The 56,920-nt window shown below is 59.2% G+C and carries 53 protein-coding genes and 5 pseudogenes (2 of these 58 only partly in view); 21 read left to right on the top strand and 37 right to left on the bottom strand.

The window, feature by feature from the left end; translation table 11 throughout:
• The 7 genes and pseudogenes from ACYZTU_RS08095 to ACYZTU_RS08065 form a co-directional block, all read right to left on the bottom strand.
• On the bottom strand, positions 1-1,384 hold the 5' portion of the coding sequence (locus tag ACYZTU_RS08095; RefSeq protein ID WP_461969280.1) for a DUF4118 domain-containing protein. It extends 1,310 nt beyond the left edge of the window; the window shows 1,384 of its 2,694 coding nt (coding positions 1-1,384); the start codon lies at positions 1,382-1,384; its stop codon lies beyond the left edge, outside the window.
• 54 nt (positions 1,385-1,438) lie between these two features.
• The gene (gene kdpB / locus ACYZTU_RS08090) at positions 1,439-3,508 is read right to left on the bottom strand and encodes a potassium-transporting ATPase subunit KdpB (protein WP_461969278.1); all 2,070 of its coding nucleotides are present in this window, start codon (positions 3,506-3,508) and stop codon (positions 1,439-1,441) included.
• Between the two features lie 11 nt (positions 3,509-3,519).
• On the bottom strand, positions 3,520-4,200 hold the full coding sequence (kdpC, locus tag ACYZTU_RS08085) for a K(+)-transporting ATPase subunit C (protein WP_461969276.1): 681 nt from the start codon (positions 4,198-4,200) through the stop codon (positions 3,520-3,522).
• A gap of 10 nt (positions 4,201-4,210) precedes the next feature.
• Positions 4,211-5,917 (bottom strand): potassium-transporting ATPase subunit KdpA, encoded by a 1,707-nt coding sequence (kdpA, locus tag ACYZTU_RS08080; protein ID WP_282377246.1) that lies wholly within the window; start codon positions 5,915-5,917, stop codon positions 4,211-4,213.
• A gap of 167 nt (positions 5,918-6,084) precedes the next feature.
• Positions 6,085-6,183, bottom strand: coding sequence for a K(+)-transporting ATPase subunit F (kdpF, locus tag ACYZTU_RS08075; RefSeq protein ID WP_282377247.1), 99 nt, complete (start codon positions 6,181-6,183; stop codon positions 6,085-6,087).
• 260 nt (positions 6,184-6,443) lie between these two features.
• Positions 6,444-6,932 (bottom strand): GyrI-like domain-containing protein, encoded by a 489-nt coding sequence (locus ACYZTU_RS08070; RefSeq protein ID WP_449643453.1) that lies wholly within the window; start codon positions 6,930-6,932, stop codon positions 6,444-6,446.
• Positions 6,933-6,999: 67 nt separating this feature from the next.
• Positions 7,000-7,131, bottom strand: a pseudogene (locus ACYZTU_RS08065) (LysE family translocator); the annotation flags it as partial.
• A 127-nt stretch (positions 7,132-7,258) separates the two neighbouring features.
• Between ACYZTU_RS08065 and alaC the strand changes: the two are divergent.
• Positions 7,259-8,476: an alanine transaminase gene (alaC, locus tag ACYZTU_RS08060; RefSeq protein WP_461969274.1), complete on the top strand. Its 1,218-nt coding sequence runs from the start codon at positions 7,259-7,261 to the stop codon at positions 8,474-8,476.
• Between the two features lie 54 nt (positions 8,477-8,530).
• On the opposite strand, the gene ACYZTU_RS08055 is transcribed toward alaC, so the two are convergent.
• Both ACYZTU_RS08055 and ACYZTU_RS08050 read right to left on the bottom strand, forming a co-directional pair.
• Complete coding sequence (locus ACYZTU_RS08055; RefSeq protein ID WP_282377250.1) at positions 8,531-9,883, bottom strand: GntP family permease; 1,353 nt, start codon at positions 9,881-9,883, stop codon at positions 8,531-8,533.
• An 82-nt stretch (positions 9,884-9,965) separates the two neighbouring features.
• Positions 9,966-10,499 carry a gluconokinase gene (locus ACYZTU_RS08050; RefSeq protein ID WP_461969272.1) on the bottom strand — a complete coding sequence of 178 codons (534 nt, stop codon included), beginning with the start codon at positions 10,497-10,499 and terminating at the stop codon, positions 9,966-9,968.
• 214 nt (positions 10,500-10,713) lie between these two features.
• Here ACYZTU_RS08050 and gntR point away from each other — a divergent pair, with 214 nt between their 5' ends.
• Positions 10,714-11,745 carry an HTH-type transcriptional regulator GntR gene (gene gntR / locus ACYZTU_RS08045; protein ID WP_449643457.1) on the top strand — a complete coding sequence of 344 codons (1,032 nt, stop codon included), beginning with the start codon at positions 10,714-10,716 and terminating at the stop codon, positions 11,743-11,745.
• A 51-nt stretch (positions 11,746-11,796) separates the two neighbouring features.
• Here the strand turns inward: gntR and ACYZTU_RS08040 are convergent, their stop codons facing one another.
• Positions 11,797-12,669, bottom strand: a complete 873-nt coding sequence (locus ACYZTU_RS08040) for a LysR family transcriptional regulator (RefSeq protein ID WP_461969270.1) — start codon at positions 12,667-12,669, stop codon at positions 11,797-11,799.
• Between the two features lie 120 nt (positions 12,670-12,789).
• Here ACYZTU_RS08040 and ACYZTU_RS08035 point away from each other — a divergent pair, with 120 nt between their 5' ends.
• Both ACYZTU_RS08035 and ACYZTU_RS08030 read left to right on the top strand, forming a co-directional pair.
• On the top strand, positions 12,790-13,221 hold the full coding sequence (locus ACYZTU_RS08035; RefSeq protein ID WP_461969268.1) for a PACE efflux transporter: 432 nt from the start codon (positions 12,790-12,792) through the stop codon (positions 13,219-13,221).
• Positions 13,222-13,277: 56 nt separating this feature from the next.
• Entirely contained in the window at positions 13,278-13,910 is a 633-nt protein-coding gene (locus ACYZTU_RS08030) for a glutathione S-transferase family protein (protein WP_461969266.1), read from the top strand.
• A gap of 125 nt (positions 13,911-14,035) precedes the next feature.
• Here ACYZTU_RS08030 and ACYZTU_RS08025 read toward each other — a convergent pair.
• The 3 genes and pseudogenes from ACYZTU_RS08025 to ACYZTU_RS08015 all read right to left on the bottom strand — a co-directional run.
• A pseudogene (locus ACYZTU_RS08025) lies at positions 14,036-14,467 on the bottom strand (methyl-accepting chemotaxis protein); the annotation flags it as partial.
• A gap of 111 nt (positions 14,468-14,578) precedes the next feature.
• Positions 14,579-15,250 (bottom strand): annotated as a pseudogene (locus tag ACYZTU_RS08020) (PAS domain-containing protein); the annotation flags it as partial.
• Positions 15,251-15,772: 522 nt separating this feature from the next.
• On the bottom strand, positions 15,773-16,645 hold the full coding sequence (locus tag ACYZTU_RS08015; protein WP_461969264.1) for a LysR family transcriptional regulator: 873 nt from the start codon (positions 16,643-16,645) through the stop codon (positions 15,773-15,775).
• 99 nt (positions 16,646-16,744) lie between these two features.
• On the opposite strand from ACYZTU_RS08015, the gene gstA reads away from it, so the two are divergent.
• Entirely contained in the window at positions 16,745-17,347 is a 603-nt protein-coding gene (gene gstA / locus ACYZTU_RS08010; RefSeq protein WP_461969262.1) for a glutathione transferase GstA, read from the top strand.
• Between the two features lie 345 nt (positions 17,348-17,692).
• Positions 17,693-18,109, top strand: a complete 417-nt coding sequence (locus ACYZTU_RS08005) for a GNAT family N-acetyltransferase (protein ID WP_461969261.1) — start codon at positions 17,693-17,695, stop codon at positions 18,107-18,109.
• 13 nt (positions 18,110-18,122) lie between these two features.
• Here ACYZTU_RS08005 and def read toward each other — a convergent pair whose 3' ends face one another.
• From def to ACYZTU_RS07990, 3 genes are all read right to left on the bottom strand, one after another.
• A complete protein-coding gene (def, locus tag ACYZTU_RS08000; RefSeq protein WP_449643463.1) occupies positions 18,123-18,662 on the bottom strand; it encodes a peptide deformylase in 540 nt (179 codons plus the stop codon).
• A complete protein-coding gene (locus tag ACYZTU_RS07995; protein ID WP_461969259.1) occupies positions 18,659-19,615 on the bottom strand; it encodes a YihY/virulence factor BrkB family protein in 957 nt (318 codons plus the stop codon). Before ACYZTU_RS07995 ends, def begins: the two co-directional genes overlap by 4 nt.
• A gap of 164 nt (positions 19,616-19,779) precedes the next feature.
• Positions 19,780-19,971 carry a CsbD family protein gene (locus ACYZTU_RS07990; RefSeq protein WP_449643465.1) on the bottom strand — a complete coding sequence of 64 codons (192 nt, stop codon included), beginning with the start codon at positions 19,969-19,971 and terminating at the stop codon, positions 19,780-19,782.
• 200 nt (positions 19,972-20,171) lie between these two features.
• On the opposite strand from ACYZTU_RS07990, the gene ACYZTU_RS07985 reads away from it, so the two are divergent.
• Positions 20,172-20,549: a hypothetical protein gene (locus ACYZTU_RS07985; protein WP_282377262.1), complete on the top strand. Its 378-nt coding sequence runs from the start codon at positions 20,172-20,174 to the stop codon at positions 20,547-20,549.
• 78 nt (positions 20,550-20,627) lie between these two features.
• Here ACYZTU_RS07985 and fadD1 read toward each other — a convergent pair whose 3' ends face one another.
• Positions 20,628-22,328, bottom strand: a complete 1,701-nt coding sequence (fadD1, locus tag ACYZTU_RS07980; protein ID WP_461969257.1) for a long-chain-fatty-acid--CoA ligase FadD1 — start codon at positions 22,326-22,328, stop codon at positions 20,628-20,630.
• A 357-nt stretch (positions 22,329-22,685) separates the two neighbouring features.
• Positions 22,686-24,374, bottom strand: a complete 1,689-nt coding sequence (gene fadD2, locus ACYZTU_RS07975) for a long-chain-fatty-acid--CoA ligase FadD2 (protein ID WP_461969255.1) — start codon at positions 24,372-24,374, stop codon at positions 22,686-22,688.
• Positions 24,375-24,632: 258 nt separating this feature from the next.
• Here fadD2 and ACYZTU_RS07970 point away from each other — a divergent pair, with 258 nt between their 5' ends.
• Positions 24,633-25,577: a lysophospholipase gene (locus ACYZTU_RS07970; protein WP_461969253.1), complete on the top strand. Its 945-nt coding sequence runs from the start codon at positions 24,633-24,635 to the stop codon at positions 25,575-25,577.
• Positions 25,578-25,618: 41 nt separating this feature from the next.
• Positions 25,619-26,089, top strand: a complete 471-nt coding sequence (locus tag ACYZTU_RS07965) for a MaoC family dehydratase (protein WP_282377266.1) — start codon at positions 25,619-25,621, stop codon at positions 26,087-26,089.
• A gap of 103 nt (positions 26,090-26,192) precedes the next feature.
• Here ACYZTU_RS07965 and ACYZTU_RS07960 read toward each other — a convergent pair whose 3' ends face one another.
• The 4 genes from ACYZTU_RS07960 to ACYZTU_RS07945 all read right to left on the bottom strand — a co-directional run bounded on the left by ACYZTU_RS07960 (position 26,193) and on the right by ACYZTU_RS07945 (position 29,868).
• Positions 26,193-27,053 (bottom strand): efflux RND transporter periplasmic adaptor subunit, encoded by an 861-nt coding sequence (locus ACYZTU_RS07960; RefSeq protein ID WP_461969251.1) that lies wholly within the window; start codon positions 27,051-27,053, stop codon positions 26,193-26,195.
• A 10-nt stretch (positions 27,054-27,063) separates the two neighbouring features.
• Positions 27,064-27,270, bottom strand: coding sequence for a DUF1656 domain-containing protein (locus ACYZTU_RS07955; RefSeq protein ID WP_094471041.1), 207 nt, complete (start codon positions 27,268-27,270; stop codon positions 27,064-27,066).
• A complete protein-coding gene (locus tag ACYZTU_RS07950; protein ID WP_461969249.1) occupies positions 27,257-29,242 on the bottom strand; it encodes an FUSC family protein in 1,986 nt (661 codons plus the stop codon). The genes ACYZTU_RS07955 and ACYZTU_RS07950 overlap by 14 nt, the downstream gene beginning before the upstream one ends.
• 158 nt (positions 29,243-29,400) lie before the next feature.
• Positions 29,401-29,868, bottom strand: a complete 468-nt coding sequence (locus tag ACYZTU_RS07945) for a ferritin-like domain-containing protein (protein WP_461969247.1) — start codon at positions 29,866-29,868, stop codon at positions 29,401-29,403.
• A gap of 202 nt (positions 29,869-30,070) precedes the next feature.
• On the opposite strand from ACYZTU_RS07945, the gene ACYZTU_RS07940 reads away from it, so the two are divergent.
• The 3 genes and pseudogenes from ACYZTU_RS07940 (at position 30,071) to ACYZTU_RS07930 (ending at position 30,752) form a co-directional block, all read left to right on the top strand.
• Positions 30,071-30,307, top strand: coding sequence for a DUF3820 family protein (locus tag ACYZTU_RS07940; RefSeq protein ID WP_128870220.1), 237 nt, complete (start codon positions 30,071-30,073; stop codon positions 30,305-30,307).
• A pseudogene (locus ACYZTU_RS07935) lies at positions 30,304-30,504 on the top strand (aminotransferase class V-fold PLP-dependent enzyme); the annotation flags it as partial. The gene ACYZTU_RS07940 and the pseudogene ACYZTU_RS07935, both read left to right, overlap by 4 nt.
• Positions 30,505-30,539: 35 nt before the next feature.
• Positions 30,540-30,752, top strand: a complete 213-nt coding sequence (locus ACYZTU_RS07930; RefSeq protein WP_461969245.1) for a hypothetical protein — start codon at positions 30,540-30,542, stop codon at positions 30,750-30,752.
• A 2-nt stretch (positions 30,753-30,754) separates the two neighbouring features.
• Here ACYZTU_RS07930 and ACYZTU_RS07925 read toward each other — a convergent pair whose 3' ends face one another.
• The 4 genes from ACYZTU_RS07925 to zwf all read right to left on the bottom strand — a co-directional run bounded on the left by ACYZTU_RS07925 (position 30,755) and on the right by zwf (position 34,514).
• The gene (locus tag ACYZTU_RS07925) at positions 30,755-31,480 is read right to left on the bottom strand and encodes an intradiol ring-cleavage dioxygenase (protein ID WP_461969243.1); all 726 of its coding nucleotides are present in this window, start codon (positions 31,478-31,480) and stop codon (positions 30,755-30,757) included.
• Positions 31,481-31,661: 181 nt separating this feature from the next.
• Positions 31,662-32,327, bottom strand: a complete 666-nt coding sequence (locus ACYZTU_RS07920) for a bifunctional 4-hydroxy-2-oxoglutarate aldolase/2-dehydro-3-deoxy-phosphogluconate aldolase (RefSeq protein ID WP_461969242.1) — start codon at positions 32,325-32,327, stop codon at positions 31,662-31,664.
• A 17-nt stretch (positions 32,328-32,344) separates the two neighbouring features.
• Positions 32,345-33,058, bottom strand: a complete 714-nt coding sequence (gene pgl / locus ACYZTU_RS07915) for a 6-phosphogluconolactonase (RefSeq protein ID WP_461969240.1) — start codon at positions 33,056-33,058, stop codon at positions 32,345-32,347.
• Complete coding sequence (zwf, locus tag ACYZTU_RS07910; protein ID WP_461969238.1) at positions 33,045-34,514, bottom strand: glucose-6-phosphate dehydrogenase; 1,470 nt, start codon at positions 34,512-34,514, stop codon at positions 33,045-33,047. The genes pgl and zwf overlap by 14 nt, the downstream gene beginning before the upstream one ends.
• 245 nt (positions 34,515-34,759) lie before the next feature.
• Between zwf and ACYZTU_RS07905 the strand changes: the two genes are divergently transcribed.
• Positions 34,760-35,620, top strand: a complete 861-nt coding sequence (locus ACYZTU_RS07905; RefSeq protein ID WP_177318169.1) for a MurR/RpiR family transcriptional regulator — start codon at positions 34,760-34,762, stop codon at positions 35,618-35,620.
• 94 nt (positions 35,621-35,714) lie between these two features.
• Here ACYZTU_RS07905 and ACYZTU_RS07900 read toward each other — a convergent pair whose 3' ends face one another.
• The 11 genes from ACYZTU_RS07900 to edd all read right to left on the bottom strand — a co-directional run bounded on the left by ACYZTU_RS07900 (position 35,715) and on the right by edd (position 49,114).
• Positions 35,715-36,569 carry a D-hexose-6-phosphate mutarotase gene (locus ACYZTU_RS07900; RefSeq protein ID WP_461969236.1) on the bottom strand — a complete coding sequence of 285 codons (855 nt, stop codon included), beginning with the start codon at positions 36,567-36,569 and terminating at the stop codon, positions 35,715-35,717.
• 107 nt (positions 36,570-36,676) lie between these two features.
• Positions 36,677-38,023 (bottom strand): carbohydrate porin, encoded by a 1,347-nt coding sequence (locus ACYZTU_RS07895; protein ID WP_461969234.1) that lies wholly within the window; start codon positions 38,021-38,023, stop codon positions 36,677-36,679.
• 94 nt (positions 38,024-38,117) lie between these two features.
• A complete protein-coding gene (locus ACYZTU_RS07890) occupies positions 38,118-39,278 on the bottom strand; it encodes an ABC transporter ATP-binding protein (protein ID WP_461969232.1) in 1,161 nt (386 codons plus the stop codon).
• 3 nt (positions 39,279-39,281) lie between these two features.
• Entirely contained in the window at positions 39,282-40,127 is an 846-nt protein-coding gene (locus ACYZTU_RS07885) for a carbohydrate ABC transporter permease (protein WP_282377279.1), read from the bottom strand.
• Positions 40,120-41,028, bottom strand: a complete 909-nt coding sequence (locus ACYZTU_RS07880; protein ID WP_282377280.1) for a carbohydrate ABC transporter permease — start codon at positions 41,026-41,028, stop codon at positions 40,120-40,122. Before ACYZTU_RS07880 ends, ACYZTU_RS07885 begins: the two co-directional genes overlap by 8 nt.
• A gap of 123 nt (positions 41,029-41,151) precedes the next feature.
• Complete coding sequence (locus ACYZTU_RS07875) at positions 41,152-42,459, bottom strand: ABC transporter substrate-binding protein (protein ID WP_461969230.1); 1,308 nt, start codon at positions 42,457-42,459, stop codon at positions 41,152-41,154.
• 117 nt (positions 42,460-42,576) lie between these two features.
• A complete protein-coding gene (locus ACYZTU_RS07870) occupies positions 42,577-43,836 on the bottom strand; it encodes a D-mannose isomerase (RefSeq protein ID WP_461969228.1) in 1,260 nt (419 codons plus the stop codon).
• A 155-nt stretch (positions 43,837-43,991) separates the two neighbouring features.
• Positions 43,992-45,461 carry an ATP-binding protein gene (locus ACYZTU_RS07865; protein WP_461969226.1) on the bottom strand — a complete coding sequence of 490 codons (1,470 nt, stop codon included), beginning with the start codon at positions 45,459-45,461 and terminating at the stop codon, positions 43,992-43,994.
• Positions 45,451-46,182, bottom strand: a complete 732-nt coding sequence (locus tag ACYZTU_RS07860; RefSeq protein ID WP_010457397.1) for a response regulator — start codon at positions 46,180-46,182, stop codon at positions 45,451-45,453. Before ACYZTU_RS07860 ends, ACYZTU_RS07865 begins: the two co-directional genes overlap by 11 nt.
• A gap of 158 nt (positions 46,183-46,340) precedes the next feature.
• Complete coding sequence (locus tag ACYZTU_RS07855; protein WP_461969224.1) at positions 46,341-47,291, bottom strand: glucokinase; 951 nt, start codon at positions 47,289-47,291, stop codon at positions 46,341-46,343.
• Entirely contained in the window at positions 47,288-49,114 is a 1,827-nt protein-coding gene (gene edd, locus ACYZTU_RS07850) for a phosphogluconate dehydratase (protein ID WP_461969222.1), read from the bottom strand. Before edd ends, ACYZTU_RS07855 begins: the two co-directional genes overlap by 4 nt.
• Positions 49,115-49,334: 220 nt before the next feature.
• Here edd and gap point away from each other — a divergent pair, with 220 nt between their 5' ends.
• The 8 genes and pseudogenes from gap to ACYZTU_RS07810 form a co-directional block, all read left to right on the top strand.
• Positions 49,335-50,336 carry a type I glyceraldehyde-3-phosphate dehydrogenase gene (gene gap / locus ACYZTU_RS07845; RefSeq protein ID WP_461969220.1) on the top strand — a complete coding sequence of 334 codons (1,002 nt, stop codon included), beginning with the start codon at positions 49,335-49,337 and terminating at the stop codon, positions 50,334-50,336.
• A 30-nt stretch (positions 50,337-50,366) separates the two neighbouring features.
• A complete protein-coding gene (locus ACYZTU_RS07840) occupies positions 50,367-50,831 on the top strand; it encodes a methylglyoxal synthase (protein WP_461969218.1) in 465 nt (154 codons plus the stop codon).
• A 77-nt stretch (positions 50,832-50,908) separates the two neighbouring features.
• Complete coding sequence (locus tag ACYZTU_RS07835; RefSeq protein ID WP_461969216.1) at positions 50,909-51,427, top strand: RNA polymerase sigma factor; 519 nt, start codon at positions 50,909-50,911, stop codon at positions 51,425-51,427.
• A 196-nt stretch (positions 51,428-51,623) separates the two neighbouring features.
• Positions 51,624-52,535: a FecR family protein gene (locus tag ACYZTU_RS07830; protein WP_461969214.1), complete on the top strand. Its 912-nt coding sequence runs from the start codon at positions 51,624-51,626 to the stop codon at positions 52,533-52,535.
• 122 nt (positions 52,536-52,657) lie between these two features.
• Complete coding sequence (locus tag ACYZTU_RS07825) at positions 52,658-55,222, top strand: TonB-dependent receptor (protein WP_461969212.1); 2,565 nt, start codon at positions 52,658-52,660, stop codon at positions 55,220-55,222.
• Positions 55,223-55,336: 114 nt separating this feature from the next.
• Complete coding sequence (locus tag ACYZTU_RS07820) at positions 55,337-55,945, top strand: biliverdin-producing heme oxygenase (RefSeq protein ID WP_461969210.1); 609 nt, start codon at positions 55,337-55,339, stop codon at positions 55,943-55,945.
• 118 nt (positions 55,946-56,063) lie between these two features.
• A complete protein-coding gene (locus ACYZTU_RS07815) occupies positions 56,064-56,453 on the top strand; it encodes a YbaN family protein (RefSeq protein ID WP_461969209.1) in 390 nt (129 codons plus the stop codon).
• A gap of 111 nt (positions 56,454-56,564) precedes the next feature.
• Positions 56,565-56,920 (top strand): annotated as a pseudogene (locus ACYZTU_RS07810) (methyl-accepting chemotaxis protein) (its annotated part continues 991 nt past the right edge of the window); the annotation flags it as partial.

The raw sequence follows: 56,920 nt of genomic DNA, 5'->3' as shown, positions 1-56,920 counted from the left end.
TCGCTGCCCAGACACCTGGCCCTCTCCCGTAACGCAGGGCGACCAGCACCACCGTGAGCAAAAACAGCATGACCACGTTGGCCAGATCAAACACCTGCAACAGCAAGGCAGCCACCGCCGTGGCGGCAAAACAGGCCAGGCTGGCCCACAGATACGCCGGTGCCCTGCTGGGTGGCAGTGCTGCATCAGTATTCACCGCAACCGCAACCACCATGGGCAACGGGCCATGAGCGATGACAATCTGATCGATCTCGGGATGGCGACGGCTGATGCGGTCACTGACCGACTGGTGCCAGAACTGCCAGACCTTGCGCGGGTAATGCCCCAACACCAGGCGGTTGGCGTTGTGCTCACGAGCAAACGCCACCAGCGCCTCGGCCACGTCCATGCCGGACAGCGTGGCGGTGTCGGCACCGAATTCGGCGGCCAGCGCCAAGGCCTTCATGGCGGCGGCATAGCGGCTCGCATCTGCGCCACGGCGCTGCACCGAAGGCACATGGACGACAATCCAGTCCGCCTCAAGCTTTTGTGCCAGACGCGCCGCTTCACGAACCAGACGATCATCCGAAGGGTGCCCTGCCACTCCGACCAGCAAACGCTCGCGCGCGGGCCAAAGGGTGTTGATGGACCGCTCGCGGCGATAGTCGCGCATCTGTGCATCGACGCGATCAGCGGTACGCCGCAGCGCCAGCTCGCGCAAGGCCAGCAAGTTGCCCTTGCGGAAGAAATGCCGGGACGCGCGCTCGGCCTGGGGCAGCAGGTAGACCTTGCCTTCCTTGAGACGGCGCAGCAGGTCATCGGGTGGCAGGTCGATCACCACCACTTCATGAGCATCGTCGAACAGATGATCGGGCACGGTCTCGCGCACTCGGATGCCGATGATCCCGCTGACGATATCGTTGAGACTTTCCAGGTGCTGGACATTGAGGGTGGTCCAGACGTCGATGCCGGCGCGCAGCAGTTCTTCGACATCCTGCCAGCGCTTGGGGTGACGCGAACCGGGAACGTTGCTGTGGGCCAGTTCATCCACCAGCAGCACCGCCGGACGCCGCGCCAACGCAGCATCCAGATCGAACTCGCTGAGGGCACACTCGCGATGCATCACGTTGTAGCGCGGCAGCAGTTCCAGGCCGGCGAGCAGTTCCGCGGTTTCCCGGCGGCCATGGGTTTCTATCACGCCAGCCACCAGGTCACGGCCCTGGTTCACTTCGCGTTGGGCCGCGGTGAGCATGGCGAAGGTTTTCCCCACCCCTGCGTTGGAACCGAAATAGATGCGCAGTTTCCCACGCAGGGCGGCCTGTTCGTCCTGTTGCAGCTTCTCCAACAGCGCGTCGGGATCTGGGCGGCCATCACGTGAAGCGATGAACGTATCAATAACGGGCATGGCAATCCTTTTGAACTGCACGGCGCCACACAGGGCGCCGTGCAGTCAGTCCTTTCAAACCAGGCCGAGCCCGGCCAACAGCATGTCGATCACCTTGATCCCCGCGAACGGCACCAGCACGCCACCCAGTCCATAGATCAGCAGGTTGCGATTGAGCAACGCCGCCGCGCCGATGGCTCGATAGGTCACGCCCTTGAGCGCCAGCGGGATCAGAAACACGATGATCAGGGCATTGAAGATCACCGCGCTGAGAATCGCCGAGTTCGGGCTGCTCAGGTGCATCACATTCAGGGCGCCCAGTTGCGGGTAGGTCGCGACGAATGCGGCCGGTACGATAGCAAAATACTTGGCCACATCGTTGGCCACGCTGAAAGTAGTCAACGCGCCGCGAGTCATGAGCATCTGTTTGCCGACTTCCACCACCTCGATCAGCTTGGTCGGGTTGCTGTCCAGATCGACCATGTTGCCCGCTTCCTTGGCGGCCTGAGTACCACTGTTCATAGCCACCGCCACGTCCGCCTGGGCCAGTGCCGGTGCATCGTTGGTGCCGTCTCCGGTCATCGCCACCAGCTTGCCTTGGGTCTGGTAGTCGCGGATCAGTTGTAGCTTGTCTTCCGGCCGAGCCTCGGCAAGAAAGTCGTCGACCCCGGCTTCCACGGCAATCGCTGCCGCCGTCAGGCGGTTATCGCCGGTGATCATGACTGTCTTGATACCCATGCGCCGCAGTTCGGCAAAGCGCTCCTTGATGCCACCCTTGACCACGTCCTTGAGCTCGACCACGCCCAACGCCTGCTGACCATCGCACACAACCAGCGGTGTACTGCCACGGCGCGAGACTTCATCGACCCTGGCCTGCAACTCGGGCGGGAAGCTGCCGCCCAGCGCCTCGATGTGCAGGCGAATGGCATCTGCCGCCCCTTTGCGGATGCTCCGGCCGCCCGCCAGATCGACGCCGCTCATGCGGGTTTGCGCGGTGAAATGCACGAAGCTGGCGCGCAGCGCATTGAGGTCCCGCGCCCGCAGGTCGAACTTCTGCTTGGCGAGCACCACGATGCTGCGCCCTTCCGGAGTTTCGTCGGCCAGCGAGGCCAGTTGCGCGGCGTCGGCCAGTTCTGATTCCTTGACCCCGGGCGCCGGCAGGAAACTGCTGGCCTGGCGGTTACCCAAGGTGATGGTGCCGGTCTTGTCCAACAGCAGGACGTCAATGTCGCCCGCCGCTTCCACTGCTCTACCGGAGGTGGCAATGACGTTGGCCGCCATCATCCGGCTCATGCCCGCCACCCCAATAGCCGACAACAGACCGCCAATGGTCGTGGGGATCAGACAGACCAGCAGCGCCACCAGTACCGTTGCGCTGACCACGTCGCCTCCGCTCATGGCCACCGCGAACATCGAGTACGGGCCCAGCGTCACGATCACCAGCAGAAACAGAAACGTCAGACCCACCAGCAGAATGGTCAGCGCCACCTCGTTGGGTGTCTTCTGGCGTTTCGCGGACTCGACCATGGAAATCATGCGATCCAGGAACGATTCGCCGGGGTTGACGCTGATGCGCACCACCAGCCAGTCCGACAGCACTTTTGTCCCACCGGTCACCGATGAAAAGTCGCCGCCCGCCTCGCGAATCACCGGTGCCGATTCGCCGGTAATCGCGCTTTCATCCACCGACGCCACGCCTTCAATCACCACGCCATCGAGGGGCACCAAATCGCCGGCTTCGATCAACACCACCGAGTCCTTGAGCAGTTCGCTGGAAGGCAATGGCATCCAGGCGGAGCCATGCCGAGGCTGTTGCAACAGCTTGGCCATGGTCTGGCGCTTCATCCCGCGCAAGCTGGCTGCCTGGGCCCGGCTGCGCCCCTCGGCCAAGGCTTCGGCGAAGTTGGCGAACAGCACGGTGAACCATAGCCACAACGTGATGCTGAGAATGAAGCCACTGGAGGCTTCACCCTTGCCGACCAGTGATTGAAACCACAACAGCGTGGTGAGAATGCTGCCCAGGTACACCACAAACATCACCGGGTTCTTCCACTGCGCCTGGGGCAACAACTTCTTGAAGGCATCCAGGCACGCCGCGAGCAACAACTTACGGTCGAACAAAGGCAAACGAGCTTGCTTACTCATAGTTGTTTCTCTTACTCACTGGCCGCAAGGGGTGGCTGATGCGCGGGCGCCAGAGCATCCAGCGCGAGGTTGAGTTGCAGCACATTGACCCGGGGCTCGCCGAGCAGGCCGAAGGTGCGTTGCTCGGTGTGGGTATTCACCAGCTTCAACAGATCGGCTTCCGGCAGGTGGCGCAGGCGTGCGACGCGCGCCGCCTGAATCTGTGCGTTGGCCACCGAAATGTGCGGGTCCAGGCCGGAAGCCGACGAGGTGACCGCATCCACCGGCACCTGCGCATCTGCCGCCAGGCCGTTCTGTCGGCGGTAGGCTTCGACCCGCATGGCCACCGCGTCGATCAACTTCTGGCTGGTAGGGCCAAGGTTGCTTGCGCCACTGGAACCTGCGTTGTACGGCTGCGCCACGCTCTTGCTCGGGTCCAGTGGATCTGCGCCGAGGGTCATGCTCGCACGGCCCTGAAAATACTCGGGGCGGGTGAAATGCTGGCCGATCACCGCCGAACCGATCACCAGCCCGTCCCGTTCAACCAGGCTGCCCTGGGCCTGATACGGGAACAGCACGTTGGCCACCAGCGTGGTGAACAACGGATACGCCACCCCGGTCAACAGCATGAAGAACGCCGCCGAAATCAGCACCGGGCGCAACAGGCCGGTAAACAGAAATTGCACCTTGGTTTTTGTTTGTACTTGAGTCATCACAGCGCCCTCACTTGTAGGTCTGGCCGGTCAGCAACTGCAGTTGCTCGACCAGTGGTCCGAGCGCGAGCGCCGGCAGGAACGTCAGGCCGCCCACCACCAGCACCACGAACACCACCAGGAACATGAACAGCGGTGTGGCGGTCGGGATGGTGCCGGCACCGGCCGGGATGTTCTTTTTCATCGCCAAGGAACCGGCGACCGCGAGCATCGGCAGCATGGTGAAGAAACGTCCGAGCAACATGGCAAGACCGATTGTGGTGTTGAAGAACGGCGTATTGGCATTCAATCCGGCGAACGCCGAACCGTTGTTGGCAGTGCCCGAGGTGTAGGCATAAAGCACCTCGCTGAAACCATGGGGCCCCTGATTGTTGAGGCTGTTCAGGGTGTCCGGCCAGAGTGCCGCCAGGGCGGTGAAGCCGAGAATGCAGATGGGGTGCGCCAGTACCGAGAGCATGACCAGCTTGATCTCCCGTGCCTCGATCTTCTTGCCGAGGAATTCGGGACTGCGGCCGATCATCATGCCCACCAGAAACACCGTCAGCAGCGCGTACTGGATCAGGTTGATAAAGCCCACGCCGTCACCACCGAACACGCAATTGAGCATCATCTGCGCCAGGGGTACGAAGCCGCCCATGGGCGTCAGCGAGTCATGCATGGCGTTCACCGAGCCGGTGGTGGCGCCGGTGGTGGTGGTCACGAACAGGCTGGTGTCGGCAATCCCGAAGCGCAGCTCCTTGCCTTCCATGTTGCCGCCGCTCTGGGTTGCCGACAGCACCTGGTCCGCGCCCACCCGGGTCAGCAGCGGGTTGCCACTTTGTTCAGCCGTGTAAACGATGCTCAGAAAGCCGACGAACATCACCAGGAACGTGCCAAAGAATACCCAGCCCTGACGCCGACGCATCAGCATGCTGCCAAAGGTGTACGTCAGCGCCGACGGGATCAGCAGCATGCTGAGGATATGCAGCATGTTCGTCAGCGGAGTCGGGTTCTCAAACGGATGTGCGGCGTTCATGCTGAAGAAGCCGCCGCCGTTGGTGCCGATGTGCTTGATTGACTCAAAGCTCGCCACCGCGCCGACGATCAATTGCTGCTGCGCACCTTCCAGTGTGGTGGCCAGGGCCTGGGAATTCAGGGTCTGCGGCATGCCTTGCCAGACATAAACCAGCGCCATGCCAAAACACAGTGGCAACATCACCCGGTACAGCGTGCGAGTGAAGTCCACCCAGTAGTTTCCGATATCAGCGGAATTCGACCGACTGAGGCCGCGAATGAAACCCGCCGCTGCCACAACGCCCGCTGTTGCGCCGACGAACATCAGGAAGGTGATGACAGCCATCTGGCTGAAATTGGACAGGCTGGTTTCACCTGAATAAGCCTGCCAGTTGGTGTTGGTGATAAAGGACGCAGCGGTATTGAACGCCAGATCAGGAGTTTGCGCGTTCAGCCCCAAGGGGTTGAGCGGCATGAAACCTTGCAAGCGCAACACGATGTAACCCAGCAACATCATCGCCGCGTTCGACAGCAGCAGGGCCGAGCCATAACGTGCCCAGCCCATGGTTTCGGCCGTATCGATCCCCAGCAGACGATAAGTAGCGCGCTCCGCCAAGGCATGGTTGCGCCCGGTAAATACCAGGGTCAGCCACTTGCCCATCAACACGGCGAGTCCGGTCATCAACCCGAGAATCACCGCAAATTCCAGCATAGTGCTCAACATGTCGATGCTCCGTTCAAATCTTGCCCATGGCGACGATGACCATGGCTGTCGCAGCAAAAAACACCACGCTAACCCCCATAAAAATCAGGTCGTACATTGCCGATTTCCTTTCTCAAGACCGCCCTGGCGGGCTGATAAAAAAGCCTGTGCCGCAATGACTGCGGCCATCAGAACTTCTCTGCACGGATAAGGGCGTAACCCAGGTAGACAAACAACAGGGCGGCACACAGGCCACTGGCGATGTAAATGAACTCGAGTGTTAACAAGACAGCTCCCCCTGACAAAACGAAAGGACACCCGCAATCGGGTACAGGCAGAGCGCGTCAGTGCAAAAAAACGCACTGAATTCGCGCTCTCATCTGCGCCTTGCAGGTTAAGTGAGGGGGCATCAAGGACGGACACTGATTGGGGGCAACGGTATTAAGACGGCGTATAGATCGAGCGAAACGGACGGTGTGCGGGGGTGATGCGAGGAGTCAAGGACAGTCACGAACGGGCACAGTGAAGTGCCCGTCCGGGGCTTGGGTCAATCCGATTTGAGCGGCAGCCAGATTTCCAGCACACCGGTGTTGAGTTTCGGATTGAAGTCGTCGCTGTAGCGTTCGAATTCCGGGGCGTCCGCCGCTTCTTTACCGGACTGCGGCAACCAGGTTTTCCAGATGTATTGAAAAGTCTGCGGCAAGGTATCCAGCGAGCCCTTGTGCTCGAACACCGCGTAGCGCTGAGGCTGGACCTCGACCCAACGGTACTTCTCCGGCAGGTCGTCGAGTTTGTCGATCTCGACGCCGGCAATGTATTCGAAGCCGCCCTTGCCATCCGGATTGCAGCAGATGCCGTAGGTCACTTCGCTTTTTTGACCGGGAATTTTGCCAATCTCGGGAATGAATTTCTCCCAGAGATCGGGAATGCCTTTAGTGGTGTCTGCGGTAAATCGTCCGCCAAGCCCGGCAATGAGCAGAAAATGCCCGCTCTCGAAGCGTGGCTCTGCCAGTTTGACGTCTGCTTGCTCATCCATGACTCAACTCCTTGAACAAAAAAGTGGGTTCGGCTGGGAGTATAGAAGCCAAACCCGATTCGCCCAATTACAGTGCGTGCAACTGCTCGATGGCACCTGCGCCGACGAACTCGTTATAACCCGATAGGATCACGTAGACCGCGAAATAGCAGAAGATCGCCGCCGATGCCATATAGGAATAACGCAGCAGTTTGTCACCCTTCGGGCAAATTTGTTTACATAGTCGCTGGACAGTTTGCCACATCAGCCCTTACATTCCGCCACAGGTCACCGCAGTGACCAGCGTCGCTCGGACGGTTCCGGGCGCTCACGTTACCGAGGCAACAATGGCCAACCCAGGTTCGCCGCGCCGCTTTGCGCGCATAGATCGACTCCCCCCTTACGTATTCAACATCACTGCCGAGCTGAAGATGGCCGCCCGTCGTCGTGGCGAAGACATCATCGACTTCAGCATGGGCAATCCTGACGGCCCGACACCGCCGCACATTGTCGAAAAACTCGTCACCGTCGCCCAGCGCGAAGACACTCACGGCTACTCGACGTCCAAGGGCATTCCGCGTCTGCGCCGGGCGATTTCCAATTGGTACAAGGATCGCTACGAGGTCGACATCGACCCGGAAAGCGAAGCCATCGTCACCATCGGTTCCAAGGAAGGCCTGGCGCATTTGATGCTGGCCACCCTAGACCAGGGCGACACCGTTCTGGTGCCGAACCCGAGCTACCCGATTCACATCTACGGCGCGGTGATTGCCGGCGCCCAGGTGCGTTCGGTGCCGTTGATTCCGGGCGTGGACTTCTTCGCCGAACTGGAAAGCGCCATTCGCGGCTCGATTCCGAAACCGAAAATGATGATCCTCGGCTTCCCGTCGAATCCCACCGCCCAGTGCGTGGAGCTGGATTTCTTCGAGCGGGTGATCGCCCTCGCCAAACAGTACGACGTGTTGGTGGTGCACGACCTGGCCTACGCCGACATCGTCTACGACGGCTGGAAAGCCCCGTCGATCATGCAAGTGCCGGGCGCCAAGGACATCGCAGTGGAGTTTTTTACCCTGTCCAAGAGCTACAACATGGCGGGCTGGCGCATCGGTTTCATGGTCGGTAATGCCGAACTGGTCAACGCCCTGGCGCGGATCAAGAGCTACCACGACTACGGCACGTTCACCCCGCTGCAAGTCGCGGCCATTGCTGCGCTGGAAGGCGATCAGCAGTGCGTCAAAGACATCGCCGAGCAGTATCGGCAGCGTCGCAACGTGCTGGTCAAAGGCCTGCATGAACTGGGCTGGATGGTCGAGAATCCGAAAGCGTCGATGTATGTCTGGGCGAAGATTCCCGAGGTTTATGCGCACTTGGGCTCCCTGGAGTTCGCCAAGAAGCTGCTGGCCGAGGCCAAGGTTTGTGTCTCGCCGGGCGTAGGGTTTGGGGAGTATGGGGATGATCACGTGCGCTTCGCGCTGATCGAAAACCAGGACCGGATTCGTCAGGCAGTACGCGGGATTCGCGGGATGTTTCGGGCGGATGGGTTGGTCGCTAAATCTAACGCCTGACACATAACAATGTGGGAGCGGCGGTGCCGCTCCCACATTTGTATTGCGGTGTGCTTAGACGAACAGCGACAACAGCAGGATAAAGCCCAGCGCGACGATGGACAGGATGGTTTCCATCGCGGTCCAGGTCTTGAAGGTTTCCGCCACGGTCATATTGAAGTACTGCTTCACCAGCCAGAAACCTGCGTCGTTGACGTGAGACAGGATCAACGAACCGGCACCGGTCGCCAACACCAGCAGCTCACGGTTCACACCCGGAATCATCCCCACCACCGGCACCACAATGCCGGCGCCGGTAATGGTCGCCACGGTGGCTGAACCGGTCGCGATACGGATCACCGCCGCCACCAGCCACGCCAGAAGGATTGGCGAGATCTGCGCTTCCACCGCCATGTTGCCGATGACATTACCAACGCCGCTGGTCACCAGCATCTGCTTGAAGCCACCACCGGCACCGATGATCAGGATGATTGCGGCGGTTGGCGCAAGGCTCGCGTCCAGCCATTTGAGAATCTGGCTGGAACCTACGCCCTGCTTGTAGCCGAAGGTGTACAGCGACAACAGCAACGCCAGCAGGAGTGCCGAAATCGGGTGACCGATCAGGTCCATGAAGGTGCGGAAAAAGTTGCCGTCTGGCAGCACCACATCGGCAAAGGTCTTGAGCAACATCAGGAAAACCGGCGACAGCACGGTGATCAAGGTGATGGCGAAGCTCGGGAGATCGGCAGAATCGTTATCACGCGCCAGTTGATCGACCAGTTCCTGGTTAGGATGACCCGGAATGTACTTGGCAATGAAGGTGCCGTAGATCGGGCCGGCGATGATGGCCGTTGGCAGCGCAACGATCAGGCCGTAGAGAATGGTTTTACCGATGTCGGCACCGAACACGCCAATGGCCAGCAACGGACCCGGGTGTGGCGGAACCAGACCGTGCACGGCCGAAAGACCGGCCAGCAACGGGATACCGATCTTGATGATCGACACGCCGGTACGCCGGGCAACGATGAACACCAGCGGGATCAGCAGCACGAAGCCGATTTCGAAGAACAACGGAATGCCGACCAGGAAGGCCGCGAACATCATCGCCCACTGCACCTTGTCCTTGCCGAACGCGCGAATCAGGGTCTGGGCAATCTGATCCGCCCCACCCGACTCGGCCATCATTTTGCCGAGCATGGTGCCCAGCGCCAGGATGATCCCGACGAAACCGAGCACCCCACCGAAGCCGTCCTGGAACGCCTTGATGATGGTGCCGATTGGCATGCCGGAAGTCAGCCCGAGAAAGGCTGCGGCGATGATCAGGGCAATGAACGGGTGAAACTTGAACTTGGTGATCAAGACGATAAGTCCGATCACCGTGACCACTGCGTCTAGCAGCAGGAACGTCTCGTGGGACATGCCAAACATTAGGGGTGTCTCCTGGTTGTTGTTGTTATTAAAGTGAGTAATTCGCAAGCCATCAGGACAGCGCTGTCTCTTCGAGAAAAACTCATACGGCGAGTTTCAGACCGTGTTCAAGCCACCAGCGGTGTGCTTGAGCGGCCAGTTCGTCGACGCTGTGGTTCGACGCGTCGAGGGCCAGGGTCAGCGGTTCGCCAACGGGTGATTCGAGGGTGGCGAACTGGCTGTCGATCAGCGTTGACGGCATGAAGTGGCCGGGCCGATGAGACACACGATCGGCGGCGACTTCAGGGGTCAGCTCAAGAAAAACGAAGCCCAGGCCAGGCAAGGCGCTGCGCAGACGTTCACGGTAAATGTGTTTGAGCGCCGAGCAGGTCAGCACCGGGCGCTGGCCCTTTGCGTCAATGCGGCGCAGTTCATCGCACAGGCTGTCGAGCCAGCCAGCACGGTCTTCGTCGTTCAGGGGGATACCTGCGCTCATCTTTTCGATATTGGCGGCAGGGTGGAAAGTGTCGCCTTCAATGGCGGTCGCGCCGCTGAGTTGGCACAAGGCCTCGCTGACGCAAGTCTTGCCGCAACCGGCAACGCCCATGATGACCAGGGCGGTGATGGGATGATTCATGTAACACCTCAGCGCGCAGACAGCGCTACCTTTGCCAGTTATGCACTAGAGCAAAAGCAGAAGTTGCCGACGCCTTCTTGTCATTTTTGTGGGTTGCAGCATGTTCGTTTCCAACGCCAAAAAACGGGGATCAGGCAAACCCCGCTCACGCATTTGCAGCTGCGTCGAGACAGCGCTACCTTAGTGCCTCGAATTTTGTTTGGCAAGCCGTCCGATGATCTCTCCTAAAAACGATAAAAATACGCGCACCACTGGCCGCCCCACCTTGAACGAAGTCGCGCGCCTGGCCGGTGTCAGCCCGATCACCGCCTCCCGCGCCCTGCGCGGGGTCAGTACCGTGGCCACCGAACTGGTGGAAAAAGTCCAGAAAGCCGCCCTCGACCTCAACTACGTGGTCAACCCTGCCGCCCGCGCGTTAGCCTCGGCCCAGAGCCATTCGGTGGTGGTGTTGGTGCCGTCACTGTCTAATTTATTGTTCATCGACACGCTGGAAGCCATTCATCAGATTTTGCGCCCCAAAGGCTTCGAAGTGCTGATCGGCAACTTCCACTACTCCCGCGACGAAGAAGAAAACCTGCTGCGCAATTACATGGCGTATCAGCCACGCGGTTTGCTGCTGACCGGTTTCGACCGCACCGAAAGTTCGCGCCGGATGATCGAGGCCAGCAACATTCCCTGCGTGTACATGATGGAACTGGACAGCGCAGCCGGTCTCAATTGCGTGGGTTTTTCGCAACTCGCTGCCGGCGAGACAGCGGCCGAGCATTTGCTGTCACGCGGTCGTAAACGCCTGGCCTACATCGGTGCGCAGCTGGATCAACGCACGTTGCTGCGCGGCGAAGGTTTCCGCAAAGCCCTGCAAAAGGCCGGGTTGTATGACCCTGATCTGGAAGTGCTGACACCTCGCGCCTCCTCCGTCGGCCTCGGTGGCGAACTGTTCCTGCAGCTGCTCGCCAGTCATCCCGATGTCGATGCCATCTTCTTCGGCAACGACGACCTGGCCCAGGGAGCACTGCTCGAAGCCATGCGCTGCGGGATCAAAATCCCCGAACAAGTGGCGATCCTCGGTTTCAACGACCTGCCGGCTTCGGCCCACATGGTCCCGCGCCTGAGCAGCATCAGCACACCGCGCGAGGCAATTGGCCGGCGCGCAGCGGAGCAGATGTTGACCCTGATGGCCGGCAACACGGTGGCGAAACCGGTGCAGGACATGGGGTTTGAGTTGAAGGTGCGCGAGAGTACCTGATGCAACACTGATCGTTCCCACGCTCTGCGTGGAAATGATCGGCGTGCAGTGTCAACGCCCCATCAAATCCACAAACGCCAACGCCCCTTTCTGCAACGCCTGGCTCTTGAGCCACACCGCATGCACCGGCAGCACCAACCCGTTCTCGATGTTGCGGAAGCTCAGGCGCTTGAGCCTTCCAGCATCGAGCCACGGCTGGACCACCGACAGCGGAAAATTGCCCCAGCCCAATCCGGCTTCGACCATTTCCAGCGCCATCGTCAACGTGTCGGTGCGCCAGTAAGACTCGGCCACCAGTGGCCGGGTTTCGCTGATCGGCAGGTCGCGGCTGGCGACGATGATTTGCCGTACGCGGACCAAATCTTCGAGATACAAATCCTGGCCTTGAAACAACGGATTGTCCGCCGCCAGCGTGGCGATCATACGTTCGGTGCCGACGAACTGGAACCGCTCCAGCACGTTCATGCTGAGCCCGGCGAACGCCAGGCAAACGCTGACCCGGCCGCTGTGGAGCATCGCCAGCACATCATCCTGCGGCGCGCTGAGCACTTCGATTTCCAGTAGAGGATGACGCTCGGCGATGACCTTGATCGCCGCCATCACGCGGCCCTTGTCGATGTCCGCCACCACCCCGATCGACAACTTGCTTTCCAGCCCCAGCGACAGCTCGACCGCATGCACTTGCAGCTGTTTGAGCTGCTCGGCAATCAGTCGCGCATGCGGCACCAATGCGCAGGCCATCGCCGTCGGCACCGGCTCGCGATGGCTGCGATCAAACAGTGGATAACCGAGTTCGGCTTCCAGGTTGGCGATGCCCATGCTCACCGCCGACGGCACTTTACCTAGCGCCCGGGCGGCAGCGGAAAACGAGCCGCGTTCGATCACCGCGAGGAACAACTCGATGCTGTCGCTGTTGAAATTCATTTGTCGTCCTATCAGCAAAACTGAAAGCTAATGACTTTTTCTGTCAGCCCTATTGAAGCTATCTTTCGTCGCCTTCGCCAGTGCTCCTGGCTTCAAGTTGGAAAGAAAGAGGCAACCCCCATGCAAGGCGTTAAAAGAAAACTGCTCTACGTGTCCCTTTACGAGGTCATCGGCATGACATTCTCGGCCTTGGGGCTGGCATTGTTGTCCGGCACCTCGCCCGGCAGCACTGGCCCGTTGGCAGTGATCATCACCACCATTGCGGTGACCTGGAACTTCATCTACACCACGCTGTTCGAGCGCTGGGAAAGTCGTCAGCCTTCGCGAACCCGCACCGTTAAACGGCGCATCGCCCATGCCGTGGGTTTTCAACTAACCTTGATAGTGTTCCTCATCCCGTTGATCGCCTGGTGGATGAACATCAGCCTGGTGCAAGCCTTCCTGCTGGACGCGGCGCTGATCATTTTCATCCCGTGCTACACCTTCGCCTTCAACTGGTTGTTTGATCGCACGTTTGGTTTGCCAATTTCGGCGCTGCCGGATCCGGTTTGAAAACGCTGAATGTCTGTTAGATTCCTGAGGCGTCGAATCGCTAACGGAGTATCTCAATGGAACATGCACTGAAGATTCTGGGAAAAGCCTCGTCCATCAACGTCAGAAAAGTCCTGTGGACCTGTGAGGAACTGGGTGTTGCCTACGAACGTGAGGACTGGGGCGGCGGTTATGCGTCGACCCACACGCCGGAGTTTCTCAGGCTCAATCCCAATGCTCAGGTGCCGGTGATCATCGACGACGCGGGCGTGCTGTGGGAGTCCAACACCATCTGCCGCTATCTGGCCGGCAAACACCACAACACCGATCTGTTACCGCACGAACCGGCGGCACGCGCTCGGGTGGAGCAGTGGATGGATTGGCAAGCCACCGAACTCAATGCCTCCTGGAGCTACGCATTCACAGCATTGGTGCGCAAAGATCCGGAATTTCAGGACCTGCATCACATTGCCACCGGCGTACGTGGCTGGAACCAGAAAATGAGCATCCTCGAGCATCAGCTCGCGGCGACCAAAGCGTATGTCGCCGGGCCACACTTCACGTTGGCAGATATCGTCATCGGGCTGTCGGTCAACCGCTGGTTGATGACACCGATGGAGCGACCCGACTACCCCGCCATCGACGAGTATTTTCAACGATTGGCACAACGCCCGGGATTTCTCAAACACGGCTGCAATGGCCTGCCTTGAGCGGCTCCCGCGCTACCCGACCAACATCCGTGCGGGTGTGGTCGACAAGTTTCTCGCTTCGCTTTAAAAGTGCGGGAATCAATAAAAAAGGGTCCCTTCGAGGAACCCTTTTCACTTTGCCGCGATCAACTTATCTGCAAGGTCGAGTTGAACTGACCGATCGCATCCACCACATGCCGCGATCCTTGTTGAATTTCCAGAATCACTGCTCCCGCCTCGTTCGCCAGTTCCACCCCAAGACCAGTTCGACTCAAACTCGACTGCATGCTCGACACCGCACTCAATGACAAATCATGGTTCTTGCGCACCACTTCAACGATCTCCAGCGTTGCCTGGCTCGTTCGTGCCGCAAGGCTGCGAACTTCATCGGCGACTACCGCGAACCCGCGCCCGTGCTCCCCGGCGCGGGCTGCTTCAATCGCCGCGTTGAGCGCCAGCAGGTTAGTCTGATCGGCAATTCCGCGGATGGTCTGAACGATGGTGCCGATGATGTCGGACTGTTTGCTGACGGCATCAATGCTCAGCGCCGCTTCATTCAAGTCTTTGGAAATGTCTTGGATGATCTGCACCGTTTGCTGTACCACCTGAGAACCTTTCTGCGCACAGGCGTCGTTTTGAACCGAGGTGCTGTGGGCCGACTCCGCAGCGGTTTGCAGGGTGGTCACCTGATCGGTGATGTCGCTGGCGAACTTGACCACTTTGTACAATCGACCCTTGGTGTCAAACAGCGGGTTGTAGGAGGCTTCCAGAAAAACCGTATGACCCTGTTTATCTTTGCGCTCGAAACGGTGCGAGTGATACTCGCCGCGATTGAGTGAAGCCCAGAACGCTTTGTAGGCCTGCGATTCGGCTTCAGCACGATGGCAAAACAAACTGTGGTGCTGGCCAACCACTTCGTTGAGCGAGTAATGCATCGTCTTCAAGAAGTTTTCGTTGGCCGAGATGACGTTGCCATCCGGGGTGAATTCGATCACGGCCATGGAACGACCGAGCGCCGCGAGCATGCTCTCGCTTTCGTGTTCCTTGTCGGCCCTGGCTGAGATATCAGTGGCGACCTTGATCACACTCCGGACCTGACGATCAGCGCCGAACACTGGCATATAGCTGGCTTCAAGCCACATCTCCTTGCCGCTCTTGTTCAAGCGCAAGAAGGTCCCGCTCACCGGTTCGCCACGGGCAAGGTCACGCCACAACTTGGCATAGGCATCGCTTCGATAAAACGCTTCTTCGCAGAATATCCGGTGATGTTTTCCGCGCACGTCTTCGGCGCTATAACCCATGGCACTGCAAAAGTTGTCGTTGGCATCGAGCACGATGCCTTCGGGGGTGAACTCAATCATCGCCATCGAGCGGCTGACCGCGGCCAACTTCGCGTTAGCCTCGGTCAGCGCGCAACTGAATCGTTCGATTTCCAGCAGGTCAGTCTTGTGACGTCGATTAAACATGGTCGTATCACCTTCAGCGCGGTCTTTTGTTTTATGAAAGTTCTTTGGTCTTTCAACGACTCCACCACTACGTTCCAAGGAACAGGCACACGCATCCCTCCACCGGAAGGACTTGGTCAGGTGATCAATGATGTTTAATTGGAGAGTCCATGCAGCGACGCTCTTATCAAGACATCCTTCTCTTGATAGCCCGGGATCGAGCCAGCCCTAACGTTCTGATAAATCGCTCCATTGACCGGACAGCTCCATGTTGTTCAGTGTCGGCGCCTTGGGTTGCGCACGCTCTTAACGTGTATGACGGCCTTCACATCGTGGTCGACATAGTTAGTCACGAGTCAGCATAGACAGGCGAGGCAGGTAAGCAAGGCCACTAGTCGGCCAGTAATGAGGACAAAATCGGTTCAGCTTCGTTATGAGTCATTTCTCGGCAAGCAGACTCATCAGCGCCTGCACCGCCGCCGAGGGTGGCTTGTTCGCAGCGACCACCAAAGCAAATTCGCGATCGATGCGCGGCATCACGGGCACTATGCGCAGGCCTTGGCGATTGGCCGGCAGGGTCATTTCCGGCACTAGGGTCACGCCGATATTTTCCCGCACGAGGGTGAATGCACTGCTCCATTCACGCACCTCGGCGCGCACATCCAGCAGTTGCAGCCCGGCGTCGGCGGCCAGGCTGCGGGCATTGGTCGAACAACCTCCCGTGGCCAGCACGAAGGGTTGCTTCGCCAGTTCCGCCAATGAGACGCCCTCTTCATTCGAGCGGCGTGCCAAGGGATGGCCACCGGGGAGAACCGCCACCCAGGCATCACGCCCCAAACGACCGGCACTGCGCTCGGGCACCGGGTTCAATATCACACCGAGATCCACCAGCCCGTCACTGAGCAACGTTTCCACTTCATCGTCGCTCACCTCCAGCGCCACCACTTGAATGCCGGGATACAGCCGATTGAATTGACGCAGCAGCGGCGGCAGGAGGGTCGCCAGCACCAAGGGAAAACTCGCCAGACGAATCGTCCCGCGCTGGATATCTTTACCGGCATCGACGGTACTGCGAATGTTTTCAAGGGCACCGAGCATAGTTCGCGCCTGCTCGATCACAGACAGGCCGATTGCCGTCGGCAAGGTCTGGCGGCTCTCCCGACTGAACAATTGAACGCCCAGGGTTTCTTCGATCAATGCCAAGGCCTGGCTCGCACCGGACTGGGTCATGCCAACCCGCTCGGCAGCCCGGGTAATGTTTCCCGTGTCTGCCACTGCCACCACCATTCGCCAGTGCATCAGATTCATCATGGCAGTAGCTTTCCTTATGGCCGCTTTCTGAAAGATTAATTTTACCGAGGGTGCCGCGCACTATGACACTGGCGCAAACCCCCAACCAGAGCCCTGCCGATGAAGTTGTATTACGCCCCGCACGCCTGCTCGCTAGCACCGCATATCGTGCTGCGCGAGTTGGACCTGCCGTTCGAATTGATCCGCGTCGACAACACCACCAAGAGAACCGCAAGTGGTGAGGACTTCCTCGCCATCAACCCAAAGGGTTACGTCGCGGCATTGCAACTGGACAATGGCCAAGTGCTGACCGAAGGCCCGGCGATCCTGCAATACCTGGCAGACCTGCGACCCGAAGCAAACCTGGCGGCAGCGAACGGGATGTTCGAGCGGGTACGGTTGCAGGAGTGGCTGAATTTCGTATCAACCGAGATTCATGGCGGGCTTGGCTGGCTGTTCAATTCGCAGTTCCCGGATGAGGTGAAAGCACTCATCAAAGAGAAACTGTTCAAGCGGTTTGTTGTGGTGAGCCAGACGCTGGAGCGGCAGGAATATTTGATGGCTGACGGGTTCAGCATTGCCGATGCGTATTTGTTTACGGTGTTGCGTTGGGTGCCGTTGTTTTCGATTGAGTTGAATCAGTGGCCGGCGTTGGCGCGGTTTCAGGCGCGGGTTGATCAGCGGCCTGCGGTGAAAGCTGCGTTGGCCGCTGAGTTGGAGTAAGGCCTGCGTGGTTCAGCAGATCGATCGGCAGGTCGACCTTTTCGAAGAACTCCACCAGGAAAGGCGTTGGCGCAGGGTTTATTTCATTAGAAGCAGCGGGAGCCCGAGGGCCGGGCTCCCTTGTCACGGGATCAATGACCGAACACATCCACCTTCTTGGCCTTCTTGTCGGCGCGCTTTTCATCGGCGGTTTTTGCCGGTTTCTTTTTTGCTGCTTTTTTTGAATCCATGCCTTTGGCCATGATACGTACTCCACTCATACGGGATGTGAGATCAGGTATACACCTATCGCTGCGCGCGCGTTCTTTTATAATCGCCCGCTTTGCGCACCGACAGTCGAAGACCATGCCCAACACCCAATACACCTTGCTCGCTGAGCCTTTATGGCCCTTGATGAACAAGTTTTATCGCGCTCACCAATCGTCGATGAAAGCGGTCCGCGACGCTCAACTCTGGGTGGCCAGGCGCAACGAGATCATTGGTGCGCTGTGTTTGCGACCGGTGGCGCACGGGCATTGGCTAACGGGTTTGTTTGTCGATCCAGCCTGCCGTGAACAGGGAATCGCTGCGGCGTTGATTGCCGAGGCGCTCAAGGATCTTGAAGGCCCGGTGTGGCTGTTTTGTCATCCGGACCTGCGCGGGTTTTATGAACGTCGTGGTTTTACCTTCGACCCGCCACTGCCCTACTCCATGGCCGAACGCTTGAGCCGTTACGCACGCAGCAAACCGATGATCGCGATGGGTATGGAACCGTCTGGATGATTCACGGAGTGTGTCAGTCGTCTGCTGCAGGATCGAGATCCGGAAACATCACGTCGGTAAACCCGAACTTGCTGAAGTCACCGATGCGCGACGGGTATAACCGCCCGATCAGGTGATCGCATTCATGCTGCACTACCCGCGCATGAAACCCTGAAGCGATGCGCATGATCGACTGCCCCTTGGGATCAAAACCTTCGTAACGAATGTGCTGATAGCGATCCACCGCGCCGCGCAGGCCGGGCACCGACAGGCAGCCTTCGAAACCCTCTTCCAGCGTCGGGCTCAACGGCGTAATCAACGGATTGATCAGAATCGTCTGGGGCACGGCCTCGGCATCCGGATAGCGCTCGCTGTGCTCGAAACCGAAGATCACCAGTTGCAGATCGACGCCGATCTGCGGTGCAGCCAGACCCACGCCACCGACGCTTTCCATGGTCTGGAACATGTCGTCGATCAGTTGCCACAGCTCGGGGCTGTCGAACATTTCGGCAGGCACCGGCGGGGCAATGCGCAGCAGGCGCTCGTCGCCCATTTTCAGAATTTCACGGATCATTTGATGACTTCGTCAGTGGTCGGCTTGATCGAGTGATCCCGACCCAGTCCCGACACGTGTTGTTTGGGTTCTTGGTCGTGCTCGCCGGGGACTTTTTCGCCATCATTCTTGCCCTCGGTCGACATGTGTTCGATTACGGCATTCATCTCGGCGCCCAGCAACAGCACTGCGGCGGAAATGTAGAAGTACAGCAACAGCACGATGATCGCACCGATACTGCCATACATAGCGTTGTAATTAGCGAATTCCTTGACGTACAGACCGAAGCCCAGTGACGCGATGATCCACACCACCACCGCCAGCACCGAACCCGGCGTGATGAAACGAAACTCTTGTTTGACGTCAGGCATGACGTAATAAATCAGCGCCACCGCCATCATCAACAGAATCACGACCACCGGCCAGCGCACGATGGTCCAGAGCGTCACGATGAAGTCTTCGAGGCCGACTTGCGAAGCGATCCAGCCCATCACCTGCGGCCCGAGCACCATCAGCGCAGCGGCGATCAGCAGCATGCCGGCGATGCCGATGGTGTAGAAAATCGACAGTGGGAAACGCTTCCACGCCGGGCGGCCTTCGACCACGTCGTAGGCGGCGTTCATCGCGCTCATCATCAGCCGCACACCGGCGGACGCGGTCCACAGGGCAATCACGATACCGACCGACAGCAAGCCACCCTTGGATTGCTGGAGCTGGTCGATGACCGGGTTCACCTGTTCCAGCGCCTGGGGTGGCAACACCAGTTCTGACTGCAGGCGCAGCCAGGAGAAGAAGTCCGGCAGGTGCAGGAAACCGATCAGGGCGATGAGGAACAGAATGAAGGGAAATAGCGAGAACAGCATCTGATAGGCCAGCGCCGAGGCATAGGTCGACATCTCGTCGTCGACGAACTCGGTGATCGTGCGCACCATGACACGGTGCAGGCGCAAGCCTTTCATGTGAGGAAAAAACATTAGCGTCTCCTTTCGCCGCAAAATTTGGTCGAAGTCGTGGCGACTCAGGGGCCGTTTTCTACATCAAAGTAGCCTACTTGGCGATTTTGATCTTCTGCAAGTTCAGACTGACACAAAAACGGCCATCCGCGGATGGCCGTTTCTGACACGCTTTAAAGGCCGGATCACGCCTTGTCGATGCCTTTCTTGACTGCATCCTTAGCTTTGCCGACCGCTTGCTGGGCTTCGCCTTTCTTTTCCTGCACGACGCCTTCGGCGCGCATTTTGTCGCTACCGGTGGCCTTGCCGACGCCTTGCTTGACGTTGCCGGCGGCTTCGTTGGCCATGCCTTTTACTTTATCGCCAGTGCTGCTCATGGTGTTTCTCCTGTGAACAATTCAACGGGGAAAGTTGTTACACAAAGATTGACCGGAGGCGTTTGCGCGGAGTTTCATTTATTTTCACCGCGACATTTCATCGTTCAGTGCAGGTTGGGCTTTATGTTTGCCGACCAACCCCCGAGAATGCGCAACGTATTCAGGCCATGGCGCTGAAGATCCAATCCCGTAGGAATGTTATGAAACTCGATAAAAAGCAGGCCATTGCCCGCAGAAACCAAGAACTTGGCGGTGCTGTGCTTGGCGTCAATAACTGCCATTTCACCGAATTGAACCGCAACCGCAACATCTGGTGGTTCGATATTCCGGTCGCGCGCCTGGCCGTTGGTCAGTACGAATGGGTTCACCTGCTGATGCACACGCCGGACACCGACGAACTGTTGCACCTGAAAGTGCCGACGGTGTTCCTGCGCGAGAAGCTCGAAGGACTGGTGGTGCGCAACGAAGGCAAGCGTAAAGCCGCTTTGAGCCTGGAACTGAGCGCCGACAAGGACTCGTACCTCCAGGACATGCGCCCGGCGGGTACCAACGTAAACTTCGCGCAGTTCCGCCTCTAAAGAGATCGTTCCCACGCAGAGCGTGGGAACGAACAGTCAGGCAACAAAAAGCCCCGCATCTGCGGGGCTTCTTGTGTGTTACGCGCCTACCTTCTTGACGCCGAGCTTCTTCAATTCTTCGTCGCGCAACTCGCGTCGCAGGATCTTGCCGACGTTGGTGGTCGGCAGCGTATCGCGGAACTCCACGGAGCGCGGAACCTTGTAACCGGTGACGTTGGCGCGCATGTGCTCCATCACCTGTTCCTTGGTCAGTGTCACGCCCGGTTTGGCAACGATGAAGATCTTGATCGCCTCGCCCGACTTCTCGTCCGGCACGCCGATGGCTGCGCATTGCAGCACGCCCGGCAGGGTTGCAAGCACGTCTTCCAGTTCATTGGGGTACACGTTGAAACCGGACACCAGGATCATGTCTTTCTTGCGATCGACGATGCGCATGTAACCGTCAGGCTGGATCAGCGCAATGTCACCGGTTTTCAACCAGCCTTCGCTGTCGAGCATTTCGTCCGTGGCGTCCTGACGCTGCCAGTAGCCCTTCATGACTTGCGGACCTTTCACGCACAGCTCGCCGATTGCGCCCAACGGTTGTTCAACGCCGGCATCGTCGATGATTTTGCACAGGGTCGACGGAACCGGAATACCGATGGTGCCAATCTGGATGTTCTGGATCGGATTGACGGTGGCCACCGGGCTGGTTTCGGTCATGCCGTAACCTTCGCAGATGGCGCACCCGGTGACTGCTTTCCAGCGTTCGGCGGCGGCCAGTTGCAGGGCCATGCCACCGGACAGGGTGACTTTCAGCGCCGAGAAGTCCAGCTTGCGGAAACCTTCGTTGTTGCACAGGGCGACGAACAGCGTGTTGAGCCCGACGAAACCGCTGAACTTCCACTTCGACAGTTCCTTGATCATCGCCGTCAAATCGCGCGGGTTGCTGATCAGCACGTTGTGGTTACCGATCAGCATCATCGCCATGCAATGAAAGGTGAAGGCATAGATGTGGTACAGCGGCAGCGGCGTGATCAGGATCTCGCAGCCTTCATGAAGATTGGAACCCATCAGCGCCTTGCACTGCAGCATGTTCGCCACCAGGTTGCGGTGGGTCAGCATCGCGCCCTTGGCCACGCCGGTGGTACCGCCGGTGTATTGCAGCACGGCAACGTCGCTGCTGGCCGGGTTGGCTTCAGCCACTGGCTGGCCATGGCCCTTGCTCAGCACGTCGTTGAACTTGATGGCCTTGGGCAAGTGATACGCCGGGACCATCTTCTTCACATACTTGATGACGCTGTTGACCAGCAGACGCTTGAGCGGCGGCAACAGGTCGGCCACTTCGGTGACGATCACGTGCTTGACGCCGGTTTTCGGCACGACGGTCTGCGCCAGATGCGCCATGTTGGCGAGGCAGACCAGGGCTTTGGCACCGGAGTCGTTGAATTGGTGTTCCATTTCCCGCGCGGTGTACAGCGGGTTGGTGTTGACTACGATCAGCCCGGCGCGGATGGCACCGAAGACGGCGACCGGGTACTGCAACACGTTGGGCAGTTGCACGGCGATTCGATCGCCTGGCTGCAAGTCGGTATGCTGTTGCAGGTAAGCAGCAAAGGCACCGGACAATTCGTACAGTTCACCGTAGGTGATTGTCTTGCCCAGGTTGCTGAATGCCGGTTTGTCGGCAAAGCGCTGGCAGGACTGCTTCAACACCGCCTGAATATTCGGATACTCGTCCGGATTGATGTCGGCAGCAATCCCGGCAGGGTACTTATCCTTCCAAAAGTCTTCGATCATGGAAGCCCACTCCTCAGCAACGCGAATTCATCACCGCATTTGATGCGATTATTATTGGTGTGTGTTTGTTGGTGAGTCTGGCTTTTTAACAGGCCGAGAAGTCACAAAGCGCGCCGAGAGTAGCAGCTTTGCAAAGGGCCGACTAGAGCCAAAAGCGGCCTCCATAGTCACATTTATGACTTTTGAATATTCAATAGTCATTTTTAGAGCAAAGATTCTATAACGCCCTGCAAGCCTCTGGATTCGGGCCTTCTTCCTCACAAAAAGCATCGCGAGCAAGCTCGCGCCCACAAGGTCATCGGTGATCCCTGTGGGAGCGGGCTTGCCCGCGATCCGCGCGAAGCGCGGCCGTTCACCTCAAGCGATATCCCGCAACTCCCGCCGCAAGATCTTGCCCACCGGCGTCATCGGCAACGACTCACGCAAGACGATGTGCTTGGGTACTTTGTACGCCGTGAAGTTCTCCTTGCAGTACGCCTTCAGCTCTTCAAGGCTGACACCCGATTCACGGGCCACCACAAACAGCTTCACTGCCTCCCCCGAACGCTCGTCCGGCACACCGATCACCGCGCAGTTGGCGACTTTCGGGTGAGCCATGACCACGTCTTCGATCTCGTTCGGGTACACGTTGAAACCCGAGACGATGATCATGTCTTTCTTGCGATCGACGATGCGCACAAATCCGTCCGGGTCGATAATCGCGATGTCCCCCGACTTGAACCAGCCCTCGGCATCCAGCACTTCGGCGGTGGCTTCGGGCTTCTGCCAGTAACCCTTCATGATCTGTGGGCCCTTGATGCACAGTTCGCCGCGCTCGCCCAAGGGTTGCTCGACGCCTTCATCGTTGATGACCTTCAGCGTGGTGCCCGGCACCGGCAGGCCGACTGTTCCGAGGCGCGACATGTCCCCGTATGGGTTGGTGCAGGCCACCGGCGAGGTTTCGGTCAGGCCGTACCCTTCGGTGATGCGGCAACCGGTGAGCTGTTCCCAGCGCTCGGCGGTGGCCTTGACCAACGCGGTGCCGCCGGAGTTGGTGAGTTTGAGGCTGGAGAAATCCAGAGTCTTGAAGTCCGGATGGTCCATCAACGCGACGAACAGCGTGTTGAGCCCAAGCAACGCCGAGAAACGCCAGTTCTTCAGCTCCTTGATGAAACCCTTGATGTCCCGCGGATTGGTGATCAGCACGTTGTGGTTGCCAGAAACCATCATGCACATGCAATTCGCGGTGAACGCATAGATGTGGTACAGCGGCAGCGGCGCGACCATCACCTCCTGCCCTTCGCGCAACAGCGGCTGACCGTCACTGCCCAACTGCTCCAGGCACGCCCGCACCTGCTGCATATTCGCCACCAGGTTGCCGTGAGTCAGCATCGCCCCCTTGGCCAGCCCGGTGGTGCCGCCGGTGTATTGCAGCACGGCGATGTCATCAAGACCGGCGTTCAGCGGCTTGATCCCCAGGCCTCGACCCAGACTCAGCGCGCTCTTGAAGGAAATCGCCTGCGGCAAGGAATACGCCGGGACCATCTTCTTGACCTTGCTCACCAGAGTATTGACCAGCCAACCCTTGGCGGCGGGCATCAGGTCACCCATCTTCGCTTCGATCAGGTACTGGATGTCGGTGCCCTGCAGCACCTCCTGGACTTTCTGCCCGAACATGTTCAGGTAGACCAGCGCCCGGGCTCCGGAATCCTTGAACTGATGACGCATCTCCCGCGCGGTGTACAGCGGGTTGGTGTTGACCACGATCAGCCCGGCGCGCAGAGCACCGAACACGGCAATCGGGTAATGCAGGACGTTGGGCATCTGCACCGCAATGCGATCTCCCGGCACCAGGTCGGTGTGGGCTTGCAGGTAACCGGCGAACGCTGCGCTGTAGCGTTCCAGTTCGGCGTAGGTCAGGGTTACACCCATGTTGCTGAATGCCGGGCGGTCTGCAAATTTCTTGCAGGAACGCTCGAACACCTCGATCACCGACTTATAGGCCCCTTGATCGATGTCCAGGGGCACGCCGGCGGGGCGTTTGTCATTCCAGAAATCAGGTTGCATTGTTCTTGTCCTCTCTACCTGAACCTATCCGGGGCCGCTTTTCTGTCCTTCTCTGTTATCCCTCAAAAAACAGAAAAGCGAAAAGCGGGGCTTCACGGACACTAGCAGCTATGGCGAATCTGGCAAATATGCCAACAGGCGTCATTGACCGCGTGAATCTTGCTGCAGCGGCGTGGCCTGATCAGACGGCACGCTATGGATGCGCTATACAATGCAACGACGTCCATGCCACATGCAGCCCTATGCAAAGGAATCGCCATGATCCACGACACTTTTTGGCTGACCGCGAGTGACCGCAGCCGCCTTTTCATTAACCAGTGGCTGCCAACAGCTCCACTCAAGGCAGTGATCCTGTTAGCCCACGGCATGGCGGAACACAGTGGTCGATACGCCCGTCTGGCGGAAAAACTCTGCGATCAGGGTTACGGCGTCTATGCACCGGATCAGCGTGGACATGGCAAAACTGCCGAAAACGGGACACTCGGCCATTTTGCCGACAACGATGGCTGGGGCAAAGTGGTGGGTGACCTGGCCTGCCTCAATCAGCACATCGGCCAACAACATCCCGGCGTGCCGATCGTACTGCTCGGCCACAGCATGGGCAGCTACATCGCCCAGGCCTATCTGCTGCATCACAGCGCCAGCCTGCACGGGGCCGTTCTCAGCGGTTCGAACTTCCAACCGGTGGCGCTCTATCGCGCGGCGCGGCAGATTGCGCGGGTAGAACGATTGCGCCAAGGCCCGAAGGGGCGCAGCGTGCTGATCGAATGGCTGTCGTTCGGCTCGTTCAACAAAAAATTCAAACCGGTGCGCACGCGGTTCGACTGGCTCAGTCGCGATCCTGCGGAGGTCGATCTGTACGCCAACGACCCGCTCTGTGGCTTTCGCTGCACCAATCAGCTGTGGATCGATTTGCTCGGTGGGTTGCAGCAAATCAGCAAAGCGTCCAATCTCGCTCAGATTGATCCGGGTCTGCCGTTGCTGGTCATTGGCGGTGAATGTGATCCGGTGAGCGAAGGCAAACGTCTGAAAGATCTGGCCCATGCGCTACGCACGGCCGGCAGCCAGAGCCTGCAACTGACAATTTACCCGCAGGCACGGCATGAACTGTTCAACGAGAGCAACCGCGATGAAGTGATCAATGACGTGTTGAACTGGATCGCCCAGGCGCTGAGCCATCGCCGGCCACCCAGATCGGAATAGTTTTTTTGTGGATTTTTTATTCGTCACAGGAATTGAGACAGATGACCCAGGTTACCAACACCCCTTACGAAGCCCTTGAAGTCGGCCAGACCGCCAGTTACAGCAAGACGGTCGAAGAGCGCGACATTCAGTTGTTCGCCGCGATGTCCGGCGATCACAACCCGGTGCACCTGGACGCTGAATTCGCCGCCGGCACCATGTTCAAGGAGCGCATCGCTCACGGCATGTTCAGCGGTGCGCTGATCAGCGCTGCCGTAGCCTGCGAATTGCCTGGGCCGGGGACTATTTATATCGGTCAGCAGATGAGCTTTCAGAAGCCGGTGAAGATTGGCGACACACTGACTGTGCGTCTGGAGATTCTCGAGAAGCTGCCGAAGTTTCGGGTGCGGATTGCCACTCGCGTGTTTAACCAGCGTGATGAGTTGGTGGTGGATGGTGAGGCGGAGATTCTGGCGCCGCGTAAGCAGCAGACGGTGTCGTTGCCTAAGCTGCCGGCAATCAGCATCGGCTGATTGCCTCAAAAGATCGCAGCCTCGTTTCACTCGACAGCTCCTACAGGGTTTGGCATATACCTGTAGGAGCTGTCGAGTGAAACGAGGCTGCGATCTTTTGATCTTACGGCCCTTCCTGCACCTGCACACTCGCCGTCATCCCCGAACTCAAATAAATCCCCTCCGGCAACCTATCAATCTTGATTCTTACCGGAATTCGCTGTGCCAACCTGACCCAGTTAAACGTCGGTTCCACCTCCGCCAACAACTGCCCATCCGGCGTGGTGTTGCGATCAGTAATCCCGCGACTGATGCTTTCGACATGCCCTTGCAACGCGTCGCCCGCGCTCATCAACCAGACCTTAACCGGATCGCCGACGCGAATCCGCGGCAGTTTGGTTTCCTCGAAATACGCCTGCACATAAAAAGTCGAATCGTCGATCAACGCCATCACCGGTTGCCCGGCATTCACGTAGTTGCCTTCAGCGAGGCGCAGGTTGGTGATGTGGCCGCTGCGGGGCGCGTGAACCTGACTGCGGGCGAGATTGAGTTCGGCGACCTTGGCTTCGGCCTGAGCTTCACGCAGTTCACCACGGGCGATGCCGGCGTTAATTTGCGCGTTCTCTCGCAGCTCCGCACTGATCGCTTGCGGCCCGAGGCTGGCACGGCGACTGGCTTCGCGTTCACGCAGGTTGAGCTGCTGCTGACGTGTCTGGACCACCGCGTGGGCTTTCTCCAGCGCGGCTTCGAAACGATCGCGGTCGATGCTCAGCAATAAATCGCCGGCCTTGACCGGCTGGTTATCAAAAGCCTTGAGCTCACGCACCCAACCCGAGACGTCCGGGGCGATCACCACCACGTCGGCGCGAATCCGCGCGTCCCGGGTCCATGGGGTGAGCATGTAGTACTGCCACAAATGGATGCCGGCAAAAATCGCCACCGCCACCAGGCACAAGGTTACGGCGACACGTACGGGTGTGCGCATTTTCAACTCCTTACAAAGGTCCGAGGACGACGGTGATCAGGGTCAATACACAGACGTACAAGGCGCAATCAAACAATGCTTCGTGCCAGATCCAGCGGCCCACCGGCGTCAGGCGCAAGAGCATGCGCAAGGCTGCGGTCACGAGCAGCGCCAGCAGCACATAAATCAGAAACGGACTGAGCAACACGCCGCCCACCGACCACTCACGCAAGCCCATGGCTTTGCTCCTGTTGATGGCACCAGGCACGCCAGCTGCTTTGCAATTGCAGCACCGCGCCTTGGGCCAGTTTCACCGCATCGCTGGGGGGCAACGCATACAAGGTCTTCAAGAACTCTTCACTCGGTGGAGCTAACGCCTCGGCGCGCTTGCCGGCCGGGCCTTGCTCGAGGATTATTTCCAGCTGTTCGAGATAACGCCGCTGAGGCGCACTGACCGACAGCTGCGCCACCGCCAGGCTCAAACGTAAATGCAGCAATTCGTCGCCGATATCCAGGCCGAGCAAGCCATCGTCCCAGCGGCTGCGCGCCGGCTCCGGCAACTCGGGATAGTGCCGCGCCAGTTGCAGCAGGCGGTCGGCCATGCGCCCGCCAAACCAGCTTTCGGCACCGCGCAGATTACGCCGGGTAAGGCGCACCAGATCGTGGAGGGTCGCCGTCAGCAAGCGTCGACCGTGCCACGCCGGGTTGCGCAGGATCAGCAAGTGGAAGGCCAGTACGGCGGCGCCAACACCGACCACGATGGATTGAGCGCTGTTGAAGAACGTCGCGACATCGAATTTCATCGCGTTGAGCGGCGAGACCAACACGATGAAGTGCAGACAAAATGAGGTCGCCGTCGCACCGATCTGCGGTTTGGCCATGCCCAGCGCGCCGAGGAACAACGGCACGCCCATGCCCATGCAAAGCAATGCAAAACCACTCCATTGCGGCAGCAGAATCTGCCCGACGATAAACGCGGCCGGGATCGCCAGGAAGATCCCGCGCATAAAACTCATGCCGATCTGAGCGCCGTTCTCACGGCTGGCGAACAGACTACACACCACGCACGTCAACAGCAGCGCGCCGGAGGCAGCGGGCCAGGCGGTCGCCAACCAGAAGCACGAGACCACCAGAAACGCCAATGCACTGCGGGCACCAAACACCAGCGCCAATGACAGGTCGCGGTGCGGTGTCAGGGTTCGTGGCGGGTCGACCGTTTCCTTGCCCTCTTCTACCGCTTTCAACGCGACGCCGGCCGCCAGGGCGGTATCGAGCAGCAAGGCAAAACGGGCCAGGCAGTAACTTTGCGCAGAACTGATGTGTGCATCGTTGGAGGCGTCGAGCAATCGCGGCCGCAAGGCTTGCAGGGTTGCGGTATCTGAGTTGAGCGCCTCTTGGACCTCGGTCATCCAAGGCAACAGTTGCTCGGCTTCCTGGGGTTCCAATTGCTTCCATTGACGGCGCGCCGAACGGGCGATGCGCAGCAGCATCAACAGCTTTTGGCTCAAGCCGCTGATCGCGCGTGCTCGTTGCCGCCCCAGGCTTCCTTCAAACCAGGCATGCTCGCGCTGGGCATCGACGGCGACGATTTTCCCGAGGATTTCCAGCAAGCCTTTACGCGCCTGAGCATCACCGGCAAGGGTCGCACGCGCAGCGCTCATGCCGCTTTGCCAGGCTGCCCGCGCCTGATCCGCCAGTTGCCGTTCGACCCGCATCGGCCACAGCAGCGCACTGGCGGCGGTGGCGCAAAGTATGCCCAGGCAGATTTCAGTGCAGCGAGCCACGGCCTGATCGAACACGGTCAGAGGATGTGCGATGGCCGGCAACGCGATGATCGCCACCGTATAACCCGCCAGCACGAATGAATAGGACCAGGCGCTGCGCAGCAGGGTCGAACTCGCCGTACACAGCCCCAGCCATAACGCTAATGCCAACAAAAACAGCCAAGGCGTCTGGGCGAACAACCCCATGAACACCACTGACATGATCGTCCCGACTAACGTACCCAGCAATCGCGCCAAACCCTTCTGTACCACCATTCCGGACAACGGCTGGGCGACGATGAACGCTGTCATCAAGGCCCAGGCCGGTTGCTCCAGGCCCCAGCGCAATGCCAGCCACAGTGCCAGGCCGCCGCCGATCAAGGTTTTGATCGCGAACTGTAAGGCGCGGCGGTCAGGCGCAAACAAAGCCTGCAAAGTGATAGGCACGTAAAACACTCTTGAAAAGACGATTTAACGATAGTCGGGTTCGGTTCAGTCACTTGAAAAACAAATTATTAGCTAGCTAACTATCATCCGTCCAGTGCTAATTCCCGGATACAAAAAAACGCCAGACTGGCTGGCGTTTTTGACAGACAAACAAACGCTTACGAGCGAGCGCGCGCCTGGTTACGCAGGGCTTTTACCTGATCGTGGTTGCGTTGCACGCCGTGGTACTGACGCTCAACCAGGTCACGAATGCCCTCCAGGTTGTGTGTGTTGATTTTTTCGATGGCTTCTTTGTAAGCCTTCAGTGCGTGGTCCTCACCCCGTTCAGCTTCGTTCAGCACGGCCTCTTCATCCTTGCCGGTGAACATCGCTTTCACGTCGACCCAGCGACGGTGCAGGTCACCGCTGACACTGGTGGAGGTTTCCGGATCGCCACCCATGGAACGTACAGCGGCCTGCAATTCAGAAGCAGCCTTGGCGCAGTCAGCCGAGCGCTGTACGAAAATGGCTTTGAGTTCCGGGTGTTTGATGTCTTCAGCGCAAGTCTTGAACCCTTCCTGACCGTCTTTACTGGTTTCAATCAGGTCGTTGAGTACAGAGATGGCTTCTTTATTCATGTCGGTCATTTTCAATTCCTCACGGGTTAATGAAAGATGCAATAGGTATTGCACCCTGCATGCCAGCTTTGAATTGACAATTATCCCTTATATTTCAACTAGTTATTGTTTAGCACAAAATCTGTATCCGCTTTATTTGCATGATCTGTCATTTGGCCTCCATGCAGAATGCCTGTATTTTCCAGACTGTTTGAATTAAGACGACTGATTGATGAACCCTGAAAAGCTTGAACTGCTAGTCACCCGGGAAATGCCCTTCGGCAAATACAAGGGCCGGATCATTGCCGACCTCCCCGGCCAATACCTGAACTGGTTCGCTCGTGAAGGTTTTCCCCATGGCGAACTCGGCGGCTTGCTGGCCTTGATGCAGGAAATCGATCACAACGGCCTGTCGGAGTTGCTCGAGCCGCTACGCGCCAAACATGGCAAACCTGCCCCGCGCCACTGATTCTTCCCAGAGAGGAGTATCAGCGCAACATCGAACTCATCAACCGCAGCAACTCGGTGCGCGTGCGCCAACGCTTCGAGCAGGGCGAAAGGCTGGAGATTCGCAAACAGCTCGCCGAGCTGGTGGCCGTACCCGAGGAAGCCGTCGCCCTCACCCGCAACGCTTCGGACGGTTTGCAATCGCTGATCCGCAACTACTGCACTCGGCCAGTTCGAATTCGTGGGTGATGTAAATGAAGCCCAGGGTCAGCGGCGCGCTCACTTCGATGCTTTACCCGACATGCCGATCAACAGACGATGGTCGAGCGACGGCTCAAGGACTACAACCTGTTTACCGTGGCGCGAAGTGGTGCCGCGAGTGTTCCGTGCATTGCATCACGCCGGGGCTCGCCACCACCGCCGCGGATATCGACGTGCTGAGCAAGGCGCTGAACGAGCTGCGCTGACGTCACACGGTGTACCTGTCGAAGTCCTGCGCTTTGATCTGCGATGAAACCGTAAACGTGTCGACAGCGATGGTCATGTGCCCGAAAAATCCGTCTTCATTCGAGTCTCGACCGAGGGTATGGATGTTTAAGGTTGAGGCCTCGCCTCCACGGTTTTTATAGTGAAAGTCTTCATCGTTGGTCAGCGCCGAAACTGTCCGGCCACTGTACTCCCTGGCGTTGAGCACCGACCTCGACGCGACCTCCGGGAAGTAAAGCTGGCCAACCCAGGCGACATGGCGCTCTTCCAGATAGTTGTTACCGGCCGTGATGCGCACCGCGACATGAATGTGCAGGGCCCGGCCGGCATAGAATCCGGGATAGATCGTGGTAAACCGCACGATGCCCTTCTTGTCCGTGAATTGCCCGCCGCGCAGATAGGTATCGTCGTCGGTGCGCGGGATCGCGCCAATGGCTCCGACATCGACCTTCTTGTCCGGATCAATCTTGCTCCAGCCCGAATATGCGCCTCGCGCATTGCAATGCCAGATATCGACCACCGCGCCCGTGACCGGCTGACCGGTCATCGCATCGACAATCGTCAGTCGCAGCACCAAAGGGATGCCATCCAAGCCTTCGCTGATGTTTCGCCTGATCAATTTCGGATTTCGGAAATACGGGCCGGCTATCTGTTCAGGTGTCAGTTGGTAAACCGGTGTCGAGGGTGTAACTGAGGTGTTGTCGTCCATGACGTTCTCTCTTCCATAAGATGAACGCAGGTTATGACGGGGCCAGGCTCGATGTGCGGTAACTATGTATCGCATGATCTTTTTGTAGGAGCGAGGTTTTCATCAGGCAAAAAAAACGGTGCACCGACCAAGCGCACCGTAAAGCCGTAGAACACACAACGAAGTGTTTGGTAATAGCCGATCAGTCCAGCAGCGCCAGTGCCTCGGCGGTGCATTCCTGAATGCGGGCCCAGTCGCCGTTCTTGATCCACTCAGGATCAAGCATCCAGCTACCGCCCACGCACATCACGTTTTTCAACGCCATGTAGCTCTTGATGTTGGCCGGGCTGACACCGCCAGTCGGGCAGAATTTCACTTCGCCGAACGGGCCGCCCAGGGCTTTGATAGCCGCGACACCGCCGCTGACTTCCGCCGGGAACAGCTTGAAGCGGCGGTACCCCAGGCCATAACCTTCCATGATGCCGGAGGCGTTGCTGATGCCCGGCAACAGCGGAATCGGGCTGCCGACACTGGCTTCCAGCAGGTCACGGGTGATGCCTGGCGTGACGATGAACTGCGAACCGGCCGCTTCGGCAGCCGCCAGCATATTGCGATCGAGCACAGTACCGGCGCCGGTCACCAGCTCTGGGCGTTGCTCGCGCAGAATCTGGATAGCCTTGAGGCCGAACTGTGAACGCAGGGTCACTTCCAGGGCGGTCAGGCCACCGGCCGCGAGGGCGTCGGCCAGCGGTAGGATGTCCTGCTCGCGAGCAATGGTAATCACCGGCAGAATCCGCGCTTTGGCGCAGAGGTTGTCGATCAGGGCAACTTTGTCCGCCATGGAAACGGTCGGGGATGGGTTTGTCATAGCGGCTGATCCTTGGTTCATGGGCACCAGTAAATCTCTAACGTAGGTTGCAAAAACGCGCGAATCGGCATGGCGGCGACATCGTCACCGGCCAATGCGGCACTCAAGGTGGTCAGCTTGGACTGACCGGAAATCGATAGAACGGTGAACTGGGCCGAGGCCAGCAGCGCACGACTCATGGTCAGGCGCTGATGCGGCACGGTCGGCGCCAGCATCGGGTAGCAATGACGTGTGCCGTCGGCTTTCAAGGCATCGATCAGGTTTGGACTGTTGGGAAACAACGAGGCCGTGTGACCGTCATCGCCCATGCCGAGTATCAGCACGTCGATCGGCGGCAACTCGGCGAGCAAACGGTCGGCCTGCTCGGCTGCCAGCTCAAGGTTCGCGGTGGCGCTGTACAGGCTCAGAAACTGAGCCTTGGCCGCCGGGCCTTGCAGCAGATAACGCTTGAGCAGACCGGCATTGCTGTCGGCGTGCTCTACCGGCACCCAGCGCTCGTCGGCCAGGGTCACGACGACCTTGGACCAGTCCAGTTTCTGCTTGGCCAGGTTTTGGAAAAACGCCACCGGGCTGCGTCCACCGGACACCACCAGCGTCGCGGTACCGCGAGCGTCAATGGCGTCACTCAGTTGCTTGGCCACATTCAGCGCCAAACCATCGGCCAGCAGCACCGGGCTCTTGAACTCATGGGCGCTGACGCCCTGAGGCAGTTGCAAATTAGATATCGCCATACCACGACCTCCCATCCCGCGTGATCAGTGCAATGGAGCTCATCGGTCCCCAGGACCCGGCCGCGTACGGCTTAGGCGCATCACCGGATTTTTTCCACCCGGCGATCAACTGGTCACACCACTTCCACGCGGCTTCGATTTCATCTTTACGGACAAACAGGTTCTGATTGCCGCGCATCACTTCCAGCAACAACCGCTCGTAGGCATCGGGAATCCGTGCGCTGCGATAAGTGTCGGAAAAATTCAGCTGCAACGGACCGCTGCGCAGCTGCATGCCCTTGTCCAGGCCTTGTTCTTTGGTCATCACGCGCAAGGAAATGCCTTCGTCCGGTTGCAGGCGGATAATCAGCTTGTTGCTGATTTGCAGGCGCTGCTCGGGAGCGAAGATGTAGTGCGACGGTTCCTTGAAGTGGATGACGATCTGCGAAAGCTTCTGCGGCATGCGCTTGCCGGTACGCAGGTAAAACGGCACGCCGGCCCAACGCCAGTTGCGGATATCGGCACGCAGCGCAACGAAGGTTTCGGTGTCGCTCTGGGTGTTGGAGTTAGGCTCCTCCAAATAGCCCGGCACCGATTTACCTTCGCTATAACCAGCGATGTATTGACCGCGCACGACCTGAGTGGTCAGGCCTTCCGGGCTGATCGGCGCCAGCGCCTTGAGCACTTTGACTTTCTCGTCACGAATACTGTCGGCGGACAGGTCGGCCGGCGGGTCCATGGCGATCAGGCAGAGCAGTTGCAGGAGGTGATTCTGGATCATGTCCCGCAGCTGACCGGCCTTGTCGAAGTAACCCCAGCGACCTTCGATCCCGACCTTCTCGGCCACGGTGATTTCTACGTGGGAGATGTAATTCTGGTTCCACTGGGTTTCGAACAGACTGTTGGCGAAACGCAGGGCGATCAGGTTTTGCACCGTCTCTTTGCCCAGGTAGTGGTCGATGCGGTAGGTGCGGTTCTCCGGGAAGAACTGCGCCACGGCGTCGTTAACCTTGCGCGAGGATTCCAGGTCCGAACCGATGGGTTTTTCCAGTACCACGCGGGTGTTTTCGGTCAAACCGACCTTCGACAGGTTCTCGCAGATCGCGCCGTAAACGGCTGCCGGTGTCGCGAAGTAGGCAATCACCCGTTGAGCGCTGCCAGCCATTTCGGCCAGGGCGACGTAATCGTCAGCCTTGAGGAAGTCGACGTGCAGGTAATTCAGGCGGGCGAGAAAGCGTTCGACCACGACTTCATCCAGCTCTTTGTCACTGACGTATCGGCGCAGCTCGGAGGCGATGAACGCCAAATGCTGCTGCTCGCTGCCAGGTTCACGGGCCAGCGCGATAATTCGCGTCTCCTCGTGCAAGAGGCCTGCGCCATCGAGTTGATAAAGGGCAGGAAACAGCTTGCGCAGGGCCAGATCGCCGAGGGCGCCGAACAAGGCAAAGGTGCACGGTTCAACCGTAATCGAAGGCATGATGTTTGTTCTTTTATCAAGTTAAGCTACAAATACCTTTTTTCAAGGCATCACTCAAGGGAAAATGTAGTAATAACCACAACATTTTCGCAAAATACTGATTCCGAGTGGTGGTCGGTCGGAGCCATCAGTAGGATAGGCCACCGTTTGGGGGCCGATCAAAGTCCCAATTTGCATAGCCGAACGCTTATTTGCATAGCAAAGCTTCTTTTCGTAGGTGAACCAAGGAACCCCATATGGACCGCGTGCGAAATTTACTGGAACAGATCCAGAATCGCCTTGAAGACCTGAACAAGGCAGAACGCAAAGTCGCCGAGGTGATCCTGCTCAACCCACAGCAGGCCACCCGATTCAGCATCGCCGCCCTCGCGCAGGCCTCAAAGGTCAGCGAGCCGACGGTCAACCGTTTCTGCCGTTCATTCGGCGTCAGCGGCTACCCGGAACTCAAGCTTCAGTTGGCCCAGAGCCTGGCCAGCGGCGCGGCGTATGTCAGCCGGGCAGTTGAGGCCGACGACAATCCGGAAGCGTATACCAAAAAGATTTTCGGCAGCGCCATCGCCTCGTTGGACAGTGCGTTGCAGGCGCTTGACCCGAACCTGATCAGCCGCGCCGTCGATCTGTTGATCCAGGCCCGACAGATCCACTTCTTCGGCCTCGGCGCCTCGGCCCCGGTGGCGCTGGATGCGCAGCACAAGTTCTTCCGCTTCAATTTGGCCGTCACCGCCCATGCCGACGTGCTGATGCAGCGCATGATTGCGTCGGTGGCGCATACCGGCGAGTTATTCGTGATTATTTCCTACACCGGCCGCACCCGCGAACTGGTGGAAGTGGCGCGTATTGCCCGGGAGAACGGTGCTTCGGTGCTGGGTCTGACGGCCGAGGGCTCACCGCTGGCCAAGGCCAGTACGTTGAGCCTGAACATTCCACTGCCGGAAGACACCGACATTTATATGCCGATGACGTCGCGGATCATTCAGCTGACCGTGCTGGATGTGCTGGCGACCGGCATGACCTTGCGTCGGGGCGTGGATTTCCAGCCCCATTTGCGCAAGATCAAGGAAAGCTTGAATGCCAGTCGGTATCCGATTGGGGATGAGTTCAATTAAAAGATCGCAGCCTCGTTTCACTCGACAGCTCCTACAAGGGATCGCGTAAACCTGTAGGAGCTGTCGAGCGAAGCGAGGCTGCGATCTTTTGATCTTACGCCCCGACCCGCGCCTGCAAACTCAAGTACGCCTTCTGACCCGGCGCCAGGCTCAAGCTGTCCGTCCCGCCACTCGCCGCCTCGACACAGACAAATTCTGATATCTCATTCCAGCTCACCCCCAGCAACGGCCGCGAACCCGGATGCCAGACCACCGTGTCCGCATCGTCACCGGTATCGATGCACAACTCCCGCTGCCAGGCATGGTCCTTGAGCTGTAATTCGCCGTCATGCTGGAACACCCGCTGGCAGCCACCCTCTACCCGCAACTCGCCTTCCTGATGACAAATCTGACGGTTCAACTGGTCGTAACCTTGCGCTCCATCGAGGCCAGACAGCGCTACCTCGCCGACGTCGCCAATACGCCAATAGGCGTGCAACGCCTGGCTCAATTGACACGGCAGGCTGTCCTGATGCTCGGTACTCAGGCGTAAATCCATGCGTTCACCCAAGTGCGCGTGCAGGTCCACTTGCCAGTCGCACAACTGAAGTTGCCAGTGCAGGCGAACGCCATCTTCATCAGTGCTGCTGTCCAGAAGCTTCCAGTCGATCAGCCGTGCCCAACCATGGGAGGGCCAAGCGTTTTCGCTTGGATGACGCCCATACCACGGCCAGCACACCGGCACGCCGCCACGAATCGCACCGACTTGCGGCCACTTCGCCGCGCACCACAACCAGGGCTTCTGCCCCGTTGGCTGAAAGTGCAGCAACTGCGCACCCTGCCGACTGAACACCGCCTGACACAGCGGATGGTCGATCACCAGCACGTCGCGCTTCTGATAGCGCTCCCATGCAAACACCGGACGTTCGCGCAAGGATTTGAAGAAGCGTTGTAGCGGATGCTCATGCATGTGCCACGGTCCTGAAAATCACCCGGGGTGCGCCGCCCCAAAAAAAAGCGGACAGCCAAGGCTGTCCGCAAAAATGCGCACATAGAGAGGAGCTTATCGCAACAGCGTTAGAACACCGACTGAATTTTCAGGCCGGCGACCAGCGCGTTGTCGACTTCATCCACACCGCCCGGGTGAGTGATGTATTGCAGGTTAGGACGCACGGTCAGCCAGTTGGTAACGTGGAAGCCGTAGTTGATCTCGTAGTTGTACTCGGTGGTACGCAGCGGCGAGAACAGTGGATCCTCGTGTTCGGTGACACCATTGGAGGCGTTAACCAGCTCGGCGTTTTTCTTCACGTCATCGTTGACATGGATACGGGCAAAACCGATACCCATGTCATCTTTTGGACGTGCATCGAACGGGCCCTTGTACACAAACATCAGCGACTGGTAGTTGTCGACGAAGTTGGTGTCCTTGTCGTGGAAAGTCGCGTTGGCTGCAATGTTCAGACCGCGGGACGCGTCACCGTTGTGGCTGGTGAGTTGTTGCTGCGCCACAAACCAGTAACCGTGCTTGCTATCGTGGCTGCGATAGGCGTTACCGCTGGTTGCTGCATCATTGCCGTCGGCATCCTTACGGACGTCATCGGCATTGGCCGTGCTTTTGTAGTAACCAACACGGTATTCACCCGGCAGGTTGTTAGGGTTAGGCAACCAGACCAGTTCGACCGGCAAAACGGTGCCTTTGGTACCACTGCCGCTGAGCTTGAAGCCGTTACCGTGCTCCAGTTGCGACGGGTTCTGGTTGTACGCGCCGATCTGCGCATAGAACTCAGGCGAGATGTTGTACTTCACGCGGACAGCGGCCTGGCTGACTGGCCAGTTGTACCAGATGTTGGTCGCCCAGTTACCCACTTGGGAACCGCAGAATGCCAGGTTCTGGAACTCGCAAGGGAAGGTGTTGAAGTCTTCGCCTTCGCCGAAGTAACCGGCTTTGACGTCCAGTTTGCCGTCGAGGAATTGGTGTTTGATCCACAATTGGGTCAGACGGACCATATGGCCACGGCCGTAGACTTCCTGGGACGAACTCAAGGTGCCGGCACGCGGGTCGCCGACACGGTCATTGGAGATGTTTTCACCGTTACGGTTGGTGAGCTGGATCTTGGCCTGGGTGTTATCCCAGCCCCACAGCTTTTGCAGGTCCAGCGCCACGCCCAGACCAAACTGGTCGGCGTAACGCGCCGTCTTGTCGTCGTTGTAGCCGCCGTGGAGGTTGGCGCCCACTTCACCGACATAGTCCATCTTGATGTCGATACCCTGCTCGATCAGCTTGGTCCGCTCGCCACCCCAATCGCCGGTCATCCATTCGGAATCGGCGCTGAACGCGTCAGCTGCGTGCACACTACCGGCCAGCATCATTGCCGCAATGGCTGACAACTGGCAGATAAGCTGAGCGTTGTTGTTCTTCTTCATCCCTACATCCTCGTTTTATTGTTATTAACTGTTTTTATCTAACGCGGTTTACATCCCCAGTGGGAGCGAGCTTGCTCGCTCCCACACTTGTTCTTCAGCGGCCTTTGAATTGGGCGACATTGGCACTGTGGGCCTTGGTTTCAGACTGACCGGCCACCCCCAGGCGTTCACCGGTCTTCGCATCGAACAGCAGCACTTTCGATGGGTCGAATTGCAGGGTCAGGGTCTCGCCCACGGCCGGCGCGACATCCGGCGCCAGACGGCAGCAGACTTTGGTGTCGTTGAGATTGACGAACACCAGGGTGTCGGGACCGGTCGGTTCGGTGACCTGGACTTCGGCGCGAATGGTCGGCAAACCGTTCGGCTCGTTGCCCGCCAGCACGATCTGCTCTGGGCGCATGCCGAGGATCACTTCGCGGTCTTCAAGACCGGCGTCTTGCATGCCCAAAGGCAATTCGCAGCGCGCCTGTCCGCTGTCGAGCAGCGCCACCAGACGACCATCCTTGCGCTGCAAACGCAGCGGGATGAAGTTCATTGGCGGCGAACCGATGAAACTCGCCACGAACAGATTGGCCGGGTTGTTGTAGATGTCTTTTGGCGTACCGAACTGCTGAATAATCCCGTCCTTCATCACCGCAACCTTGTCGCCCAGGGTCATGGCTTCGATCTGGTCGTGGGTCACGTAAACCGTGGTGGTTTTCAGGCGCTGGTGCATCAGTTTCATTTCGGTGCGCATCTCGACGCGCAGCTTGGCGTCGAGGTTGGACAGCGGTTCGTCGAACAGGTAAATCTTCGGCCGCCGCGCCAGAGCACGGCCCATCGCCACGCGCTGTTGCTGACCACCGGAGAGCTGGCCGGGTTTGCGGCTGAGCAGATGTTCGATCTGCAACAGCTTGGCCACGCGAGCGACTTCTTCGTCGATCTCGGCGGCCGGCATTTTGCGAATCTTCAGGCCGAACGCGATGTTGTCCCGCACGCTCATGGTCGGGTACAGCGCGTAGGACTGGAACACCATGGCAATGTCGCGATCTTTCGGGCTCATGCCGCTGATGTCAGCGTCGTCCACCAGGATTGCGCCACCGCTGATGTTTTCCAGACCGGCGATGCAGTTCATCAAGGTGGATTTGCCGCAGCCCGACGGGCCGACGAGGATCAGGAACTCACCGTCATCGATCTTCAGTTCGATGTTTTTCAGGGTGTCCGGCAAACCGGCGCCGTAGGTCTTGTTGACGTTGCGTAATTCGAGAGTTGCCATGTTCTACCCCTTGACCGCGCCGGACGTCAGCCCACGCAGGAAATACTTGCCAGCGAATATGTAGACCAGCAGTGTCGGCAGCCCGGCGATCATCGCGGCGGCCATATCTACGTTGTATTCCTTGGCCCCGGTGCTGGTGTTGACCAGGTTGTTCAGGGCCACGGTAATTGGCTGGGCATCGCCACTGGCGAAGACCACGCCGAACAGGAAGTCATTCCAGATTTGGGTGAACTGCCAGATCAGGCAGACCATCACGATCGGGATCGACATCGGTAGCAGGATCTTCCAGAAAATCGTGAAGAAACCTGCACCATCAAGGCGTGCAGCCTTGACCAGTGCATCCGGAATGCTCACGTAGTAGTTGCGGAAGAACAGCGTGGTAAACGCCAGGCCGTAGACCACGTGCACCAGCACCAAGCCAGTCGTGGTGTTCGCCAGGCCGATCTTGCCGAGGGTAAACGAGGCAGGCAGCAGCACGGTCTGGAACGGCAAGAAGCAGCCGAACAGCAGCAGGCCGAAGAACAGTTGCGAACCGCGGAAGCGCCACATCGACAGCACGTAGCCATTCATTGCACCGATGAAGGTGGAGATTAAAACCGCCGGCACGGTGATTTTCACCGAGTTCCAGAAGTAGCTGCCCACGCTGTCCCAGGCCTTGATCCAGCCGATGCCGTCAATCACTTGCGGCCAGCTCAGCAGGTTGCCGGTGCGGATGTCTTCCGGTGATTTGAAGCTGGTCAGCAGCATCACCACCAACGGGATCAGGTAGATCGCAGCGGCCAGCAGCAAGGTGGCGTAGATAGCGATGCGGCTGAAGCTCAAGGCCGGTTTGCCAAGTTGATTACTCATGGCGCTTGCCTCGCAATTCGGAGTACAGGTACGGCACCAGAATCGCCAGGATCGCGCCGAGCATCATCATGGCGCTGGCCGAACCAATGCCCATCTGGCCACGGCTGAAGGTGAAGGAATACATGAACATTGCCGGCAAGTCGGACGAGTAACCGGGACCGCCCGCCGTCATCGCCGCCACCAGGTCGAAGCTCTTGATCGCGATGTGCGCAAGGATCATGAAGGCGCTGAAAAACACCGGGCGCAAACTCGGCAGAACGATCTTCATATAGATGGTCGGCAGGCTCGCACCGTCGACTTGCGCGGCACGGATGATCGACTGATCGACACCACGAAGGCCCGCCAGGAACATCGCCATCACAAACCCGGAGGCTTGCCACACAGCGGCGATCACCAGGCAATACACCACGCGATCCTGATCCACCAGCCAGTCGAGACGGAAGCCTTCCCAGCCCCAGTCACGCAGCATTTTGTCCAGGCCCAGACCCGGGTTGAGCAGCCATTTCCACGCGGTACCGGTGACGATCATCGACAGCGCCATCGGGTACAGGTAAACGGTGCGGATGAAGCCTTCCTTGCGAATGCGCTGATCCAGCAGCACCGCGAGGAACACCCCCAGCACCAGGCTGATGCCGATGAACATGCCGCCGAAGACCGCGAGGTTTTTGCTCGCGACCCACCAGCGGTCGTTGTCCATCAGGCGGATGTATTGCTGCAGGCCGACCCATTTGTAGCTCGGCATGAAGCTGGAATTGGTAAAGGACAGAACGAATGTCCAGATGATGTAACCGTAAAAGCCAACCAGGACGATCAGCATGCTCGGCGCCAAAACCAGTTTGGGGAGCCAGCGCTGCAGTGCGTCGAACGGTGAGGCTTTGCTGAAAACCGCCACAGAGCTCATCGGGAATGTCCAGGTGAAGAAGTGGAATCCGGACTGCACGCCCCCGCCGCATGAGCGGGGGCGCATGCAGGGCGACGACAATCAGGGGTGTGCCGCAGGATTCACCTGCGGCGTTTTACGAACTTACTGGGCGGCTTTGACGGCCGATGCCAGTTGGGCGCTGGCCTTGGCCGGGTCAGCATTCTTGTCGTTCATGAAGTTGGTCACCACATCGAAGATCGCGCCCTGTACGGCCAGGGAAGTGGCCATGTTGTGCGCCATGCTCGGTTGCAGGCCGCCCGTCTTCTCGTCAGCCAGGAAATCCTTGGCCGCCGTTTGAGCGCAAGAATCGAAGCCCAGACCGCTCATGTCGTTAAGCATGTCGGTGCGCACCGGGATCGAGCCTTTGTTGATGCTGAAGATTTTCTGGAAGTCTTTACCCAGTGCGACCTTGGCCAGGTCTTGCTGAGCGGCGATGTCGCCTTTGCGATCAGCTTTCAACTTGAACACGGCCAGCGAATCGATGTTGTAGGTGAAGGCTTTTTCGGTGCCAGGGAATGGCACGCATTGGTAGTCCTTGCCGGCAACTTTTTTGGCCGCGGTCCATTCACTTTTCGCCCAGTCGCCCATCATCTGCATACCGGCCTTGCCGTTGATGACGTCGGCGGCGGCGATGTTCCAGTCACGACCGGCGCGGTTCGGGTCCATGTAGCCGGTGAGTTTTTTCAGCTCGGTGAACGACTTGGTCATCTCAGGGCCCGAGAGGGTTTTCTGATCCAGGTCTACCAAGGCTTTCTTGTAACCGTCGGCGCCCATGACCGAGAGCACCACGTCTTCAAACACGGTGCTGTCCTGCCAAGGCTGGCCACCGTGGGCAAGCGCGATGAAGCCTGCGGCCTTGAGCTTGTCGCCGGCGGCATAGAATTCTTCGAGGGTAGTCGGGGCTTTTTCGATCCCGGCTTTCTTGAAGACTTCCGGGTTGATCCACAGCCAGTTGACGCGGTGAATGTTCACCGGCACGGCGACGTAGTCACCTTCGTACTTCACGGTGTCGGAGACTTTCTTCGACAGCAGGCCATCCCAACCTTCGGACTTTGCAACGTCTTTCAGGGTATCGGTGCTGAGCAGGCCAGTGCTGCCCCACTCCTGTATGTCCGGACCTTTGATCTGTGCAACGCCCGGCGGGTTACCGGCGACGGCGCGGCTTTTGAGTACGGTCATGGCCGTGGAACCGCCACCGCCGGCGACTGCGCCGTCCTTCCAGGTGAAGCCGTCTTTTTCGACTTGAGCCTTGAGCACATCGACCGCTGCTTTTTCACCACCAGAGGTCCACCAGTGAACGACTTCCACCGAACCTTTGGAATCGGCGGCAAGCGCACTCAGCGGGAATGCAGACAGAGGGAGCAGTGACGCGAGAGAAATGACAGTAGCGAGGCGAGAAATCGCGTTCATCTAGTAGTACCTTTCTTGTTGTTATGCATGCAAGTCTGGTGCTTGCGCTACATAGGATTCTAAACAGGAGTTGTCCCTTCGCAGGTAACGAAGGGACGTCCGAATGTCACCGTATGGTTACACAGGAGCGCTCTGGGATAACTGTGCCAGGGCAGTCGCCATGCTTGGCGCCAGAGGCAGTCGCGGGATCAGCACGGCTTGCCAGGCGTGATAAAGATCAGGCTTACCGGCCCAGATATCGGCGCTCGGGCGGTTCTGCGGATCGAGTTCGTGGTGCCAGCTGCCGCTTTCACGGTCGATGAAATGGTTGTCGCAGAATTCCCAAAATAGTCGGTACCAGCTTTCGTATTGCGCATCGCCTGTGCGTCTAAGCAGCGCACTGGCGGCGGCGCTGGCTTCGCAATGAGTCCAGTGCAAGCGATGGCGGACCACGGCGCGATTGTCCCAGTCGAGGGTGTAGACAATCCCAGGCAGCCCGTCGACGTTCCAGCCGTGGCGGCAATTGTGGTCGAAGAGTTTTTGCGCGTCAGTGGCCAGCCAACCTGGCGTGAGCATCCCGGCCTGCACCCGCGCCGCTTCGAGGTGCAGCAACAGCCGCGCCCATTCGAAACCGTGGCCCGGCGTGGTGCCGTAGGGGCGAAAACCGTCGGCCGGGTTGTCGTGGTTGTAGTCGCGAAGCGGCTGCCAGTCGCCGTCAAAATGTTCGACCACCAGGTAATCGTTGGCGGCGGCGTGACCGTGAATCACCCGCTCGACGATGCGCTGGGCGCGGCACAGCCAGCGGTTGTCGTCGGTAACATCCGCCAGCGCAAGGAAGGCTTCGGTGGCGTGCATGTTGCTGTTGGCGCCGCGATAGCGTTCCTCTTCACTCCAGTCGCGGTTGAAGGATTCGCGCATCGCGCCCTCTTCCTCGCACCAGAAATGCGTGTCGATGATGTGGATGGCATCGTCGAGCAAGGCCTGCGCGCCGGGACGTTGCGCGACGACCGCGGAACTCGCGGCCAACGCGACGAAGGCGTGCAGGTAGGCAGCCTTGCCGGTATTGCCGTCGCGATGTTCGGGGACGGCGAACCAGCCCCCATGATCGGCATCGCGCAGTGGACCGCAGAGGGCTTTGACACCGTGATCCACCCGCTCGGCAAAACCCGGCAAGCCCTGAATGTGGGCCATGGCAAAGCTGTGGGTCATGCGGGCGGTGTTCATGGTTTCGGCTTGAGCGTTGGCCGGGAGGTGGCCCTTTTCATCGAGATTGCCGAATCCTTCGGGAAGCATTGAAGCCTTGGCAAACGCCAGCAGGCGCAGGCCTTCAGCGGCGAGCCATTGTTGATGGGCAGGTGCGTTCAGCCAACTGCTGAAAGCAGGTTGGAAGGTGTCCATGGAGTACCTTTTTTGTTGTTATGACTGGGGGCAGTCTAAACAACGGTCGGGGGTGGGCTTGTAACGAAGGGGGCGAGTTATGTCACTGGGTTGTGACATTTGACTGGAGAAATGTGTTGAAAGGTCTGACGCCGAAGAACGATAACGCGGAATCGCTAATCCACACTGCGAGGCAACTGCAACGTCACCCGCAACCCGCCCTCACGCAAATTCTGCAGGCTGACCTCACCCCCATGGCTATGCGCAATATTTCGCGCAATCCCCAACCCCAACCCATAACCCTGCTGCTGCCCAGCCAGGCGAAAGTGCGGCTCGAACACCTGCTCCAACCGTTGCTCAGGCACCCCTGGCCCCTCATCGTCCACATGCAGGATGAACGCACTCTGGTCGTCATCAATGTGCAAATGCGCTTTCTGCCCATACTTCAAGGCATTGTCGATCAGGTTGCCGATGCAACGCTTGAGCGCCAAAGGTTTGCCGGGATACGCCGCCAGCGCACGCCCTTGTTGAGTGACGCGACCATTGCCGTTAGGCGCCAGATACGGCTCCACCAGACAATCAAGCACGTGGTTGAGGTCCACCGGTTCGATGTTTTCGTGGATATCAGTGTCTTTCACGCATTGCAGCGCGCCTTTGACCAGCAGCTCCAGCTCATCCAGATCACGGCCGAACTTGGCTTGCAGTTTTTCGTCTTCGAGCAATTCAACCCGCAGCCGCAACCGGGTAATAGGTGTGCGCAAATCATGGGAAATCGCGCTGAACAACTGGCTGCGCTCGGTCAGGTAGCGGCTGATGCGCTCGCGCATCGCATTGAAGGCGCGGCCCACTTCGACCACTTCGCTGCCGCCTCCCTCGGCCACTGGCTCGACTTCCGCGCCGAGTGACATGTCCCGTGCTGCCCGCGCCAAACGCTTGAGCGGCCGGCTCTGCCAGTGCACTAGCAGACCGATGAACAACAGCAAGAAGCCGCTGGTGAGCACGATGAACCAGACTTGCTGCGCCGGCAGGCCTTGTTCTTCAAGACTGGTGTAGGGCTCGGGCAACAGCGAGGCGATGTACAGCCACTCGCCCGGTGCCATCTGGATTTGGGTGACCAATACCGGCGGATTCACCGGTTCCAGGGTCAGCGCGTAATGGGCCCAGGAGCGAGGTAATTCATCGAGTTTCAGGCCGCCGTTGAAGATCCGCAGGTCTTCGGGGCTGACGAACGTCACCGAGATATCGGTATCCTGGCCCAGCGACTGGCGCAGCACTTCGTCCACCGCTTTGAGCACCGCTTCCTTGCGCGGGGTGATCGGCAGCACTTCCATGCCCAAGGGTTTGTCGTTGAGCGTCACCACGAAACGGGTGCCGCCCATGCTGCGCAACTGGTCGAGCACCAATGGCCGAAACGCTACCGGCAGAGAACGAAAGTAACTGACGCTGGCCTTCATCGAATGGGCCAGGCTACGGGCGCTGGTGACCAGGCCTTCGAGCTGGGTGGCGCGCAGTTGCGAGACCCAGATCAGGCTCGACAGCGTCTGGGCGAACAGCACCGCCAGCAGCGTCAGCAGTAACATTCGGCCGAGCAACGAGCGCGGCATGGGGATTCGTGCGGCGACTTTGCGGAGAAACTCAGTGGCCATTGCTGGCAACCACATTGGCGGCCAGTTGGTAGCCGCTGCCGCGCACGGTACGGATCAGCCGCGGCGGTTTTTCGGTGTCGCGCAGGCGCTGGCGCAGACGGCTGACCGCCATGTCGACGATGCGATCCAGCGGCATCAAATCACGGCCACGGGTGGCGTTGCCGATGGTGTCGCGGTCGAGAATTTCCTGGGGGTGATCAAGGAACAGTTTCAGCAGCGCGAAATCGGCGCCGGAGAGAATCACTTCTTCGCCGTCAATGTGGAACAGTCGGTGACTGACCATGTCCAGGCGCCAGTCATCGAAGGCCAATACTTCACCGCCCGAACGCTCCTGACCGAACTGCGCGCGACGCAACAAGGCTTTGATGCGCGCCTGCAATTCCCGTGGGCTGAACGGTTTGCCGAGGTAATCGTCCGCCCCCAATTCCAGACCGATGACGCGGTCGGCCTCGTCGGAACTGGCAGTGAGCATGATGATCGGTACCTGCGCCTGACGCGGGTGCTGACGGATCCAGCGGCAGAGGCTGAAGCCATCTTCGTCGGGGAGCATCACATCGAGGATCACCAGATCGCTCGGAGCCTCGTTCATCGCCTGACGAAAGCCTGCACCGTCGGGCGTGGTACGAACCTGAAAACCGGCGCGGGTCAGGTAGGTGTCCAGCAACTCGCGTATCTCTTGATCGTCATCGACCAACAAAATCGACTTGTTGACTGAGCTCACAGGAAGGCGTCCTTGTTGTGTGAATTGGGCGGATTATGCCTGATCGTGCGTAAATCTATGTTGTCTGTACCGGCCTCTTCGCGGGCAAGCCTCGCTCCTACAGGATTTACGCGGACCTTGTAGGGGCGAGGCTTGCCCGCGAATGAGGCGACTCGGTCTTAAGCCTGATCGAGAGCCACACCCGCGCCAACAAGGCCGGAATACGGCGCCGTCACCAGCCACACCGGGATGCCTTTGAAGTAATCGCTCATGCAGCCCTTGTCCGCAAAGCACCGGGCAAAACCGCTTTCGATGAAGAAATCGGCGAACCGCGGAATCACCCCACCCACGATGTACACGCCACCGCGTGCGCCCGTGGTCAGCACGTTGTTGCCGGCCACACGACCCAGCCAGCAGCAGAACTGCTCAAGCACTTCCAGGGCAATTGGATCGCCAGCCAGACCGGCAGCAGTAATCGACTCAGGGGAATTCAGCACGGGTTCATGACCGTCCACCGCGCAAATCGCCCGGTACACCCGAGGCAAACCGCTGCCGCTCAACGCCGTTTCAGCGCTGACATGGCCGATCTCATTGAAGATGTGCTGCCACAACTGAGTTTCACGTGGGCTGCTCAACGGCAAATCGACATGACCACCCTCCCCCGGCAACGCGGCGAAACGACCTTCGCCCAGATCCAGCAACGTGCCGACGCCCAGGCCCGTGCCGGGACCGATCACCACCGCCGGCCGCAACGGCTCCGGCGTACCTTCGCAGACCACCCGAAACTCGTCCGGCTGCAAACGGGTCATGCCCAGCGCCATGGCCGAGAAATCATTGACCAGCAGCAGTTGCTCCACCTGCAAGGTCCTGCAGAAACCCTTGCGGCTGAGTCGCCAGTGATTGTTGGTGAACTTGAATTCATCGCCGCTCACAGGGCCAGCGACCGACAGGCACACCGAACCGATCGAATCCGACGCCAGGCCAAGCCCACTCAGGTAGAGGGCAATGGCCTCTTCCGGGCTGGCGTGGTCCGCCGTCGCCAGCACCTGGATCGATTCCAGCTGCTGGTTTTTCCACAACGCGAAACGTGCGTTGGTCCCACCGATGTCACCGACCAAAGCCAGTTTCAATTAAGCGTCTCCAGGGCAGAAGTAAAGGCGCTGGCGCCTTGCTCCGCCGAGCTGAAGGCCATGCGCATGAAACCAAACAGCTCGCGACCGCTGCCGATGTTATTGCCCAACAAGCCCTTGGCAGGTTCGCGTGCCGCGAATTCTTCGGCGTCCACCTTAAGCTCCAGGGTGCCTTTGACGCCATCGACGCGGATGATATCGCCCTCTTGGACGCGCGCCAAAGCGCCGCCCACATACGCTTCGGGGCTGACATGAATCGCCGCCGGGATTTTCCCCGACGCACCGGACATACGCCCATCCGTCACCAGCGCCACTTTGAAGCCGCGATCCTGCAGCACGCCGAGGAACGGCGTCATCTTGTGCAGCTCCGGCATGCCGTTGGAGCGCGGGCCCTGGAAGCGCATCACGGCGACAAAATCCTTCTCCAGCAAACCGGCTTTGAACGCATCGGCCAAGTCCTGCTGATCCTGGAACACCATGGCCGGTGCTTCGACGACCTGGTTTTCCAGCGCCACGGCGGAAACTTTCATCACACCGCGACCGAGGTTGCCTTCCATCACCCGCAAACCGCCCTCTGGCGAGAAGGCGCGAGCGACCGGACGCAAGATGGTTTCGTCGAGGCTGTCGGTCGGGCCTTCGCGCCAGACCAGTTCGCCATTTTCGAGGAACGGTTCCATGGTGTAGCGGCTCAGGCCATGGCCCAGAACCGTGTTGACGTTTTCGTGCAGCAAGCCGGCTTCCAGCAGTTCGCGGATCAGGAACGACATGCCGCCCGCGGCCTGGAAGTGGTTGATGTCGGCTTTGCCGTTCGGGTAGACGTGGCTCAGGGTCGGCACCACCTCGGAGAGGTCGGCCATGTCCTGCCAGGTCAATTGAATGCCCGCCGCCATGGCGATCGCCGGCATGTGCAGCGTGTGGTTGGTCGAGCCGCCAGTGGCGTGCAGGGCCACGATGGAGTTGACCAGCGAACGTTCGTCGACGATTTCGCCGATCGGCATGAAGTCGCCACTTTGCTTGGTCAGACGCGTGACTTGATGCGCCGCTTCGCGGGTCAGGGCATCGCGCAACGGCGTGTTCGGGTTGACGAAAGAGGCGCCCGGCAAGTGCAGGCCCATGACTTCCATCAGCAACTGGTTAGTGTTGGCGGTGCCGTAAAAAGTGCAGGTACCCGGGCTGTGGTAGGACTTCATCTCCGATTCCAGCAGCTCTTCGCGGCTGGCCTTGCCCTCGGCGTAGCGCTGGCGAACGTCGGCTTTCTGCTTGTTGGAAATGCCCGAGACCATCGGCCCGCCCGGCACGAAGATCGTCGGCAAGTGACCGAAGCGCAGCGCGCCCATCATCAGCCCCGGCACGATCTTGTCGCAGATGCCGAGCATCAGCGCACCGTCGAACATGTTGTGGGACAGCGCCACGGCGGTGGACAGCGCAATTACTTCGCGGCTCGGCAGGCTCAGTTCCATGCCCGGCTCGCCTTGGGTCACGCCATCGCACATGGCCGGGGTACCACCGGCGAACTGGCCGACGGAGCCGATTTCACGCAGGGCTTTTTTGATCTGTTCAGGAAAGACTTCGTACGGCTGATGTGCCGAGAGCATGTCGTTATACGACGAAACAATCGCAATGTTCGCGGAGTTCATCATTCGCAGACTGTTCTTGTCGTCGGTGCCGCACCCGGCTACGCCGTGGGCGAAGTTGGCGCACTGCAGCTTGCCACGCATAGGACCGTCGCTGGCAGCACCACGAATCAGTGCAAGGTAAGCCTCACGCGTGGCGCGGCTGCGGGCGATAAGCCGTTCGGTGACCTCAAGGACGCGGGAATGCATGTGTAGAACTCCAGGCTAACGGATGTGGCGACCTGATTGTCTATGCTGAGCAAGAGCCGTTGTAGATGGGATGACAGACGGTTTTCTTGTTCGGTCGGACCAGTTGATTCAGGTCACTCGTTGTAGATTGAACAAAATATTGCCATTAAAAAGGCTTGTTTTCTATTTTTATGCGAATAATCTTGTAATTCCAACAACAAATCGACGGCGGCCCTGTTAAATGACTCTTCGAATCGCAATCAATGGTTTTGGCCGAATTGGCCGTAACGTCCTACGCGCACTGTATACCCAAGGTTATCGTCAGGATCTGCAGATCGTTGCCATCAATGACTTGGGCGACAGCTCGATCAACGCTCATCTGCTCAAGTACGACACTGTTCACGGCACATTCGACGCCGATGTTCAGCATGATCTGGAAAGCCTGACCGTCAACGGCGACCGTATTTCTGTCAGCGCCATTCGTAACCCGGCCGAACTGCCCTGGGCCGCGGAAAAGATTGATGTCGTGTTCGAATGCACCGGTTTGTTCACCGACCGGGCCAAAGCCGCCGCGCATATTACGGCCGGCGCACGCAAAGTGATCATCTCGGCCCCGGCCAAAGGCGCCGACGCCACCGTGGTGTATGGCGTTAACCACGACATTCTGCGCCAATCGCACCAGATTATTTCCAACGCATCGTGCACCACCAACTGCCTGGCGCCGGTGGCCCAGGTGTTGCACCGCGAGCTGGGTATCGAAAGCGGTCTGATGACCACTATTCACGCCTACACCAACGATCAGAACCTGACCGACGTCTACCACACCGACCCGTACCGCGCACGTTCAGCCACCCAGAACATGATCCCGAGCAAGACCGGCGCCGCTGAAGCGGTCGGCCTGGTGCTGCCGGAATTGGCGGGCAAACTGACCGGCATGGCAGTGCGTGTTCCAGTGATCAATGTGTCGCTGGTGGACCTGACCGTGCAGCTCAAGCGCGAAGCGTCGGCCGATGAAGTGAACGCCCTGCTGAAAGAAGCCAGCCAACACTCGAAGATTCTTGGCTACAACACCCTGCCGCTGGTCTCCAGCGACTTCAACCACAACCCGCTGTCGTCGATCTTCGACGCCAACCACACCAAGTCCAGCGGCAAGCTGCTCAAGGTATTGGCCTGGTATGACAACGAGTGGGGCTTCTCCAACCGCATGCTCGATAACTGCCTGGCGCTGTGCAACGCTGAGTAACCCGCCGTGAAAAAGCAGGAGCAGCAACCGATGATCGGTATCAGCTTTACGCAAAAGACCATGGCAGCGCGCAAGCGTATTGCCTTGGTCGCCCATGACCACTGCAAGGTGTTTTTGCTGGACTGGGCCGAGCGGCAGAAAAGCAGGCTCACACAGCATGAACTGGTCGCCACCGGCACCACCGGGTTGTTGTTGCAACAACGCCTGGATTTGCCTGTGGAGAGCATGATCAGCGGCCCGTTGGGCGGCGACCAACAACTCGGTGCGCGAATCGCCGAGCAGCGGGTCGACATGCTGGTGTTCTTCTGGGACCCGTTCGAACCACAGCCGCACGACCCCGACATCAAGGCGTTATTGCGAGTCGCGGCGGTCTGGAACATTCCGGTTGCGTGCAACGAATGCAGTGCCGACTACCTGCTCAGCAGCCCGATGATGGAGCAGGCGCACGAACATCGGATCCCCGACTACGCGACCTATCTGCAGGGTCGCGCCTAAACCTTCACAAATCAATACTTGACCACTCGAGCGGATGATAAGCATTATCATCCGCTCGAAATGGATCAGGTCCTCCCGTGAGTCAATCTCGCTTCAATCACGTCTTCATCGCCCAGCGAGTCTCTCTGCTGCGCACATTGGAGCGGATGGTCAACAATCACAGCACCGCCGAAGACCTCCTGCAGGAGACCTACCTGCGAGTGACCCGGGCACTCAGTGAGCGGGCCATCGATCACCTTGAACCCTTCGTTTTCCAGACCGCCCGCAACCTGGCGCTGGACCATTTGCGTGCGCGGCGCATTCAGTCCCGCACCCTGCTCGACGACGTGCCTCTGGACGTGGTGGAAAGCATCGCCGCCCCCACCAGCAGTGCCGAGGACGCCGCCCATGCCGAACAATTGCTTGAGCGTTTGAGCGTGAGCCTCAATGAACTCAGCCCCCGTCAGCAGCAGATTTTTATCCTCAGCCGTCTGCACGGGCACAGCTATCTGGAGATCGCCGAGAAGCTCGGCGTGTCATTGAGCACCGTGCAAAAGGAGCTGAAACTGATCATGGCGGTGTGCGTCGGCGTGGCCGAACGGTTAAACGGCGGCTGAGTCTGTAGGTTTATTCTCCTTTTGCGAGGCGCGACTGCGCTGACTATCGGGCTTTGCTACCCTTGCCCCACTTTCAAGCTTCATTAAAAAAACAGCCGTGCCAAGACACTGCCGAGGAAACACCGTGACGGACACGCTTCCAGTGCCTCCCCCCGCCCCCCCTCCGCCCTCCCCGGCGCGGGACCCCGCACGTGCGATGGACCAGGCCTTGGACTGGCTGGTCGTGCTGGACAGTCCGAGCGAGGACCAGACCCGACAGTTTCACGACTGGCTGGCTGCCAATCCGTTGCATGCCGAGGCGTTCGCCAAGGCTCAGGCGATCTGGGATGGCCCGCAGGTCGTGCAATGTGCGCAAAGCCTGGCCGCCCGCCCGCCGAAAGTGACCGTCCTTTCGCGCCTGCGGCCTCACTGGAAACCGCTGGCCACTGCCGCGGTGCTGATCCTCGGTGTGTTCATTTTCAGCAATCTGCCCATGCGCCTGCAGGCTGATCACCTGACCGTGGTCGGTGAACGTCAACGTCTGCAATTGGAGGACGGCTCGAAGGTCCTGCTCAATACCAATTCGGCCTTCTCCAGCACCATAAACGATCAACAGCGCGTTGCCCGTTTGTATCAGGGCGAGGCGTATTTCGAGGTAACGGCCAATCGCGGCCAGCCACTGGAAATCGACGCCGGGCCGGTCAAGGCCAGCGTTCGGGACACCGCATTTGCAGTGCGTTATCTGGACGGTGTAGCTCAGGTTCGGGTGCAGCGTGGCGATGTCGACTTGCGAGCGACCCGCGACGACGCGCGAGTTCGATTGTCCGCCGGAGAAAGCATCCGCATCGGCCCCAACGGTTTCGATCGCCCCGCCAAACTCGATGCCGAGACCGATCTGGCGTGGGTCCAGGGTCGACTGGTGTTCGAAAACTGTCCGCTGAGCCAGGTGCTGGCGGAGCTGCGTCGTTACTATCCAGGCTGGATCATCATCAACAACAACGAGCAGTTGGCCGACATCGCCGTCACCGGCAACTACCGACTCGACCAGCCCTTAGACGTAGTCCGTTCGCTGGCCCACATCACCTCGGCGCGACTTCAGGAATTCCCGGCGCTGGTCATTTTGAACTAAATGAGAATTATTTTTACTCGATAGCCAAACCCCGTACGTCTCGTTATAGCCAATGCAATTGATTCGCATCTCTGGATGCCAATCAGCACCTATAAAGATTCGTGCGACACGGAGCGCTATCGATGTCCTCTCGCCTTACCCGCCAACCCTCTTCACCTTCTCGCGTGCTGACGCTGCTGACCGCCGCCATCCTGATGGCAGGCAGCGCGCCGCTGATGGCCGCCACCGCGGCAGAGCAACCGACCCGCAACATGGGCGATTACGCGTTCGCCATCCCTCAGCAGTCGCTGGTCTCGGCACTCAATGCCTTTACCGCCGTGACAGGCTGGCAAGTTGGCTTGTCGGCAGAACTGGCTGAAGGCGTGGCCTCGCCGGGCGTACGGGGTTCGCTACCACCGGAGAAAGCCCTTGATCGCCTGTTGGTGGGGACCAACCTGAGCTATCGCAAACTGGGCAACAACAACATCGTGCTGGAGAAGCGCAGCAACAGCGGCGCGCTCAACCTGGAACAGGTGACCATCAGCGCCACCCGTCAGGAACAGGACGTGAACAGCGTACCGAGCACCGTCACCGTCCAGACCCGCGAGGAGCTGGACCGCAACAATGTGAATAACATCAAGGATCTGGTGCGCTACGAGCCCGGTGTTTCGGTGGGCGGCGCCGGTCAACGCGCCGGTCTCACTGGCTACAACATCCGCGGCATCGACGGCGACCGCGTACTGACCCAGATCGACGGTGTGCAGGTGCCCGACAGCTTCTTCAACGGCCCGTACGCCCAGACCAACCGCAACTACGTCGACCCCGAGATCGTCAAGCGCGTCGAGATCCTGCGCGGCCCGGCGTCGGTGCTCTACGGCAGCAACGCCATCGGCGGTGCGGTCAGCTACTACACGCTGGACCCGGACGACATCATCAAACCGGGCAAAGACGTCGGCGCACGCCTGAAGACCGGCTACAGCTCGGCCGACGACAGTTGGCTGACCTCCGGTACCGTGGCCGGTCGCACCGGCGACTTCGATGGCCTGTTGCACTTGAGTCAGCGCAATGGTCATGAAACAGAGTCCTACGGCGAAACCGGCGGCACCGGCCTGACCCGCACCGAGGCCAACCCCGAGGACGTGCGCACCACCAACGTGCTGGCCAAGCTGGGTTGGGACTACGCCGACGATGCGCGCTTCGGCCTGACCTACGAGCACTACAAGGACGACCGCGACACCCACCAGCTGAGCGCGGTGGGCGGCCCGTTCAACGCAGGACGCGGTTTCGGCTTCTATAAATCCCGTACCGGCAACGACATCGTCACCCGCGAACGCTTCGGTCTGGAACACAGCTTCGGCCTGGACAGCGTCCTGGCTGACAACATCAAGTGGACGCTGAACTACCAGATTGCCAAGACCGACCAGCGCACCGAAGAAATCTACGCGCCGTCGCGCACCGTGCTGCGCAACCGCGATACCACCTACAAGGATCGCCAATGGGTGTTTGATGCTCAGGCTGACAAGTCGTTTGCCATCGCCGACACCGATCACCGTGTCACCTATGGCACCACCCTCAAACAGGACAAAGTCACCGGTCTGCGCACCGGTAGCGGCACCTGCCTGACAGTGGCCGGCGCCTGCCGGGTCATCGGTGCCGCCAGCGCCGCCGACACCCTGAAACCGGCCAGCGACTTCCCGGACCCGACCATCAACAGCTACAGCCTGTTCGCCCAGGATCAGATCAGCTGGAACAACTGGACCTTCCTGCCCGGCGCACGCTACGACTATACCCAGCTCAAGACACACATCACGGATGAGTTCCTGGTCACCGCCGATCAGAGCGGCAACGGCGCGGTGAGCGACGACACCAAAACCTGGCATCGTCTGTCGCCAAAATTCGGCACCACCTACAGCTTCAACGACAACTACACCTGGTATGGCCAGTACGCCGAAGGCTTCCGTACTCCGACCGCCAAGGCCCTGTATGGTCGCTTCGAAAACCTGGCCGGCGGCTATCAGGTCGCGCCTAATCCCGACTTGGAGCCGGAAAAGAGCAAGAGTTATGAAACCGGTTTGCGCGGCCAGTTTGAGGCGGGCACTTTCGATATGGCGGTGTTCTACAACAAATACCGCGACTTCATCGACGAAAACGCCATGACTCCCGGCTACACCGAGACCACGTTCCAGAGCAACAACATCAAGCACGCCACCATCAAGGGGCTGGAGCTCAAGGGTCGCCTGAACCTGGATACTTTCGGTGCGCCAAACGGCCTCTACACCCAAGGTTCGGTGTCTTATCTCTATGGTCGCAACGATGACAGCGGCGAGCCACTGAACAGTATCAACCCCCTGACCGGCGTGTTCGGTCTGGGTTATGACCGGGACAACTACGGGGCCTTGCTGAGCTGGACACTGGTTAAACGCAAGACCCGCGTCGACAGCACCAGCTTCAAAACCCCGGACGGCACCAGCACCCAGTTCAAGACCCCGGGCTATGGCGTGCTCGACCTGGCCGGTTTCTACAAGGTGACCGACGATGTAACCGTCAACGCCGGCCTCTACAACCTGACCAACAAAAAGTATTGGCAGTGGGACGACGTGCGCGGTTACGACAGCGTCGGCGAAGCCTCGGTGACTCAACCGGCCAACCTCGATCGTCTGACTCAACCGGGTCGCAACTTCGCGGTCAATCTGGTCTGGGACATCTGAACTGATTCACCTCACGGCGCTGCGGCATAGAAGCAGCGCCGGGAGGTTTTTTTACTGTCCGGCGCCCGGTCATTCGTCTCGTTACCAAGCGCCTCTTTTTCTCAAGGACTTCTCATGACAACTCAGGACACTGCTCAACGCCCGACTCTGCGTTCACAACGCTTGAACCAGATCACCCATGAACCTCACACCCAACTCGATGCGCTGGTCAAAGCGCACGCACCGTTTGAAACCCAGGCCAACTTCGCGCGTTTCGTAGTGGCGCAGTATTTGTTTCAGTCGGAACTGGTGTCGCTGTACAACGATGCCGAGCTGACGTCCATCGTTGCGGACCTGCCGGCTCGCTGCCGTGCGGAAGCGGCCAAGGCTGACCTGGCTGATCTGGACACTGAAGTGCCGGCGCCCGTCGCAGGTGCCGTGATGAATCCAGCCAAAGCCGAGGCCCTGGGTTGGCTCTTCGTGTCTGAAGGCTCGAAACTCGGCGCGGCGTTCCTGATCAAGCGTGCCGTGGGCCTTGGGTTGAGCGAAACCTTCGGCGCTCGTCACCTCGCGGAACCGGCCGGTGGCCGCGCTGAAGGCTGGAAAAGTTTCGTCAAAACCCTCGACGGGCTGGCGTTCAGCGCTCAGGAAGAAGCTGAAGTGGAGAAAGGCGCAATCAATGCGTTCAACCGCTTTACCGTGCTGCTGGAACAGGCTTACGCCTCCACCCCTGAACTCGCCTGACAACACCGCACCTGTATGAGCGAGGCTTGCCCGCGAAAAACGATAACGCGGTCTGTCTGAAGTACCGCGTCGTACCATTCGCGGGCAAGCCTCGCTCCTACAAGTCACCGTAAACTTTATGAGCACCACTTCAAAACTCGCCCGTTTGCTCTTCGGCCTGCTGGCCTACGTCAGCTTGGGCATCGGCCTGATCGCCATCATCGTACCCGGCCTGCCGACCACCGAGTTCATCCTGCTGGCTGCTTGGGCCGCGACCAAAAGTTCGCCGCGCCTGAGTGCCTGGCTGGAAAACCACCGGCTGTTCGGACCGATCCTGTGTAACTGGCGCAACGGCAAAATCATCGCCCGCCGAGCCAAGGTCAGCGCCACCGTCAGCATGCTGCTGGGCGCCGGGTTGATGCTGGTGATGCTTGATCATGGCTGGCCGATTTACCTGGCCATCGCCGGCATGAGCCTGGGTAATGTGTGGATCTGGTCACGGCCGGAATCGCTGCCGACAATCTCCTGAATTTCTGTCCTTTTCAGGGCATTTTCCTGCGCAAACGTTCAACTATTACCGTTCGTCGGCTTTGCGCTCATGCAACCTGCGCCCCCGCCGATGTTCATGAAATGGCGCTGAATGGACTTGGCAAACCGGGTCGATCCCGACTCATGCCAACACCTCATCCATTCGCGAGTTCGTCCTATGTTCGACTCTGTCTCCATCCGCCTGAAAATCGTCCTGCTGTCCGGTCTGTGCCTGCTTGGCGTGGTCGTCTTGATCGTCGGCATGAACATCTACCAGACCGATCAGAACGATGAACTGGTCAGCGCCTCCAGCAGCAAGATGCTCACCGCCAGTGTGCAGAACCTGCTCCATGCCAAGGCCGCCGAGCAAGCGGTGCGGGTGCAGAAGACCTTCGGCGAGAGCCTGCTGGTGGTGACCGCCCTGGCCGATCAGATCAAGGACATGCGCACCTTGGCGAGCAAGCGCTC

It is taken from the genome of Pseudomonas sp. HLT2-19-2 (genome assembly GCF_054898005.1).
This window is presented reverse-complemented; position numbering and strand designations above follow the sequence as displayed.

Bases quoted from the DNA above. Each gene is read 5' to 3' on its own strand.
- kdpB (WP_461969278.1), bottom strand. From the start codon at position 3,508: ATGAGTAAGCAAGCTCGTTTGCCTTTGTTCGACCGTAAGTTGTTGCTC.
- kdpC (WP_461969276.1), bottom strand. From the start codon at position 4,200: ATGACTCAAGTACAAACAAAAACCAAGGTGCAATTTCTGTTTACCGGC.
- kdpA (WP_282377246.1), bottom strand. From the start codon at position 5,917: ATGTTGAGCACTATGCTGGAATTTGCGGTGATTCTCGGGTTGATGACC.
- ACYZTU_RS08070 (WP_449643453.1), bottom strand. From the start codon at position 6,932: ATGGATGAGCAAGCAGACGTCAAACTGGCAGAGCCACGCTTCGAGAGC.
- alaC (WP_461969274.1), top strand. From the start codon at position 7,259: ATGGCCAACCCAGGTTCGCCGCGCCGCTTTGCGCGCATAGATCGACTC.
- ACYZTU_RS08055 (WP_282377250.1), bottom strand. From the start codon at position 9,883: ATGTTTGGCATGTCCCACGAGACGTTCCTGCTGCTAGACGCAGTGGTC.
- ACYZTU_RS08050 (WP_461969272.1), bottom strand. From the start codon at position 10,499: ATGAATCATCCCATCACCGCCCTGGTCATCATGGGCGTTGCCGGTTGC.
- gntR (WP_449643457.1), top strand. From the start codon at position 10,714: ATGATCTCTCCTAAAAACGATAAAAATACGCGCACCACTGGCCGCCCC.
- ACYZTU_RS08040 (WP_461969270.1), bottom strand. From the start codon at position 12,669: ATGAATTTCAACAGCGACAGCATCGAGTTGTTCCTCGCGGTGATCGAA.
- ACYZTU_RS08035 (WP_461969268.1), top strand. From the start codon at position 12,790: ATGCAAGGCGTTAAAAGAAAACTGCTCTACGTGTCCCTTTACGAGGTC.
- ACYZTU_RS08030 (WP_461969266.1), top strand. From the start codon at position 13,278: ATGGAACATGCACTGAAGATTCTGGGAAAAGCCTCGTCCATCAACGTC.
- ACYZTU_RS08015 (WP_461969264.1), bottom strand. From the start codon at position 16,645: ATGATGAATCTGATGCACTGGCGAATGGTGGTGGCAGTGGCAGACACG.
- gstA (WP_461969262.1), top strand. From the start codon at position 16,745: ATGAAGTTGTATTACGCCCCGCACGCCTGCTCGCTAGCACCGCATATC.
- ACYZTU_RS08005 (WP_461969261.1), top strand. From the start codon at position 17,693: ATGCCCAACACCCAATACACCTTGCTCGCTGAGCCTTTATGGCCCTTG.
- def (WP_449643463.1), bottom strand. From the start codon at position 18,662: ATGATCCGTGAAATTCTGAAAATGGGCGACGAGCGCCTGCTGCGCATT.
- ACYZTU_RS07995 (WP_461969259.1), bottom strand. From the start codon at position 19,615: ATGTTTTTTCCTCACATGAAAGGCTTGCGCCTGCACCGTGTCATGGTG.
- ACYZTU_RS07990 (WP_449643465.1), bottom strand. From the start codon at position 19,971: ATGAGCAGCACTGGCGATAAAGTAAAAGGCATGGCCAACGAAGCCGCC.
- ACYZTU_RS07985 (WP_282377262.1), top strand. From the start codon at position 20,172: ATGAAACTCGATAAAAAGCAGGCCATTGCCCGCAGAAACCAAGAACTT.
- fadD1 (WP_461969257.1), bottom strand. From the start codon at position 22,328: ATGATCGAAGACTTTTGGAAGGATAAGTACCCTGCCGGGATTGCTGCC.
- fadD2 (WP_461969255.1), bottom strand. From the start codon at position 24,374: ATGCAACCTGATTTCTGGAATGACAAACGCCCCGCCGGCGTGCCCCTG.
- ACYZTU_RS07970 (WP_461969253.1), top strand. From the start codon at position 24,633: ATGATCCACGACACTTTTTGGCTGACCGCGAGTGACCGCAGCCGCCTT.
- ACYZTU_RS07965 (WP_282377266.1), top strand. From the start codon at position 25,619: ATGACCCAGGTTACCAACACCCCTTACGAAGCCCTTGAAGTCGGCCAG.
- ACYZTU_RS07960 (WP_461969251.1), bottom strand. From the start codon at position 27,053: ATGCGCACACCCGTACGTGTCGCCGTAACCTTGTGCCTGGTGGCGGTG.
- ACYZTU_RS07955 (WP_094471041.1), bottom strand. From the start codon at position 27,270: ATGGGCTTGCGTGAGTGGTCGGTGGGCGGCGTGTTGCTCAGTCCGTTT.
- ACYZTU_RS07945 (WP_461969247.1), bottom strand. From the start codon at position 29,868: ATGACCGACATGAATAAAGAAGCCATCTCTGTACTCAACGACCTGATT.
- ACYZTU_RS07940 (WP_128870220.1), top strand. From the start codon at position 30,071: ATGAACCCTGAAAAGCTTGAACTGCTAGTCACCCGGGAAATGCCCTTC.
- ACYZTU_RS07930 (WP_461969245.1), top strand. From the start codon at position 30,540: ATGAAGCCCAGGGTCAGCGGCGCGCTCACTTCGATGCTTTACCCGACA.
- ACYZTU_RS07925 (WP_461969243.1), bottom strand. From the start codon at position 31,480: ATGGACGACAACACCTCAGTTACACCCTCGACACCGGTTTACCAACTG.
- ACYZTU_RS07920 (WP_461969242.1), bottom strand. From the start codon at position 32,327: ATGACAAACCCATCCCCGACCGTTTCCATGGCGGACAAAGTTGCCCTG.
- pgl (WP_461969240.1), bottom strand. From the start codon at position 33,058: ATGGCGATATCTAATTTGCAACTGCCTCAGGGCGTCAGCGCCCATGAG.
- zwf (WP_461969238.1), bottom strand. From the start codon at position 34,514: ATGCCTTCGATTACGGTTGAACCGTGCACCTTTGCCTTGTTCGGCGCC.
- ACYZTU_RS07900 (WP_461969236.1), bottom strand. From the start codon at position 36,569: ATGCATGAGCATCCGCTACAACGCTTCTTCAAATCCTTGCGCGAACGT.
- ACYZTU_RS07895 (WP_461969234.1), bottom strand. From the start codon at position 38,023: ATGAAGAAGAACAACAACGCTCAGCTTATCTGCCAGTTGTCAGCCATT.
- ACYZTU_RS07890 (WP_461969232.1), bottom strand. From the start codon at position 39,278: ATGGCAACTCTCGAATTACGCAACGTCAACAAGACCTACGGCGCCGGT.
- ACYZTU_RS07885 (WP_282377279.1), bottom strand. From the start codon at position 40,127: ATGAGTAATCAACTTGGCAAACCGGCCTTGAGCTTCAGCCGCATCGCT.
- ACYZTU_RS07880 (WP_282377280.1), bottom strand. From the start codon at position 41,028: ATGAGCTCTGTGGCGGTTTTCAGCAAAGCCTCACCGTTCGACGCACTG.
- ACYZTU_RS07875 (WP_461969230.1), bottom strand. From the start codon at position 42,459: ATGAACGCGATTTCTCGCCTCGCTACTGTCATTTCTCTCGCGTCACTG.
- ACYZTU_RS07870 (WP_461969228.1), bottom strand. From the start codon at position 43,836: ATGGACACCTTCCAACCTGCTTTCAGCAGTTGGCTGAACGCACCTGCC.
- ACYZTU_RS07865 (WP_461969226.1), bottom strand. From the start codon at position 45,461: ATGGCCACTGAGTTTCTCCGCAAAGTCGCCGCACGAATCCCCATGCCG.
- edd (WP_461969222.1), bottom strand. From the start codon at position 49,114: ATGCATTCCCGCGTCCTTGAGGTCACCGAACGGCTTATCGCCCGCAGC.
- gap (WP_461969220.1), top strand. From the start codon at position 49,335: ATGACTCTTCGAATCGCAATCAATGGTTTTGGCCGAATTGGCCGTAAC.
- ACYZTU_RS07840 (WP_461969218.1), top strand. From the start codon at position 50,367: ATGATCGGTATCAGCTTTACGCAAAAGACCATGGCAGCGCGCAAGCGT.
- ACYZTU_RS07830 (WP_461969214.1), top strand. From the start codon at position 51,624: ATGGACCAGGCCTTGGACTGGCTGGTCGTGCTGGACAGTCCGAGCGAG.
- ACYZTU_RS07825 (WP_461969212.1), top strand. From the start codon at position 52,658: ATGTCCTCTCGCCTTACCCGCCAACCCTCTTCACCTTCTCGCGTGCTG.
- ACYZTU_RS07820 (WP_461969210.1), top strand. From the start codon at position 55,337: ATGACAACTCAGGACACTGCTCAACGCCCGACTCTGCGTTCACAACGC.
- ACYZTU_RS07815 (WP_461969209.1), top strand. From the start codon at position 56,064: ATGAGCACCACTTCAAAACTCGCCCGTTTGCTCTTCGGCCTGCTGGCC.